39 protein-coding genes and 2 tRNA genes are annotated in these 42495 nt (G+C 61.7%); 25 read left to right on the top strand and 16 right to left on the bottom strand.

Annotated elements, in window-relative coordinates:
* Window positions 1-108 precede the first annotated feature (108 nt).
* The gene (locus AD662_RS05965) at window positions 109-1023 is read right to left on the bottom strand and encodes a LysR family transcriptional regulator (protein ID WP_053186016.1); all 915 of its coding nucleotides are present in this window, start codon (window positions 1021-1023) and stop codon (window positions 109-111) included.
* A gap of 104 nt (window positions 1024-1127) precedes the next feature.
* Between AD662_RS05965 and AD662_RS05960 the strand changes: the two genes are divergently transcribed.
* From AD662_RS05960 to AD662_RS05950, 3 genes are all read left to right on the top strand, one after another.
* Window positions 1128-1727 carry a short chain dehydrogenase gene (locus AD662_RS05960; RefSeq protein WP_018610811.1) on the top strand — a complete coding sequence of 200 codons (600 nt, stop codon included), beginning with the start codon at window positions 1128-1130 and terminating at the stop codon, window positions 1725-1727.
* 190 nt (window positions 1728-1917) lie between these two features.
* On the top strand, window positions 1918-2592 hold the full coding sequence (locus AD662_RS05955) for a COG3650 family protein (protein ID WP_053186022.1): 675 nt from the start codon (window positions 1918-1920) through the stop codon (window positions 2590-2592).
* A 73-nt stretch (window positions 2593-2665) separates the two neighbouring features.
* Window positions 2666-4279: an NAD(P)/FAD-dependent oxidoreductase gene (locus AD662_RS05950; protein ID WP_018610809.1), complete on the top strand. Its 1614-nt coding sequence runs from the start codon at window positions 2666-2668 to the stop codon at window positions 4277-4279.
* Between the two features lie 168 nt (window positions 4280-4447).
* On the opposite strand, the gene AD662_RS05945 is transcribed toward AD662_RS05950, so the two are convergent.
* On the bottom strand, window positions 4448-5542 hold the full coding sequence (locus AD662_RS05945; RefSeq protein WP_053186013.1) for a PLP-dependent cysteine synthase family protein: 1095 nt from the start codon (window positions 5540-5542) through the stop codon (window positions 4448-4450).
* Window positions 5543-5810: 268 nt separating this feature from the next.
* Between AD662_RS05945 and nhaA the strand changes: the two genes are divergently transcribed.
* Window positions 5811-6998, top strand: a complete 1188-nt coding sequence (nhaA, locus tag AD662_RS05940) for a Na+/H+ antiporter NhaA (RefSeq protein ID WP_018610807.1) — start codon at window positions 5811-5813, stop codon at window positions 6996-6998.
* A gap of 1241 nt (window positions 6999-8239) precedes the next feature.
* On the opposite strand, the gene AD662_RS05935 is transcribed toward nhaA, so the two are convergent.
* The gene (locus AD662_RS05935) at window positions 8240-8704 is read right to left on the bottom strand and encodes an outer membrane lipoprotein (RefSeq protein WP_003184697.1); all 465 of its coding nucleotides are present in this window, start codon (window positions 8702-8704) and stop codon (window positions 8240-8242) included.
* Window positions 8705-8875: 171 nt separating this feature from the next.
* Here AD662_RS05935 and AD662_RS28150 point away from each other — a divergent pair, with 171 nt between their 5' ends.
* Complete coding sequence (locus AD662_RS28150; protein WP_018610806.1) at window positions 8876-9160, top strand: hypothetical protein; 285 nt, start codon at window positions 8876-8878, stop codon at window positions 9158-9160.
* Here the strand turns inward: AD662_RS28150 and pdxH are convergent.
* From pdxH to dinG, 4 genes are all read right to left on the bottom strand, one after another.
* Window positions 9108-9755, bottom strand: coding sequence for a pyridoxamine 5'-phosphate oxidase (pdxH, locus tag AD662_RS05930; protein WP_018610805.1), 648 nt, complete (start codon window positions 9753-9755; stop codon window positions 9108-9110). The genes AD662_RS28150 and pdxH overlap by 53 nt on opposite strands.
* A gap of 24 nt (window positions 9756-9779) precedes the next feature.
* Window positions 9780-10892: an OmpA family protein gene (locus AD662_RS05925; RefSeq protein ID WP_053186012.1), complete on the bottom strand. Its 1113-nt coding sequence runs from the start codon at window positions 10890-10892 to the stop codon at window positions 9780-9782.
* 118 nt (window positions 10893-11010) lie between these two features.
* On the bottom strand, window positions 11011-12156 hold the full coding sequence (locus tag AD662_RS05920) for a serine hydrolase domain-containing protein (protein WP_053186008.1): 1146 nt from the start codon (window positions 12154-12156) through the stop codon (window positions 11011-11013).
* 236 nt (window positions 12157-12392) lie between these two features.
* Window positions 12393-14537 (bottom strand): ATP-dependent DNA helicase DinG, encoded by a 2145-nt coding sequence (gene dinG, locus AD662_RS05915; RefSeq protein WP_018610802.1) that lies wholly within the window; start codon window positions 14535-14537, stop codon window positions 12393-12395.
* A 99-nt stretch (window positions 14538-14636) separates the two neighbouring features.
* Here dinG and AD662_RS05910 point away from each other — a divergent pair, with 99 nt between their 5' ends.
* Complete coding sequence (locus AD662_RS05910; RefSeq protein ID WP_053186004.1) at window positions 14637-15101, top strand: CopD family protein; 465 nt, start codon at window positions 14637-14639, stop codon at window positions 15099-15101.
* A gap of 132 nt (window positions 15102-15233) precedes the next feature.
* Here AD662_RS05910 and AD662_RS05905 read toward each other — a convergent pair whose 3' ends face one another.
* The 4 genes from AD662_RS05905 to AD662_RS05890 form a co-directional block, all read right to left on the bottom strand.
* Window positions 15234-15992 (bottom strand): collagen-like protein, encoded by a 759-nt coding sequence (locus tag AD662_RS05905; protein ID WP_053186001.1) that lies wholly within the window; start codon window positions 15990-15992, stop codon window positions 15234-15236.
* Complete coding sequence (locus AD662_RS05900; protein WP_018607762.1) at window positions 15985-16257, bottom strand: DUF1145 domain-containing protein; 273 nt, start codon at window positions 16255-16257, stop codon at window positions 15985-15987. The genes AD662_RS05905 and AD662_RS05900 overlap by 8 nt, the downstream gene beginning before the upstream one ends.
* A gap of 138 nt (window positions 16258-16395) precedes the next feature.
* Window positions 16396-17121 carry a PA1041 family peptidoglycan-binding anchor lipoprotein gene (locus AD662_RS05895; RefSeq protein WP_024619902.1) on the bottom strand — a complete coding sequence of 242 codons (726 nt, stop codon included), beginning with the start codon at window positions 17119-17121 and terminating at the stop codon, window positions 16396-16398.
* Window positions 17122-17211: 90 nt separating this feature from the next.
* On the bottom strand, window positions 17212-17907 hold the full coding sequence (locus tag AD662_RS05890) for a PA1041 family peptidoglycan-binding anchor lipoprotein (RefSeq protein ID WP_024619901.1): 696 nt from the start codon (window positions 17905-17907) through the stop codon (window positions 17212-17214).
* Between the two features lie 191 nt (window positions 17908-18098).
* Here AD662_RS05890 and AD662_RS05885 point away from each other — a divergent pair, with 191 nt between their 5' ends.
* The 4 genes from AD662_RS05885 to AD662_RS05870 all read left to right on the top strand — a co-directional run bounded on the left by AD662_RS05885 (window position 18099) and on the right by AD662_RS05870 (window position 19857).
* A complete protein-coding gene (locus AD662_RS05885; protein ID WP_053178336.1) occupies window positions 18099-18596 on the top strand; it encodes a DUF6231 family protein in 498 nt (165 codons plus the stop codon).
* A 2-nt stretch (window positions 18597-18598) separates the two neighbouring features.
* Window positions 18599-19087 carry a YchJ family protein gene (locus tag AD662_RS05880; RefSeq protein WP_024619899.1) on the top strand — a complete coding sequence of 163 codons (489 nt, stop codon included), beginning with the start codon at window positions 18599-18601 and terminating at the stop codon, window positions 19085-19087.
* A gap of 69 nt (window positions 19088-19156) precedes the next feature.
* The gene (locus AD662_RS05875) at window positions 19157-19642 is read left to right on the top strand and encodes an LEA/WHy family protein (protein WP_018607771.1); all 486 of its coding nucleotides are present in this window, start codon (window positions 19157-19159) and stop codon (window positions 19640-19642) included.
* A gap of 5 nt (window positions 19643-19647) precedes the next feature.
* Entirely contained in the window at window positions 19648-19857 is a 210-nt protein-coding gene (locus AD662_RS05870; RefSeq protein ID WP_018607772.1) for an SEC-C metal-binding domain-containing protein, read from the top strand.
* Window positions 19858-20163: 306 nt separating this feature from the next.
* On the opposite strand, the gene AD662_RS05865 is transcribed toward AD662_RS05870, so the two are convergent.
* Window positions 20164-20721 carry a cysteine hydrolase family protein gene (locus AD662_RS05865; protein ID WP_053186019.1) on the bottom strand — a complete coding sequence of 186 codons (558 nt, stop codon included), beginning with the start codon at window positions 20719-20721 and terminating at the stop codon, window positions 20164-20166.
* 207 nt (window positions 20722-20928) lie between these two features.
* Here AD662_RS05865 and AD662_RS05860 point away from each other — a divergent pair, with 207 nt between their 5' ends.
* From AD662_RS05860 to AD662_RS05835, 6 genes are all read left to right on the top strand, one after another.
* Window positions 20929-23379 carry a penicillin acylase family protein gene (locus AD662_RS05860; RefSeq protein ID WP_053185998.1) on the top strand — a complete coding sequence of 817 codons (2451 nt, stop codon included), beginning with the start codon at window positions 20929-20931 and terminating at the stop codon, window positions 23377-23379.
* Window positions 23380-23790: 411 nt separating this feature from the next.
* Window positions 23791-24573 carry a transporter substrate-binding domain-containing protein gene (locus AD662_RS05855; protein ID WP_018607777.1) on the top strand — a complete coding sequence of 261 codons (783 nt, stop codon included), beginning with the start codon at window positions 23791-23793 and terminating at the stop codon, window positions 24571-24573.
* Window positions 24574-24631: 58 nt separating this feature from the next.
* Window positions 24632-25360 (top strand): ABC transporter permease, encoded by a 729-nt coding sequence (locus tag AD662_RS05850; protein WP_014336862.1) that lies wholly within the window; start codon window positions 24632-24634, stop codon window positions 25358-25360.
* A complete protein-coding gene (locus tag AD662_RS05845; RefSeq protein ID WP_018607780.1) occupies window positions 25357-26067 on the top strand; it encodes an ABC transporter permease in 711 nt (236 codons plus the stop codon). The genes AD662_RS05850 and AD662_RS05845 overlap by 4 nt, the downstream gene beginning before the upstream one ends.
* A gap of 27 nt (window positions 26068-26094) precedes the next feature.
* A complete protein-coding gene (locus AD662_RS05840; RefSeq protein WP_053185995.1) occupies window positions 26095-27213 on the top strand; it encodes a succinylglutamate desuccinylase/aspartoacylase family protein in 1119 nt (372 codons plus the stop codon).
* Window positions 27214-27226: 13 nt separating this feature from the next.
* Window positions 27227-27991: an ABC transporter ATP-binding protein gene (locus tag AD662_RS05835; protein WP_014336859.1), complete on the top strand. Its 765-nt coding sequence runs from the start codon at window positions 27227-27229 to the stop codon at window positions 27989-27991.
* Window positions 27992-28782: 791 nt separating this feature from the next.
* On the opposite strand, the gene AD662_RS05830 is transcribed toward AD662_RS05835, so the two are convergent.
* Both AD662_RS05830 and dcd read right to left on the bottom strand, forming a co-directional pair.
* Window positions 28783-28989: a hypothetical protein gene (locus AD662_RS05830; RefSeq protein ID WP_018607786.1), complete on the bottom strand. Its 207-nt coding sequence runs from the start codon at window positions 28987-28989 to the stop codon at window positions 28783-28785.
* A gap of 99 nt (window positions 28990-29088) precedes the next feature.
* The gene (dcd, locus tag AD662_RS05825; protein WP_003184751.1) at window positions 29089-29655 is read right to left on the bottom strand and encodes a dCTP deaminase; all 567 of its coding nucleotides are present in this window, start codon (window positions 29653-29655) and stop codon (window positions 29089-29091) included.
* A gap of 354 nt (window positions 29656-30009) precedes the next feature.
* Between dcd and AD662_RS05820 the strand changes: the two genes are divergently transcribed.
* Entirely contained in the window at window positions 30010-30219 is a 210-nt protein-coding gene (locus AD662_RS05820; RefSeq protein ID WP_002554837.1) for a cold-shock protein, read from the top strand.
* A 194-nt stretch (window positions 30220-30413) separates the two neighbouring features.
* On the opposite strand, the gene AD662_RS05815 is transcribed toward AD662_RS05820, so the two are convergent.
* Window positions 30414-31421: a DUF481 domain-containing protein gene (locus AD662_RS05815; RefSeq protein ID WP_024619906.1), complete on the bottom strand. Its 1008-nt coding sequence runs from the start codon at window positions 31419-31421 to the stop codon at window positions 30414-30416.
* A gap of 157 nt (window positions 31422-31578) precedes the next feature.
* Between AD662_RS05815 and AD662_RS05810 the strand changes: the two genes are divergently transcribed.
* The 4 genes from AD662_RS05810 to AD662_RS05795 all read left to right on the top strand — a co-directional run bounded on the left by AD662_RS05810 (window position 31579) and on the right by AD662_RS05795 (window position 36352).
* On the top strand, window positions 31579-31932 hold the full coding sequence (locus AD662_RS05810; protein ID WP_018607862.1) for an MGMT family protein: 354 nt from the start codon (window positions 31579-31581) through the stop codon (window positions 31930-31932).
* A 44-nt stretch (window positions 31933-31976) separates the two neighbouring features.
* Complete coding sequence (locus tag AD662_RS05805) at window positions 31977-33536, top strand: AmpG family muropeptide MFS transporter (RefSeq protein ID WP_018607864.1); 1560 nt, start codon at window positions 31977-31979, stop codon at window positions 33534-33536.
* A 129-nt stretch (window positions 33537-33665) separates the two neighbouring features.
* Window positions 33666-35381 carry a proline--tRNA ligase gene (locus AD662_RS05800; RefSeq protein WP_018607866.1) on the top strand — a complete coding sequence of 572 codons (1716 nt, stop codon included), beginning with the start codon at window positions 33666-33668 and terminating at the stop codon, window positions 35379-35381.
* A gap of 17 nt (window positions 35382-35398) precedes the next feature.
* Window positions 35399-36352: a hypothetical protein gene (locus tag AD662_RS05795; RefSeq protein ID WP_053178332.1), complete on the top strand. Its 954-nt coding sequence runs from the start codon at window positions 35399-35401 to the stop codon at window positions 36350-36352.
* Between the two features lie 173 nt (window positions 36353-36525).
* On the opposite strand, the gene dinB is transcribed toward AD662_RS05795, so the two are convergent.
* Entirely contained in the window at window positions 36526-37587 is a 1062-nt protein-coding gene (dinB, locus tag AD662_RS05790) for a DNA polymerase IV (protein WP_018607870.1), read from the bottom strand.
* 282 nt (window positions 37588-37869) lie between these two features.
* Between dinB and AD662_RS05785 the strand changes: the two genes are divergently transcribed.
* The 4 genes from AD662_RS05785 (at window position 37870) to AD662_RS05770 (ending at window position 42338) form a co-directional block, all read left to right on the top strand.
* Window positions 37870-37946: transfer RNA gene (locus AD662_RS05785), tRNA-Met, on the top strand.
* A gap of 232 nt (window positions 37947-38178) precedes the next feature.
* Window positions 38179-38255, top strand: a tRNA-Met gene (locus AD662_RS05780).
* A 151-nt stretch (window positions 38256-38406) separates the two neighbouring features.
* Complete coding sequence (gene mprF / locus AD662_RS05775) at window positions 38407-41049, top strand: bifunctional lysylphosphatidylglycerol flippase/synthetase MprF (RefSeq protein WP_053185992.1); 2643 nt, start codon at window positions 38407-38409, stop codon at window positions 41047-41049.
* The gene (locus AD662_RS05770; protein ID WP_018607874.1) at window positions 41049-42338 is read left to right on the top strand and encodes a virulence factor family protein; all 1290 of its coding nucleotides are present in this window, start codon (window positions 41049-41051) and stop codon (window positions 42336-42338) included. Before mprF ends, AD662_RS05770 begins: the two co-directional genes overlap by 1 nt.
* The last annotated feature ends 157 nt before the right edge of the window (window positions 42339-42495 follow it).

The following is a 42495-nucleotide window of genomic DNA, read 5'->3' as shown; positions in this document are numbered from 1 at the left end:
TTGCTCGCGAAGGCGGCGGCACATCCAGCATTTATGCAAGCTGACCCACCGCCTTCGCGAGCAAGCCCGCTCCCACAAGGGGGTGTCCAATGGTGTCAAATGGCTGGGCTATCGCTGCAGCCGATCCAACGCCTCGCCGCTGCGCTTGAACCAGTCGATCAAGTAGTCGGCGAGCACCTGAGTGCGCTTGGGTAGGCCGCCCTGGTACGGGTGCACCAGGTACATCGGCATGCGCCGGGTCTGGTAGTCGCGCAGCAGCCAGTGCAGGCGTCCATCGGCCAACTCTTCATGCAGCAAATACGACGGCAGCCGGGCGATTCCGGCGCCGGCCAGGGCGGCTTTTTTCAGCAGGCTGTAGTGATTGCTGGCGAACGGTCCCGACACCCGGACCCGCAGCAGCTCGTGTTGCTGGTGGTAAAGCCATTCTTCCCGACCGCTGTAGTGGCTGTTCAGCAAGCAGCGATGTTCGGCCAGGGCCTGGGGCGTCTCGGGTTCGCCATAGTGTTCGAGGTAGGCCGGACTGGCGCAGGTCATTTCGTGCCACGCCAGCAATGGCCGGGCCACCAGTCGCTCATCGATAGCGGCGTCGGAGCGGATCGCCAGGTCGAAACCATCGCGGGTCAGGTCACGGTAACCGTTGTTGAGCTCCAGTTCGATCTGTACGTGGGGATACGTACGAGCGAACTCCATCAGCAAGCCCTCAAAGAACGTTTCACCCAACGAAACCGGAACCGTCATACGCACCGGCCCAGAAATATCGTCCTTCAAACGCGCCAATGCCTGACGTGCCCGTTCCACCTGCACCAACAGCGCCTGGGCCTGGGGCAACAACGCCGCCCCTGCCGCCGTAAGGCTCAAGCGCCGCGTGGTGCGTTGCAGCAACACCACCGAAAACCGCCTCTCCAACAGACTGATGCGCTTGGACAACTGGCCCTTGCTGCACCCCAACTGCTGGGCCGCCTGGGTGAAGCTGCCGGCCTCCATCAACACGGCAAACGCCGCCAGGTCATCCATTTCGCTCATTGGATTGTTTCCAAATGAAAACCAAAGGTTGCCTATTAGCATGATTATCAATGGAAAGAACCTCTCTAGACTGAAAACTCATTCAACCCATTGAGGAACAGCTCATGAAAATCCTGTTGATCGGCGCCAACGGCACTATCGGTTCGGCCATTGATAACGAACTGTCGCCGCGCCACGAGATCATTCGGATCGGCCGCCACAGCGGTGACCTGCAGGTGGATATCAGCGACAGCGCTTCAATCCGCGCGCTGTTCGCAAAGACCGGCCGTTTTGATGCCCTGGTTTGCGCCGCCGGCAACGTCACCTTTGCACCCCTGGCCGACATGACCGAAGACAGCTTTGCCCTGGGTTTGAAAGACAAGCTGATGGGCCAGGTCAACCTGCTGCTGATCGGCCGTGAATTCGCCAACGACGGCGCGTCCTTCACCTTCACCACCGGCGTACTCAGCCACGATCCGATCAAGAGCGGTGCGTCGGCGGCCCTGGTCAACGGTGCCCTGGACAGTTTCGTGCGCGCCGCGGCAATCGAGTTGCCACGGGGCTTGCGGGTCAACTCGGTGAGCCCGAACGTGTTGCTGGAAGCCATGGACAAATACGCCCCGTACTTCCGCGGCTACAAACCGGTCCCGGCCGTCGATGTTGCATTGGCCTACGCCAAGAGTGTCGAAGGCCTACAAACCGGTCAGACCTTTCACGTGGGCTAGCCGACGCTCTACCCGTAGGAGCTGCCGCAGGCTGCGATCTTTTGATCTTTCGCTTGCGGTGCAAGTGTCTGGGAAAAGATCGCAGCCTCGTTGCACTCGACAGCTCCTACACAGCTCCTACACGGCTCCTACGGGTTGTGATGTGGGATCAGTCTGAGTAACGTGGCGGCACTTGTCTGGAGACCCAATGATGCGTGCCGCCCGCTCCCTGCTGTTTGTCGCCCTCCTGCCGCTCTTCACCGGCTGCCAATTGCTCGACGCCCCTCGTCAGAGCGCCTCCCACGCCGGCCAGACGCGCATGCAGGGCGAGCTCACGGCAGCCGATGGCAAGCTGGTGTTCCAGCCGTGCCAGGAACAGCACCGCTACATCGTCAACGACAGCGGTGGCACCAGCGTGCTGCAACAGGCCGCCAGCCTGGCCGATGACCAAGGCAAGCTATTTGCCGATGTGCGCGGTCGTATCGTCTCCAGCGCAGCAGCCGGCACCGACAGCCAGTTGGACCTGGAGCAGTTGTACCGCCTGGAACGCTCGGGCAGCGCTTGCGATGAAGGCAATTTCAAACTGCTGGTCTTGCGTGCCGCCGGTCATGGTCCGGAGTGGAACCTCAAGGCCAGCGGCAAGGGCATGGTGCTTGAGCGTGAAGGCCAACCGACGCTGGCGGTGCCCTACCTAGAAGAACAACTGGGCGACGGCCGCTTCAACCTCAGCACCGAAGCCAACGGCCAGAAGGTCGAGCTCTGGCTGGCCGCCCAGCGCTGCGTCGACAGCACCACCGGCAGCGTGCAACACATGAGCGCCGAATTGCGGGTCAACGGTCAGGTCCAGCGTGGCTGCGCCTACTTTGGTGGTGCGCGCAACGACTGATTCACAGCTTTTGGCTTATAATCGCCGGTTCACGCCCTGGTGCAGTTGTGCATCCCGCGAACCGGATCCCACCATGTTACGAATCACCGAACTCAAGCTGCCGATCGACCACCCCGAAGAAGACCTGCGCCCTGCCATCCTGCAGCGCCTGGGCATCGCCAGCGATGACCTGCTCGACTTCACCTTGTTCAAGCGCAGCTACGACGCGCGCAAGAAATCCTCCGAACTGTGCTTCATCTACACCATCGACCTGACGGTGCGCGACGAAGCCAGCCTGCTGCGCAAGTTCGCCGATGACCGTAACGTCAACGAGGCGCCGGATGTCGGCTACAAAGTGGTGGGCCAGGCACCGGCTGACCTGAGCGAGCGGCCGATCGTGGTCGGCTTCGGCCCGTGCGGGATCTTCGCCGCCCTGCTGCTGGCACAGATGGGCTTCAAGCCAATCATCCTCGAGCGTGGCCCGGAAGTGCGCCAGCGCACCAAGGACACCTGGGGCCTGTGGCGCAAAAGCGTGCTCAACCCCGAATCCAACGTGCAGTTCGGTGAAGGCGGCGCAGGGACGTTTTCCGACGGCAAGCTCTATAGCCAGATCAAGGATCCGAAATTCCTTGGCCGCAAGGTTTTGCACGAATTCGTCAAGGCCGGGGCGCCGGAAGAAATCCTCTACGTCAGCAAGCCGCACATTGGCACGTTCCGTCTGACCGGCGTGGTGGAAACCATGCGTGAGCAGATTCGCGCCCTGGGTGGCGAAGTGCGCTTCCAGCAGCGGGTTACCGATGTGCTGATCGAGGACGGCCAACTGGTCGGCGTCGAACTGGCCAGCGGCGAACAGATTCATTCGAAACATGTGATCCTGGCCCTGGGCCACAGCGCCCGGGACACCTTCCGCATGCTCCACAGCCGCGGCGTGTACATGGAAGCCAAGCCGTTCTCGGTGGGTTTCCGTATCGAACACCCGCAATCGCTGATCGACAGCGCACGCCTGGGCAAGTACGCCGGCCATCCGAAACTCGGCGCCGCCGATTACAAACTGGTGCACCACGCCAAGAATGGCCGGTCGGTGTACAGCTTCTGCATGTGCCCGGGCGGCACCGTGGTGGCGGCGACGTCCGAGCCGAACCGCGTCGTGACCAACGGCATGAGCCAGTATTCGCGCAATGAGCGCAACGCCAACTCCGGCATTGTCGTCGGCATTACGCCGGAAGTGGATTATCCGGGTGGCCCGCTGGCCGGGATCGAGCTGCAAGAACGCCTGGAATCCCACGCCTTCGTGCTCGGCGGCAGCAACTACGAAGCCCCGGCGCAACTGGTGGGTGATTTCATCGCCGGCAAGCCGTCTACGGCACTGGGCAGCGTCGAACCTTCCTACAAGCCAGGGGTGTCCCTGGGCGACTTGGCCCTGGCCCTGCCGGACTTCGCCATCGAAGCGATCCGCGAGGCCCTGCCGGCGTTCGAGAAACAGATTCGCGGTTACTCGCTGCACGACGCCGTGCTGACCGGCATCGAAACCCGCACTTCATCGCCCCTGCGCATTACCCGCAACGAATCGCTGCAGAGCCTGAACGTCAAGGGCCTTTTCCCGGCCGGTGAAGGCGCCGGTTACGCGGGCGGGATCCTGTCGGCGGGCGTGGACGGAATCCGGATTGCCGAGGCGGTGGCGCGGGATATCCTCGGCCTCGAGGCCTGAAGGGCCAATGCTGTTCACTCAAGGCTGGATTTGTTGCTTAAGTGAACAGCATGACCCTGTGGGAGCGGGCTTGCTCGCGAATGCGGTGCATCATTCACTGATAAGTTGACTGACCCAGCGCCTTCGCGAGCAAGCCCGCTCCCACAAAAGACCTCAGGGTTTTCAGGATCAGATGTTCGCCCGCAACACACTCTCAGGCAGCGCCTCGCCCCGCTCCACACTGGCCGCCACGATGTCCATCAGCTCACTCAACTCATACCCCTGGGCCTTGAGCCACGCCGGGTCGTAATAGGTCGTGGCGTAGCGCTCGCCACCGTCGCACAAAATCGCCACGATCGACCCCGACTCACCCGCATCCACCATCTGCCGGGCCGCCATGAGGGCGCCGATCAGATTGGTGCCGCTGGACCCGCCGACCCGTCGTCCCAAGCGCTGGGCCAGGTAATGCATGGCCGCCAATGACAAGGCGTCCGGGACCTTGACCATCGCATCGATGACTTTCGGCAAGAACGACGCCTCGACCCGTGGCCGGCCGATACCCTCGATGCGTGAACCGCAATCCAGGCGCAGGCTGGCATCGCCGCTGCGGTAGTAGTCGAAGAACACTGAACGCTCGGCGTCCGCACACAGCACGCGGGTGCCGTGCTGGCGATAACGCACGTAGCGCCCCAGGGTGGCGGTGGTGCCGCCGGTGCCGGGGCTTGAAATCAACCAGCTCGGCTCCGGGTGCCGCTCGAAGCGCATCTGCTGGAAGATCGATTCGGCAATGTTGTTATTGGCCCGCCAGTCCGTGGCGCGCTCGGCATAGGTGAATTGGTCGATGAAGTGCCCATCATGCTCGTGGGCCAGGCGCTCGGATTCGGCGTAGATCTGCGTAGGATCGTCCACCAGGTGGCTCTGGCCGCCATAGAAAGCGATCTGTGCGATTTTTTCCCGGGAGGTGGTCGCCGGCATCACCGCAATGAACGGCAGGCCCAGCAACCTGGCGAAGTAGGCCTCGGAAATCGCTGTCGAGCCGCTGGAGGCCTCGATCACCGGCGCACCGGGCTTGAGCCAGCCATTACACAACGCATAGAGAAACAGCGAACGCGCCAGCCGATGCTTGAGGCTGCCGGTGGGATGGCTGGATTCATCCTTGAAATACAGTTCGATGCCCGGCAGGCCAGGCAGCGGCAGCGGAATCAGGTGGGTATCGGCGCTGCGCTGGAAGTCAGCCTCGATGATGCGGATCGCTTCGCGCGCCCACTGGCGGTGGTCGTTCATGGTGTTTTCTCACTGGCTCGGTTCGACGCAGGGAAACCTGGTGGTCATGCAGGCGCAACGTGGTCTCGGAAAAACCAGTCGCAAGCTTAGGAAAAAACCTACATCGCGCACAGGTACAGCTAAGGTCCAATATGGCCCATAACTGCCCGACTGCGTGGCGCTGGCGTTGTAACGACATATAACAAAAAAGAATATAACTTTTGTTTTAACAACTAACAGTACGGGTTAGGGTGTGCCATCTTTTTGATTCAATGAATGGAGAGCGATCGTGGCTCTACGCAATTCTCTGACACGTTTTTTCCAACTGGAGGCTGCCAGCGGCCTGCTGCTGATCGCCGCCGCCGTGTTGGCCCTGGCCATCAATAACTCGCCCCTTTCCTGGCTGTACAACGGCCTGCTGGACACGCCGGTGGTCGCCCAGGTCGGCGCATTGAAGATCGCCAAACCCTTGCTGCTGTGGATCAACGACGGCCTGATGGCGATGTTCTTCCTGCTCATCGGCCTCGAGGTCAAGCGTGAGGTCCTCGATGGGCAACTGTCGAAACCTTCGCAAATCGTCCTGCCGGGCGCAGCAGCGATCGGCGGCATGGTGGTACCGGCCCTGATCTACTGGTTCCTCAACCGCGACAATCCGGCCGCCCTCGCTGGCTGGGCGATTCCGACGGCCACCGACATCGCATTCGCCCTCGGCGTGCTGGCCTTGCTCGGCAAACGGGTGCCGGTGTCGCTCAAGCTGTTCCTGATGACCTTGGCGATCATCGACGACCTGGGCGCCATTATCATCATCGCGATTTTTTACTCCGGCGCCCTGTCGACCTTGTCGCTCATGCTGGCAGCCGCCTGCATCACTGCGCTGGTGGCGATGAACCGGATGGGTGTGGTCAAGCTCGGGCCCTATATGGTCATTGGCCTGATCCTCTGGGTCTGCGTACTCAAGAGCGGTGTCCATGCCACGCTGGCCGGGGTGACTCTGGCGTTCTGCATCCCGCTGCGCACGAAAAACGCCGAGACTTCGCCACTGCTAACCCTTGAGCATGCCCTGCATCCCTGGGTGGCCTACGGCATTCTGCCGCTGTTCGCCTTCGCCAATGCCGGCCTGTCCCTGAGTGGCATCACTGTCGAGAGTTTCACCCATGACGTGCCGATGGGCATCGCCATTGGCCTGCTGCTGGGCAAGACCATCGGCGTCTTCGGCCTGACCTGGCTGGCCGTGAAGATCGGCATCGCCAGCTTGCCCGCCGGCGCCAATTGGGGCCAGGTATTGGGTGTGGCGATTCTGTGCGGTATCGGGTTCACCATGAGCCTGTTCGTTGGGTCCCTCGCGTTCGAGCCGGGTGTGAGTGATTACGCCGGCATGGACCGGATGGGGATTCTCACGGGTTCGATCCTGGCGGCGTTGCTCGGTTATGCGGTGACGGCGGCGGCCAGTCGCAAGCAGCCTGCATTGCCAAGCTGATTCCTGGCTGCCAGGAGGGGTGTGCATATCCGTTGCTGCGGTAACGGCTGCTTAAGGTTCCGCCCTTACGGCGGCTCACTTTTGAAAAGCGCAAAAGTAAGCAAAACGCTTCTGCCCCACCACTCGGCGCCCCGTTAACCACGATGCCCTCACTCCGGCATTGCTCCGTGGGCCGCCGCGAAGGGCCATCCATGGCCCAGCGCGGCTATCCCGGCATCCATGCCGGGATACCCACTCCACAATGCCTGCGTTCGGCCATCGTGGTTAACGGGGCGCCGAGATCAACGTCCACCACGAGGCGGCCTAGTAGCCGACCTGGTTTTGGGTGAACGTGTTTCTCCTGTGGGAGCGAGCTTGCTCGCGATGAGGCCAGCAAGCCCAGCATCCATGTGACTGAACCACCGCCATCGCGAGCAGGCTCGCTCCCACATTCAATCCTCAGCGGACACAAAACTCATATCCAACACAGCCCCCCTGTGGGAGCGGGCTTGCTCGCGATGAGGCCAGCAAGCCCAGCATCCATGTGACTGAACCACCGCCATCGCGAGCAAGCTCGCTCCCACATTCAATCTTCAGCGGACACAAAATTCATATCCAACACAGACCTCCTGTGGGAGCGGGCTTGCTCGCGATGAGGCCAGCAAGCCCAGCATCCATGTGACTGAACCACCGCCATCGCGAGCAGGCTCGCTCCCACATTCAATCCTCAGCGGACACAAAACTCATATCCAACACAGCCCCCCTGTGGGAGCGGGCTTGCTCGCGATGAGGCCAGCAAGCCCAGCATCCATGTGACTGAACCACCGCCATCGCGAGCAGGCTCGCTCCCACGGGAGAAACGCGGTCCCACCCAGAACCAGGTCGGCTATCAGGCCGCCTCGGTTCTGCTTTTGATCTGGGGCGCCCCGTTAACCACGCTGGCTGAACGAAGGTATTGCGCAGTGGGCAACCCGGCATGGATGCCGGGTTAGCCGCGCTGGGCCATGGATGGCCCTTCGCGGCGGCCCACGGAGCAATGCCTTCGTTCAGGCATGCCGAGCCTAGGCGAGGCACCGAGTGGTGGGGCAGAAGCGTTTTGCTTACTTTTGCGCTTCTCAAAAGTGAGCCGCCGTAAGGGCGGAACCCTAAGTAGCCGTTACCAAAGAAACGGATATACACGCCGTCTCCCGAAACGAAGCCATAAAAAAACGACGCCTTCCCGTTCAGGAACAAGCGCCGTTTTTTCTCTTACCTAACCAAGCTTAGTGCGATACGCGACTCGTACCATCCACAGTGGAAATACGAACCCGCTCACCCACACGGAATACCTCGTTCTCCTGAACCTGCTGCACATAGGCACGCATGCTACCGTCATCTTCACGCACGGTGATTTCCACACCCTGGGTACGGGTCAAACCTTCTTCAGTAGCAGAACCAATCAGGCCACCAGCTACCGCGCCAATCACAGCGGCGACAATACTGCCACGGCCACCGCCGATGGCGCTGCCGCCAACACCACCGACCACCGCACCAGCCGCACCGCCGATGGGGGTCTTGGTGCCTTCGATCTTGACCGGACGCAAGGACTCGATGGTCCCCATGCGAATCGTCTGCACGCGACGCGCTTCGTCACGGGAGTAGGAGTCACCGGTCAGGCTCGACTGACAGCCAGTGAGCAACATCGCCATCGTGGAAAAGGAAGCAACCAGCAAAACAGACTTACGCATAGCATCAAACTCCAAAAGACAGGGATTCATTAAACTCCGCAGCTTGACGCCTGTCACGGCCTCGCCGGGATAAAATTGTTTTCATTCAGGTGGGATACAGGCGCACCCGAAAAATTCACCAAACAGTAGCGCCAATTTCCGAAACCTGCGTCATCAACCCGGGGATCTTTCATGGATTATTTCATCATCGTCGCGGTCACCGTGGCCGGTTTGTACTTCCACTGGTGGCTGTACGTACGAATCAAACGCTGGATGGACCGCGATCTGGCGCTGTCCCTGGCGGGGCAGGATGAGCAGAAAAAGACCTACATGCTGCAACAATTGGCCCGTGCCCAGGAACAAGGAGTCAAGCGTCGGGACTTGCCGCAATGGCTTAAAACCGCTGCGGCAGGTTACCCCGACACTAAGGCGCCAGACGCTCGCGCGTCCAGTTCGCCCCTTGCAGGCGGTAGTTGAGGCGATCGTGCAGGCGGCTCGGACGACCCTGCCAGAACTCGATGCGCTCGGGCAGCAAACGATAACCACCCCAATGCTCCGGGCAGTGCGGTTGGCTGTCGCTGAAGCGTTGTTCGGTGGCCTTGAGCAAGTCGTCCAGCTCAGAGCGCCCCGAAATCACTCGGCTCTGGGGTGAAGCCCAGGCGCCGAGACGGCTGCCCAGCGGGCGAACCTGGTAATAGGCGTCCGACTCCTGCGCCGTGACCTTCACCACTTTGCCCTCGATCCGCACCTGGCGCTCCAGGGCTGGCCAGAAAAACGTCATGGCCGCAAATGGGTTCGCGGCCAGTTGCTGGCCCTTGGCGCTGTCGTAGTTGGTGAAGAACGTGAAGCCCAGGGCATCCAGCCCCTTGAGCAGCAGGATCCGGCAGTGCGGGCGCCCTTCTGCATCCACCGTCGCCAGGGTCATGGCGTTGGCCTCCACCGGCGCCTGCTCGGTTTTCACCGCGTCGGCGAACCAGTGGTGGAACAGTGCAAACGGCTCGGCCGGGGCTTGCGCCTCGGTCAAGCCATCGCGGGTGTAGTCGCGGCGCATATCAGCCAGCGGTTGGGTCATGGCGCATTCCTTGTGGTTAGCCCATCACTGCTTGGGGGTATCGGCGGCCGCGACTTTCTTGGTATTGGTGGCGGCTTTGGCCGGTTGGGTTTTCTTCGCCGCAGTAGTGGCCTTGGCTGGGGCTTTCTTGGCAGGCGCCTTGGCCACGGCTTTTTTGGCCGGTGCTTTTTTGCTGGTCGGGGTCACGGCTTTTTTAGCCGCAGACGCTGGGGCCGGGGCCGCGGGTTTCACGTCCTGGGCCGCCACCAGCGTCACTGGCGCAGGTGCCGGCATGTTGTATTTGCTCAGCAGCGCAACCATGGTGTTGGCCGGCGTGACCAGCAGTTCCACACGACGGTTCAAGGCACGACCTTCCACACTGTCGTTGGCCGCACGTGGCGCCACTGCGCCCATGCCGCGCAGCATCAGGCGATCACGTTGCAGGCCGCTGAGACGGAAAATCGCTGCCACGGACTGGGCACGCTCCTGGCTGAGTTTCAGGTTCGCGGGTGCGGCGCCCGAGGTGTCGGCGTGGCCGAGGATCAGCACGGCGGTCTTCGGGTCGGCTTCAAGGATCTTCGCCACACGGGTGAACGGGCCGAGGGTCACGGGCAGCAGCATGGCCGGGCGGTCCGGGTTGAAGGAGCCGTCGACCGGCGCGGTGACCACCAGCACATTGTCGCGGCGCTCGAGTTGGAGCTTGCTGTCCTTGATGGCGGTGCGCAGCTTCGGCTCGTAGTCGTCGAGCCAGGCCTGGGTGACTTTCGGATCGGGCATCGGCACCGCCTTGGCGGTTTCCTGGTCCTTGCCGCCAAACGGCCACCACCACTTGCCGTTGCTTTCGGCTTCGGCCTTGGCAACGGCCGGTGCCTTGGCTTCGGGCTTGTCTTGAGGCTTGACGGTTTCTTTCTTCGCGACGTCGGCAGCGTCATCGGAAGAGAACGGCCACCACCCGCTCGTGGTGCTCTCGGCCTTGGCTTGCGGGGCGACGGCGGCCGGTTTCAGAGGCGCCGCTGGCGCCGTTTCCTTGGCCACGACCTTGTCGGAAGAGCCGAACGACCACCAGCTACCGCCGCCCTCGGCATCATTTTGTGGGGTTTGCGCGCAACCGGTGATAGCGAAGCACAGCGCCAGAGCGAGGGTTTTATTCGATGACATTGGATATCCACAAAATGATGTAAATGGAAAAACAAAGGCCATGTTTTGGCCGCATAAACAGACGTTTGGAAACTGAAAAGGACACGAGGTTCCGGTGCCCGCCGCCTTCAATGGCGCTTTATAGACAAGTGGCAAGTACCCTCGCAAGGTTCTGCGCGCGCGGGTCCATCAATACGTAAGGCCCGAGCGTGTTGGTCACGAAGCCAAAAGCCACATCATGTTCCGGGTCGGCAAACCCCATGGAGCCCCCGGCCCCCGGATGACCGAACGCCCGTGGGCCGAGGCCGTAGGTCGCATTCGGCACATCCGGCTGGTCGAGCATGCAACCCAGGCCGAAACGGGTCTGGGTCAACAACGTCTTGTCCTCGCCGAAGCTGTGCTGGCGAGTCAGTTCGTCGAGCATTTCACCTTCCAGCAGGCTGCCGTCCAGCAGCCCCGCATAGAACCCGGCCAGGCTGCGGGCGTTACCGTGGCCGTTGGCCGCCGGTTGCTGCATGCGCCGCCATTCCGGCTTGTTGGTACTGGTCATGATCGACGGCGGATTGGTAAAGGCCCGGGTGGTCATGGCCGTCGGCTCGCGCATCGTCACCTGCAGCAGGCGTTGGGCCGCGGCATCGCCGACGTTGCCTTTGCCACGGGCGATGTGGGCCACGCGATGAAACGCCTCGTCGGCCAGGCCAACGTGAAAATCCAGGCCCAACGGCTTGGCAATACGGGCCACGATGGACTCCCCCGGACCGCGCCCATCGACCCTGCGCAACAGCTCGCCGATCAGCCAGCCGTAGGTGATCGCGGCATAACCGTGGCCCTCACCCGGCGTCCACCAGGGTGTTTCTGCCGCCAGGACATCGACCATGGCTTGCCAGTCATAAAGCGCTTCGGGCGGCAGTAATTCACGTAGCGCCGGCAACCCGGCCTGATGGCAGAGCAACTGGCGCAGGGTAATGGATTGCTTGCCGGCGGCGGCAAACTCGGGCCAATAGCGGGCTACCGGGGCATCCAGCTGCAACTTGCCTTCGGCCACCAGTTGCAGGGCGGTGACGGCGGTGAAGGTCTTGGTGCAGGAAAACAGGTTGGCGATGGTGTCGCTGTGCCAGGCTTCATGGCCATCCTTGTCGGCGGTACCGGCCCACAGATCGATCACCGTGCGACCCCCCACCTGGATGCACAACGCCGCGCCGCGCTCCTGGGGATTATCGAACAGCGCCGCGAACGCTTCACGCACCGCCTCGAACTGAAGTTCATAATGGCCTTGAATCTGCACCCGTAACTCCCTTGAAACAAACACTTTTAAGGTGGCTGGCATTGTTTCAGCCATTCAGGTTTTTGGGAACCGTCGCAAGACGGCTGGCTAAGCATGCCCCCGTGGCAAGAAGAACCTGTGGGAGCAAGGCTTGCCCGCGATGAGGTCTGTGAGGTCTTTCTGAGACCGAGGTACCTTCATCGCGGGCAAGCCTTGCTCCCACAAATACATTGCCTCACCGTGAAGTTGCAGCAGCCTCAGGAAATCTCCCGCCGAAACGGCGGCAGCGCGTTGAGGATCGCCTTGCCATAGCGCTGGGTTACCAGCCTGCGGTCGAGCAAGGTGATGGTGCCGCGGTCTTCCTCGGTGCGCAGCAACCTGCCACACGCCTGGACCAGCTTCAGCGAAGCGTCCGGTACGGAGATTTCCATGAACGGGTTGCCGCCTCGGGCTTCGATCCACTCGGCCAGCGCGGCTTCCACCGGGTCATCGGGGACCGAGAACGGAATCTTGGCGATCACCACGTGCTCGCAATAGGCACCCGGCAAGTCCACGCCTTCGGCAAAACTCGCCAGGCCGAACAGCACGCTGGAATCGCCGCCATCGACCCGCGCCTTGTGTTTGTTCAGGGTTTCCTGCTTCGACAGGTTGCCCTGGATGAACACCTGCTTGCGCCAGTCACGGTCAAGGCCGTCGAACACGTCCTGCATCTGTTTGCGCGAGGAAAACAGCACCAGGGTGCCCCGTGAGCCTTCCACCAGTTCTGGCAGGTCGCGGATGATCGCGGCGGTGTGAGCGGCAGCGTCACGCGGGTCGGCCTTGAGGTCCGGCACCCGCAGCACGCCAGCATCGGCGTGATGGAAGGGGCTCGGGACCACGGCGGTCACGGCTTTCTTCGGCAGGCCGGCGCGCATGCGGAAACGGTCGAACGTGCCCAGGGCGGTCAGCGTGGCGGAGGTTACCAGCGCGCCGTAGGCCACGTTCCACAGGTTGCGACGCAGCATTTCCGCCGCCAGGATCGGGCTGGCATTGACCTCGATATCGAACAGCGAACCGCTTTCGGCCAAGGTCAGCCACCGCGCCATTGGCGGGTTGTCTTCCGGGTCCTCGGCGGTGAAGGCCGTCCACAGTTCCCAATTGCCTTGTGAGCGGGACAACAGGCTACCGAACAGCGGGTACCACTCTTCGGCCTGGTTGCTGGCGATACCGATGTTGACCTCACCATCCATGCCTTCCTTGAGCAGGTCGGTCAGGCGCGTGAACAGATCGGTCAGGCGTGCGAAACCTTTCTTGAGCTCTACGCCCATTTCGCGCATGTGCTCGGGGATCACCCCGCCGACAAACCGGTGGCGTGGCCGCTCGCGGCCCTCGACGTCTTCGCCGGGCTTGAAGTCGGCCACTTGCTCGCAAGCGGTGAACATGAACTGCTGGTTCGTCTTGATTTCCCGCGCCAGCTCCGGCACTTGCTCGATGAACTTGCCCAGGTCACCCGGCAATGGATGCTGGGCCAACAGTTTGGTGAGGTTCTTGGCGGTGGTTTCCAGCCAGTCGGCGGTGGAGCGCAGCCGGGTGTAATGGGCGAAATGCCCGATGGCCTTGTCCGGCAGGTGGTGGCCTTCGTCGAACACGTAGATCGTGTCGCGCGGGTCCGGCAGCACCGCACCGCCGCCCAGGGCCAGGTCAGCCAGGACCATGTCGTGGTTGGTGACGATGACGTCGACCTTGCCCATGCCTTCGCGGGCCTTGTAGAAGGCGCACTGGCCGAAGTTCGGGCAATGGCGGTTGGTGCACTGGCTATGGTCGGTCGTCAGGCGGGACCAGTCGGCGTCTTCCAGGGCCGTGGACCAGCTGTCGCGGTCGCCGTCCCATTTATTGCCGGCCAGCTTCTCGATCATGCTGGTGAACAGCTTCTGGCTGGCCTCATCGACTTCGATCTTGAAGCCTTCTTCTTCGAAAAGCTGAGCCGTGGCGGTCTGCGCGTGGCCTTCCTGGAGCAACATGTCGAGCTTGGACAGGCACATGTAGCGCCCACGGCCCTTGGCCAGCGCGAACGTGAAGTTCAGGCCGCTGTTGCGCATCAGGTCGGGCAGGTCCTTGTAGACGATCTGCTCCTGCAGGGCGACGGTGGCCGTGGCGATCACCAGGCGTTTGCCAGCGGCCTTGGCCGTGGGAATCGCCGCCAGGCTGTAGGCCACGGTCTTGCCGGTACCGGTGCCGGCCTCCACCGCCACGATGGCGGGCTCGCCACTGCGCCGGCCTTCGTCGTCGGTGTCGATGTCACCCAGGACTTTTGCCACTTCGGCAATCATCAGGCGCTGGCCATATCGCGGCTTGAGGCTCTTGGCTTCGAGAAAACGCGAATAGGCGCCCTGGATCGTGGTTTTGAGTTCGGTGCTGATCATGAATGGTCGGGCGCAAAAAACGCTGGATAAATTTTCAGTGGTTCGGATCGGCGGCTATCATACCCCGCTAATGAATCCTGCGCAGAACGGAGTAACCCAATGACACCCTTTGCCCTCGTCTACACCCTGCATTTACTGGCGGCCCTGGTCTGGGTCGGCGGCATGTTCTTCGCCTGGATGATCCTGCGCCCCGCCGCAATGACGGCGCTTGAGGGCCCTGCCCGGCTCAAGTTGTGGGTAGAAGTGTTTCAGCGTTTTTTTGTCTGGGTCTGGGTCGCGGTGGTGCTTTTACCGATCAGCGGTGTAGGCCTGATCCATATGCGCTTCGCCGGTTTCGAAACCGCGCCGCGGTATGTGCAAGTGATGATGGGGTTGTATGTGGTGATGACGGCGCTGTTTATCCGCATCCAGGGCCTGCAACTGCCGGCATTGCGTAACGCCGTGACGGCGCAGGACTGGCCGGCGGGTGCGGCGGTGCTGGGGAAGATTCGCAGGCTGGTGGGGATCAACCTGTTGATCGGGTTGCTGGTGGTAGCGATTGGCGCGGCGCGACCGATGTTCTGAAAAAATCGGCGGCATCACACAGAACCTGTGGGAGCGGGCTTGCTCGCGAAGGCGGTGGGTCAGTCAATGCTGATTAACCTGACACGCCCTCTTCGCGAGCAAGCCCGCTCCCACATTAGGTTCGTCATACGTTCAGAACCGCTGCACCGTCACCACCCCCGCCGCTCCGGCAGGCCCTGGCTGGCCATCGGCGCCAGGACGGCCGCTTTTGCCGCCGTCGGCGGTATAGACCAGGCAGCCCTTGGCCTTGCCCCCCGCCCCAGGCTTGCCACCAGGACCCGCCGCGCCACCCGCACCGCCATCCACCGCCACTTTGATCTGCTCGGCAGGATAGGCGTTGGGCAGTTCAAGGCGTACCAGCGCACCGGCAGCGCCCGGCTGGCCATCGCTGCCATTGCTGCCGTCGGCCCCGCGACCGGCCGAACCCCAGGTGCAGCCCGGCGCCTGGCCATTGGCACCGTCAAGGCCGACGAAACCCGGCGCACCGGCACCACCGCGGGCATCCACCGACAACAGCGGCGCATTCAACGCCTTGAACTGCAGGTTGAGATCACGCCCCCGCCGCGCCGCCTTGGTGTAGGTACCCGGTGCGCCGCGTGCAGTGATCTGGCTGCCCTCGGCCAGCTCAGCCTGGGCCACTTTCATTTCCAATACCTGCTGCGCCGGCACGATGGCGATCCGCGCCTCACGCCCCAGGTGCAATTGGTCGATGGTCAGTTCAGTGACATTGGAAGGCACCAGCAGCGTGCCGTAGTCGGCCACGTCCAGTCGCTCAAGGACCAGGGTGCCGGTGGTGTTGGGCAGGCGCATTAACGAATGGCTTTCTACCTGGACCACCTGGGCCGAAGCCCACGGGCATACGAGTGCGGCGAGCAGACACAATTTACGCATGGGAAGCCTCTGGCGCGGTCGGGAGGGTTTGCAGGTGGAAGATGCCGAACAGCAGCACTCTGAGGCGATCACGGCCAGGCGCGGGGCGGCCACGAAAACTGGCCCGGAAGAACAGCAGCTCCAGCAGGTGCAGCACCAGCAAAAACGCGCCAGCGACATTGACCAGCAGGTGCAGCGGATGGACGAACGGCACGACCAGATTGACCAGCACCACCAGCCAGAACAGCAGGGTCAGCAAGCGCCCCAGCCCCCAAAACACCTTCATACGCCCCCCTGATCGGGAATTATTCTTTGCGCGCACAGTAACGGCTTGCGCGCAGGATAAGCCAGAGGGTCGGGCAAATTTAATCTGACCCGAGCCCCGGATCGCCATCCCGACGACCCGGCAGCCCTGGCCCGCGCTTCAACGCTGGATATGCAGTTCAACCCGACGGTTCTGCGCCCGCCCTTCGTCGGTCTCATTGTCGGCCACCGGCTCGCTTTCGCCTTTGCCTTCGCTGGTGAGTTTGTCGGGGGCCAGCCCCTGCGCCAGCAAATACTCCACGACGCTGCTGGCCCGACGCTCGGACAGCCCCTGGTTATAGGCATCACTGCCGACACCGTCGGTGTGGCCCACCACCCGGATGCTGGCGACATTGGCATGGCCGAGTTTGCTCATCAGCCCATCGAGCTGGCTGCGAGCTTCTGCGGTGAGATCGGACTTGTCGAAATCGAACAGCACCTTGCCGGCGTCGTTGAGGGTGATGACCTCGCTAGCCGGGGCCTGCGGTTCGACCGGTGGTGCGCTGGCCGGGTATTGCGGCACAGGGCAACCGTGATGTTCGACAGGGGTATTGGCCGGGGTATCGGGACAACGGTCGCGGCGGTCGAACACACCGTCATCATCTTCATCGCCATCCTGGGCGTAGCAGATCAAGCCACCGCCCAGTAGCCCCAACGCGGCGCCACCGGCGGCCCAGCCGCTGCTTTCAATGGCGCCCAACCCGCCACCGACGAGACCACCGATCAGGCTACAGATTGGCCAGGTGCGTTGATTGAGAGGTGCGCTACCGTCGCTGTGAGTGGCGCAGCCGGACAACAGACTGCTCGCCAGCAGTACCGGTAAGGCGGCCCTGATTAGAACGTTCATGGTGAAGGCTCCTGTGTCACCGGCCCATACCGGTCACACAGGAGTAAAGACCCGCATCCGCAACTCTACAAGCCGCGAATGGCAAGGGTTTCAGCGGTTTATCCTGATTTCCGTGCGACGGTTCATCGCGCGGCCGTCGGCGGTCTTGTTATCGGCCACCGGCTGGCTCTCTCCGGCACCGGACACCGAGACAAAACTGGCACGCGGTACGCCGTTTTCGACCAGGTATTGCACCACCGAGTTGGCCCGTTTCTCCGACAACCGTTGGTTATAGGCATCGCTGCCGACACTGTCGGTATGGCCGGTGACCCGCAGTTGCGCGGTGGACGTTTCCTGTTTCAGCCGGGTGGCGACCGTGCTCAGCACATCCTTGTCGGCCGGGGTCAGCGTGGCTTTGTTGAACTCAAAGTGCACATCGCGGATCACGATGGTTTCTTCCTTGACCACCACGGCCTCTTCAACCACTGGCGCTGGGACAGGTGGCGGGCAGCCGTCAGCATCGACCTGCACGCCCTTCGGTGTGCCCGGGCACTTGTCGCGGCTGTCCGGCACGCCATCGCCATCTTCGTCGCCATCGCCGTGCACCCAGCAATAAGCTGCCGCCATGCCGCCAACGTACAGCGCGCCGCCGCCCGCCCAAGAAGTACTTTCTATGGCGCCTAATCCCGCACCGATCGCACCGCCGACTGCTGCACAGGTCGGCCAGTCGGTTTTCTGCAAACCTGCACAACCAGTCAACACACTGGTTAGCAGAACCAGGGGTAACGCTGTCCGAACTATGCTCATCGGGTTTCTCCTTGAGAGATCGGCCTTGCGCCGATTCAGGGGAGTAAAGACCCGTCTTCGAATCTGCGCCAGCCTGAGCAATCGCGGGTTTTAGCCCCGTGTTTGCGACGTTTGCGCACATTCTTGGACAAACCGCTCTAGGCCACGATGTCCGGGCAGGCTATCGTGGTGGTTCTGACTGAGGAACTTCGATGACCGTTGCCATTTCTTCGCGTACGCCCCAACAAGCCCTGGCGGCCGTGCTTGACCGTTATGCCCCACAAACACTGCTGCTGATCGGTGCCAGCGGCTTCCCCGCACTCGAAGCATTCCAGCAGGCCCACCCCGACACCGAAGTGATCCACGCCGGCCCCGGCGCGCTGCCGGCGGACGTGGCGGCGCGGCGTTTTGACCTGGCCCTGGCGCTCGATTGCCTGGAGCATTTGCCCAAGCGCGACGGTCTGAACCTGTTGGGCGGCATTCGCAATCTGAACGCAAGCCGCATCGCCGTGCTGGCAGACCTCAACGCCTGCGGCTGGCAAGAGACGGACTTTTTTTCCCTGGCCCTGCAAGCCAGCGAACGATTCCAGCGCGAAGATCAGGTGTTGACCCTGTTCACCTACGATCTGCTTGAATACAAACAAGTCCCCGACTGGCTCAACTCGCGCTTTTGGGCCAACCCGGAAAATTTTGGAAAATATTGGTGGTAACCGTGAACACAAGCCCGCACACACCCATTTGCCCCTGCGGCAGTGGCAACTCACTGGACGCCTGCTGCGGCCACTACCACGACGGTCATCCGGCGCCCTGCGCCGAAGCCTTGATGCGCTCGCGCTATAGCGCCTATGTGCTGGGCCTGGTGGATTATCTGGTCGCCACCACCCTGCCCGCCCAGCAGCAAGGCCTTGATCGCCAGTCGATCAGCGAATGGAGCGCCAACAGCACGTGGTTGGGGCTGGACGTGGAAAGCAGCGAAGTGTTCGGCGGTCAACCGGAACACGCCTTTGTCACGTTCACGGCACGCTGGCACGACGGCCAGGGCGAGCATAGCCACCGTGAACAGTCCTCGTTCGTGCAGAACACCGGGCGCTGGTACTTCATCGACCCAACGGTGCCGGTCAAGACGGGCCGCAACGACGGCTGTCCGTGCGGCAGCGGGCATAAATTCAAGAAGTGCTGCGCCGGCTACTTCAATCGATGATTTCGCCAATGTCCGACGCTCATCCATCGGCCCAGAGGGCTAGACTGGGGGTAAACCAGAGGCACGGACATGACCGCTCCATCATTCTTGCTACGCATCACCTGCCTGCTGCTGCTCGTCGGGCTCGGCGGCTGCGCGTCCTGGCGAGGTGAGCAAGCGCCTGAACCACAGGTGCATCTGGTCAAGGTCGAGGTGGTGCGGGCCCGACTGCTGGAGCAGAAGTTCACGCTGCACTTTCGCGTCGACAACCCCGGCGACAGCGACCTGACCGTTCGCGGCCTGACCTACCGCATCCACCTGGGCGACCTGTTGCTGACCGAAGGTGAGCATGAACACTGGTTCACCGTGCGCCCCCGGCACAGCGCCTATTTCAAAGTGCCGATCCGCACCAACCTGTGGCCGCAGGTGCGGGATGTGGTGAAGTTGCTGGAAAAACCCCGGGAACAGATCCCCTATCGTCTGGAAGGTGAGCTGGAAACCGGATTATTCATCGCCGACTACGTGCACCTGGAACGCAATGGCGTGATAATCGCCGCCGATTTTATTGCGGAGTAACCTCGATGACCCAACAACCCCACGTCCATGGCCCTGATTGCAACCACGATCACGACCATCATCACGATCACGATCACGACCACGGCCATGTCCACGGTCCGAACTGCGGCCACGCCCACCAGGAACCGGTGCGCAACGCCCTGAAGGATGTCGGCCGCAACGACCCTTGCCCATGCGGCAATGGCAAGAAATTCAAGAAGTGCCACGGGGCTTGAGGGTCCGGGCGAAAAACTTTTTCGCCTGTTAGACCGTCATCGTCGGATCGCCGCCCGGAGCAAGCTCGCTCCCACAAGGAAATGCGCCGAAGCGATATCTAACGGTCGCCGCGGAACCGGTGTGGGAGCGGGCTTGCTCGCGAATGCGGTGGGTCAGCTGACATTGACTAACCTGACACTCCCTCATCGCGAGCAAGCCCGCTCCCACAGGGAGGATTGCGCCGAAGCGATATTTACTGATCGCCGCAGAATCAATGTGGGAGCGAGCCTGCTCGCGATGAGGCCGGCACATTCAGCACCTGTCTGTCAGCCCGCCTGCAGAATCCGCTCCACACCCACCACCGTCGCATACTCGCCATGCAAGTTGCCCAGGGACATGGCATGCACCTCGGCAGCCGAACGGGCGTTACCGAAGTAATCGCTCTTGTCGAAGGTAAAGCAGGCATCCTCGGCCACCCACGTGTCGAATCCCAGGTTGCCGGCCGTACGCGCCGTGGACTCCACCGAGTTGTGCGTCGCCACGCCGACGATCACCAGTTGCCCGACGCCCGCCCTGCGCAGGTCTTCCTCCAGGCGCGTGCCACTGAACGCATCCGGCACCTGTTTTTGCACCAGCCATTCCCCCGCCAGCGGCTCGAACCGTGGCTGGACCTCCACGCCCGACTGCCCCGGCCAGAACACCGAGTCCGGCGAGCGGGACAAGTGGTGGACGTGAATCACCGGTCGCGCCGTGTGTCGCCATAAAGCCAGTAGCTCCAGCATGCGCAGCTCTGCCTCGGGATTGTTGCGAGGGCCGAGCCTGGGATGAAGGATGCCTTTCTGTTGATCGATGAGGATCAGCGCTGCGTTGTGTTGTAGCTCCATGCCAGTTTTCTCTTGTTCAGTCATTGGGTCCCCCTCCACTTTGAGCATCAGGGCTTCTTTCAGGCAAGTCTTTGGGCAGGCTGCCCCCGTAAACCGGGGTTTCATCGCCAAATCAACAAATAACCCTCGCCCCCGCTTGCGCGGCCCCCGCCTGCTCACTAACGTAGCGCCTTTATTGGTGCCACCCCCTCCCGCAGGAGCTTTGCCATGGCCTCGCCAGCCTCTATTTCCCTTATTCCCCGGCTCGGCGTTGCCGCCGCAGTGGCCAGTGTGCTCGGTTTGAGCGGATGCCAGACCTGGAATGCCCAGGACACTGTCCCGCCGACTTCCGGCGTGCAGCCGCTCAAGGGGCTGGCGCAGAACGTCTCGGTCCGGCGCAATGCCACGGGCATGCCGCTGATTGAAAGCAACAGCTTCCATGACGCCCTGTTCACCCTCGGCTACGTCCACGCCAGCGATCGCATCACCCAGATGGTCACCCTGCGCCTGCTGGCCCAGGGGCGGCTGGCAGAGATGTCCGGCGCCGAACGGCTGGACGTCGACCGCTACATGCGCGCCGTCAACCTGAAGAAAAACGCCGACGAGCTGTACAAGGCGTCTTCGCCACGACTCAAGCGCTTCTTCGAAGTCTATGCCCGCGGCGTCAACGCCTACCTGTTCCGCTACCGCGACAAGTTGCCGTCGGACCTGGCCGCCACCGGTTACAAACCCGAATACTGGAAACCGGAAGACTCGGCGCTGATGTTCTGCCTGCTGAATTTCAGCCAGTCGGCCAACCTGCCGGAAGAAATCGCCAGCCTGGTACTGGCCCAGACCGTCACCAACGACAAGCTCGCCTGGCTGAACCCGTCCTATCCAGACGAACCACTGCCCGTGGCGGAGGCCGACAAACTCCAGGGCTTGCGGCTCAACGGCCAGATTCCAGGCTTGAACGAGATCAGCAAGGCCACCCGCCAGTTGGCCGAGCTGAACCTTTTGAGCGCTGCGTCTTCGAGTAACTGGGCCATCGCGCCGCAACGCAGCCGCAGCGGCAAGAGCCTGCTGGCCAGCGACAGCCATGGGCCGCTGGGCATGCCGGGGCTGTGGAGCCCCGTACAGATCCGCGCGCCCAAGTACCAGGCGGCCGGGATTTCCGTGGCGGGCATCCCGATGATCCTGGCCGGGTTCAACGGCAAAGTGGCCTGGAGCATGACCAGCGTACTGGGGGACAACCAGGACCTGTTCCTGGAAAAAATCCGCCGCCAGGGCAACAGCCTGTCCTATGAAGTCAACGGCAAATGGCAGCCGGCAATCGTGCGCAACGAAACCTATTTCATCAAAGGCCAGCGGCCGATTCGTGAAGCGGTGTTCGAGACCCGCCACGGCCCGCTGCTCAACAGCGCCCAGGGCCCGGCCATGACCAACGGCTTTGGCCTGGCCTTGCAGACGCCAAGCTTCAGCGACGACAAGACCCTGGATGCCTTCTTCGACCTGTCCCGGGCACAGAACGTCGAGAAAGCCTCCGACGCCAGCCGGGAAATCCGCGCCATGGCCGTGAACCTGGTATTTGCCGACGCCAGCCATATCGGTTGGCAAGTCACCGGTCGCTATCCAAACCGCCGTGAAGGCGAAGGCCTGTTGCCGTCGCCGGGCTGGGACGGTCGCTACGATTGGGACGGTTACGCCGACCCCATGCTGCACCCCTACGATCAGGACCCGTCCCAGGGCTGGCTTGGCACGGCCAACCAACGGGTCATTCCCCACGGCTATGGCATGCAGTTGTCCAACTCCTGGGCCGCACCGGAGCGTGGCGAACGCATGGCCGAACTGGCCGGCGCGGGCAAGCACGACACCCGCAGCCTGACCGCCATGCAATACGACCAGGGCACGACCTTCGCGGCCAAGCTCAAGAAAGTTTTCGAGGCACCGGGCATGGCCCAGCCGCTCAAACAGGCGATCGAAGCCCTGCCGATGGCTGACCGGGCCAAGGCCCACGAGGCCTATACCCGCTTGATGGCATTCGATGGCCGGCTCAGCCCGACCTCCACCGACGCGGCGATCTATGAGCTGTTCCTGCAGGAAAGCATGAAGCAGATTTTCCTCGACGAGCTGGGCCCGGACAGCAGCCCGGCGTGGCAGGCGCTGGTTGCCAACGGCCAATTGTCCTACTCGGCCCAGGCCGATCATCTGCTGGGGCGTGAAGACAGCCCGTTCTGGGACGATGTGCGCACACCTCAGAAAGAAGACAAGGCCGTCATCCTCGCCCGCAGCCTGGCCGCCACCATCAGCGCCGGTGAAAGCCAGTTGGGCGGTGACCACATGGCTTGGCAGTGGGGCAAACTGCATCGCTACGCGTGGAAGAATAGCACCGGCCACATCGTACGCGGCCCGCTGCCGGCCGGTGGCGACGCCAGCACGCTCAACACCGCAGCGTTCGCAGGGGGGCAGGATTTCAACACCACCCTGGCACCAGCCATGCGCTTTATCGTCGACTTCGGCCAGCCTGAACCGTTGATGATCCAGGATGGTGTCGGACAGTCCGGCAACCCGGTCAGCCCGAACTATGCCAATGGCATCGATCCGTGGATCAAGGGGCAGTACCAGAGCTTGCCGTTGCAATCGCAAAATTTTGATCGGGGCTATGGCAAGACGCGGTTGACCCTGGTGCCTGGTAAGTAACAGCAGGCGGTTCATTGCCCTGTAGGAGCTGCCGAAGGCTGCGATCTTTTGATCTTTTGATCTTTCGCTTGAGATTCAAGCGTCAGGGGAAAGATCGCAGCCTCGTTGCACTCGTCAGCTCCTACAGCCTGAATATCGTGATGCCTGGTTTCAGGGTCGCTATGCAGCCCAACAATCCCCTCGCCACATGGGCTTTGCCCAGTAGAGCCTGCTCTATCCTGGTGCAGCTTTTGATGTACGCTCATCCCCGCGCACCATCGCATTCCGCTGCCTGCCGCCGAAGCTTTTAAAACACTTGTTCGGCACTCTGGTTCGGAAATTGCTACCTTTATGCCGTCATACCGTTCTCGCCTTCACCGGTAACAATACTTACGCGCCACAAGCGCTCATATTGGTTTTAGGGATTGAATAATGAAAAAAGCACTGCTGACCCTTTCTGCACTGGCGTTGTGCATGGCTGCTGGCGTCGCCACGGCCAAGGAATACAAGGAACTGCGTTTTGGTGTCGACCCTTCCTACGCCCCGTTTGAGTCCAAGGCCGCCGACGGCAGCCTGGTCGGTTTCGACATCGATCTGGGCAATGCGATCTGCGAAGAGCTGAAGGTCAAATGCAAATGGGTCGAAAGCGATTTCGACGGCATGATCCCGGGCCTCAAGGCCAATAAATTCGACGGCGTGATCTCCTCCATGACCGTTACCCCGGCCCGTGAAAAAGCCATCGACTTCTCCAGCGAGCTGTTCTCCGGCCCAACCGCCTATGTATTCAAGAAGGGCTCGGGCCTGAGCGAAGACGTTGCCTCGCTCAAAGGCAAGACCGTCGGCTACGAGCAAGGCACCATCCAGGAAGCCTACGCCAAGGCCGTGCTGGACAAGGCTGGCGTCAAGACCCAGGCCTACCAGAACCAGGACCAGGTTTATGCCGACCTGACCTCCGGCCGCCTCGACGCGGCGATCCAGGACATGCTGCAGGCAGAGCTGGGCTTCCTGAAGTCGCCAAAAGGTGAAGGCTACGAAGTCAGCAAGCCGGTGGACAGCGAACTGCTGCCATCCAAGACCGCCATCGGTATCAAGAAAGGTAACAGTGAGCTGAAGGCACTTTTGGATAAAGGTATCAAAGCGTTACACGACGACGGCAAGTACGCCGAGATCCAGAAAAAACACTTTGGCGATCTGAATCTGTACAGCGGCAAATAATGCGCTGCGCCCATCCGGTCTCGGATGGGCGCTTTTCTCCTGCCAAAGGCTTTCTTCCATGTTCGAACAACTCCTACAAAATCTGGGGCTCTCTGCCTTCAGCCTGCAGGGCTTTGGCCCGCTGCTGATGCAAGGCACCTGGATGACCATCAAGCTGTCAGCCCTGTCCCTGCTGTTGAGCGTCTTGCTCGGCCTGTTGGGCGCCAGCGCCAAGCTGTCCAGCGTCAAACTGCTGCGAATCCCTGCCCAGCTCTACACCACGCTGATCCGCGGCGTGCCGGACCTGGTGCTGATGCTGCTGATCTTCTACAGCCTGCAAACCTGGCTGACCTCGTTTACCGACTTCATGGAATGGGAATACATCGAGATCAACCCATTCGGCGCCGGGGTGATCACCCTGGGCTTCATCTATGGCGCGTACTTCACCGAAACCTTTCGCGGCGCGATCCTCTCGGTCCCCCGGGGCCAGGTCGAAGCCGCCACGGCCTACGGCCTCAAGCGTGGCCAGCGCTTTCGCTTCGTGGTGTTTCCACAAATGATGCGCTTCGCCCTGCCGGGTATCGGCAACAACTGGATGGTGATGCTCAAGGCCACCGCGCTGGTGTCGATCATCGGCCTGGCTGACCTGGTCAAGGCGGCCCAGGATGCGGGCAAGAGCACCTACCAATTGTTTTACTTCCTGGTACTGGCGGCATTGATCTATTTGCTGATCACCAGCGCGTCCAACGTCATCCTGCGCTGGCTTGAACGCCGTTACGCCGCCGGCGCCCGGGAGGCGGTGCGATGATCGAACTTCTGCAAGAGTACTGGCGGCCATTCCTTTACAGCGATGGCGTCAACGTCACGGGCCTGGCGATGACCCTATGGCTGCTCAGCGCCTCGCTGCTGATCGGTTTCGTGGTGTCGATCCCGCTGTCCATCGCCCGGGTTTCACCCAAGTTCTACGTCCGCTGGCCGGTGCAGTTCTACACCTATCTGTTCCGGGGCACACCGCTCTATATCCAACTGCTGATCTGCTACACCGGCATCTACAGCATCGCGGCGGTGCGCGCCCAACCCATGCTCGACAGCTTCTTTCGCGATGCGATGAACTGCACGATCCTGGCCTTCGCCTTGAACACCTGCGCCTACACCACGGAAATTTTCGCCGGGGCGATTCGCAGCATGAACCATGGCGAAGTGGAAGCAGCCAAGGCCTACGGCCTGACCGGTTGGAAGCTGTACACCTACGTGATCATGCCGTCGGCGCTGCGCCGCTCGCTGCCGTATTACAGCAACGAAGTCATCTTGATGCTGCACTCGACGACCGTGGCATTCACCGCTACCGTTCCAGACGTGCTGAAAGTCGCCCGGGATGCCAACTCGGCGACGTTCCTGACGTTCCAGTCGTTCGGGATCGCCGCGTTGATCTACCTGACCGTCACCTTTGCACTGGTGGGCCTCTTCCGCCTCGCCGAACGCCGCTGGCTGGCCTTTCTCGGGCCGACCCACTAGGGCTTTTGTTCCAGGACACACACGCACATGCGCCACCAGATCCATGACCTGCTGGCCCCGGTACCGGGGACCGCACGCAAGATCCACAGCTTCCACTTCGGCCCGGAAAAAGCCGTCGGCAAAATCTATATCCAGGCGTCCCTGCACGCCGATGAACTGCCGGGCATGCTGGTCGCCTGGCATCTCAAGCAGCGCCTGGCCGAACTCGAAGCGTCGGGCCACCTGCGGCACGAGATCGTGCTGGTGCCCGTCGCCAACCCCATCGGCCTCGAACAAGTGCTGATGGACGTGCCCCTGGGCCGCTACGAAACCGAAAGCGGGCAGAACTTCAACCGCCGCTTCATCGACCTGAGCGAAGAGATCGGCAACGAAATCCAGGACCTGCTCACCGACGATCCGCAGCACAACCTGATGCTGATCCGCACCAGCCTGCGCGACGCCCTCGCCCGGCATACCCCAGGCACGCAATTGCAATCCCTGCGCCTGGCCCTGCAGCGGCTGGCCTGCGACGCCGACATGGTGCTGGACCTGCATTGCGACTTCGAAGCCGTGGCCCACCTCTACACCACGCCCGAAGCCTGGCCACAGGTCGAGCCGCTGGCCCGCTACATCGGTGCCGAGGCCAGCCTGCTGGCGACCGATTCGGGCGGCCAATCGTTCGACGAATGCTTCACCCTGCTCTGGTGGCAACTCAAGGAACGCTTCGGCGAACGCTTCGAGATTCCCCTGGGCAGTTTTTCGGTCACTGTGGAATTGCGTGGTCAGGGTGACGTCAACCACGGGCTGGCGAGCCTCGACTGCCAGGCCTTGATCCAATACCTGATCCGTTTCGGCGCCATCGACGGCGAACCGACGCCCATGCCCGAGCTGCCCTACCCGGCCACGCCGCTGGCCGCGGTCGAGCCGGTGGCGACGCCCGTGGGTGGGTTGCTGGTCTACAGCGCGCTGCCCGGCGAATACCTGGAGGCGGGGCAACTGATCGCGGAAGTCATCGACCCGGTCAACGACACCGTCACCCCCGTTCATTGCCGTAACGCCGGGCTGCTGTACGCCCGTTCGCTGCGCCGCATGGCCACGGCCGGCATGGTGATCGCCCATGTCGCCGGCACCGAAGCCTACCGCAGCGGCTACCTACTTTCGCCTTGAGGATGCATGCTCCATGTACAAACTGACCATCGAAGGCCTGCACAAAAGCTATGGCGAACATGAAGTGCTCAAGGGCGTTTCGCTCAAGGCCAAGACCGGCGACGTCATCAGCCTCATCGGCGCCAGCGGCTCGGGTAAAAGTACCTTTCTGCGCTGCATCAACTTCCTGGAACAACCCAACGACGGCGCCATGAGCCTGGACGGCCAGCCGATCCGGATGATCAAGGACCGCCACGGCATGCACGTGGCCGACGCCGACGAACTGCAGCGCCTGCGCACGCGCCTGGCCATGGTGTTCCAGCACTTCAACCTGTGGAGCCACATGAGCGTGCTGGAGAACATCACCATGGCGCCGCGCCGGGTGTTGGGGGTGAGCAAGCAGGAAGCGGATGACCGCGCCCGTCGCTACCTCGACAAGGTCGGCTTGCCGGCACGCGTCGCCGAGCAATACCCGGCGTTCCTCTCCGGCGGCCAGCAACAGCGCGTGGCCATTGCCCGCGCCCTGGCGATGGAGCCGGAGGTGATGCTGTTCGACGAACCCACCTCGGCCCTGGACCCGGAGCTGGTGGGCGAAGTGCTGAAGGTGATCCAGGGCCTGGCTGAGGAAGGCCGGACCATGATCATGGTGACCCACGAAATGAGCTTCGCCCGCAAAGTCTCCAACCAGGTGCTGTTCCTGCACCAGGGCCTGGTGGAAGAAGAAGGCAGGCCGGAAGACGTATTGGGCAACCCCACCAGCGAACGGCTCAAGCAGTTTCTCAGTGGCAACCTGAAATAAATTCCGGACTCCCCTGAAAAGGAGGCGCCAATGCCTGTCAGTTAGGAACAAACGGCATAAATCCTGTGGGAGCAAAGCTTGCTCGCGATAGCGGCAGAGTCGCCAATATCTTAGTCGGCTGGCTTACCGCAATCGCGAGCAAGCTTTGCTCCCACAGGTTTGCTGCTTAACTGACTGGCATTCGGCGCCAGGCGCTGCTTTTGTGGCGAGGGAGCCCCCGCCGCGTCTTCGACGCTGCGCTGTCGCGCAGGGAACAAGGACCTGTGGCGAGGGGATTTATCCCCGCTGGGGCGCGCAGCGGCCCTAAAGCAGTCAACTCAATCTTCCTGGCACACCGAGTTGCCTGGTTTTGGGGGCTGCTGCGCAGCCCAGCGGGGCGGTGCGACGTTTCGCTAAATCCCCTCGCCACAAAGGGAGTGTTCTTACCTACCTGAGACACATGGCCGACTTATTTCAGCAGAAATTTTTTTTATTAAAAATCAGCAAGTTGTAATTTGTTCCATGAGAGCTTGCTCCCGCTGGAGGCGCAGCCTTCCCTTGCAGCGTGTCATCCAGATCCAGGGGCTGCTTCGCAGCCCAGTGGGAGCAAGCTCCCTCGCCACAAAAGCACGCTCGCCACGATATCTTGCATAAGACCTTTCGCATCCCGCCATGGTCGTCACTGGAGAAGGACTTCCAGGACGCACACGGCAGGCATGGCGACATCCAACAACTTCGCAAATCAGTGATTCAGTACCTATTAACGAAATATGGCCCGTGGCCTGAAAAAACAGGCCACGGGCCATGGTTCATCAGGCAACAGGCGCAGGAGGCGGCTCGTCCGGCAGGGTAGGTTCGCCCGGTTCGGTAGGCTGTTCGTTGGGGGAGTCAGGATCGGGTTGGCCGGGGATGCCACCCGCCGCTTCGACAGGATGGGCCAGCAACGACCAGGCCATGACGCCGATCTGGTTGGGCTCAAGCCTTGCCAGTTCGGCACTGATTCGCGGATCGATCTTCATAGAGCAACTCCTGGGCGAAGCCCGTTGCGCTGACGCAAAAACGGGCAGTACACGCAATAGAGTGTCTGCCCGCCCAGGAATTCCAACAGTTCGTCAGAATCAGGTACGCGGCAGCGTCACACCGCGCTGGCCCTGGTACTTGCCGCCACGATCCTTGTAGGAAACTTCACACTCTTCATCGGATTCCAGGAACAGCATCTGCGCCACACCTTCGTTGGCGTAGATCTTCGCCGGCAGGGTCGTAGTGTTGGAAAATTCCAGGGTCACGTGACCTTCCCACTCGGGTTCCAGCGGCGTGACGTTGACGATAATGCCGCAACGGGCGTAGGTGCTCTTGCCCAGGCAGATGGTCAGTACGTTGCGCGGAATGCGGAAGTACTCGACGGTGCGGGCCAGGGCGAAGGAGTTCGGCGGGATGATGCAAACGTCGCTCTTGACGTCGACGAAGCTCTTCTCGTCGAAGTTCTTCGGGTCGACGGTCGCCGAATTGATATTGGTGAACACCTTGAATTCGTCGGCGCAGCGCACGTCGTAGCCGTAGCTGGAGACACCGAAAGAGATCAGCCGGTCGGCGCCTTCGCCACGCATCTGGCGTTCGACGAAGGGCTCGATCATGCCGTGCTCTTGCGCCATGCGGCGAATCCACTTGTCCGATTTGATGCTCATGGCGGTTTCCTGAAATAGCGAGGTGGAAAAAATACGTCCGGCATCTTACCGGGGCGCGGGGCAGGGTTCAAAGCACGGCGCGCAAATCTCGCCGATCCACCTTGATTTCCGGGTCCTGCCGGCCATCGCCAGCGCCGTCAGTCACCAAATAAGAGAAACCTTCGCAAAGACCATTGGCACATTCTGGAAAAAGGGTTAAGGTGGCGCCACTGTGTTGCTTGTGTCACTGAGAATCTCTACACGATATGTTGAATTTCGATCCAACCATCTACAAGAATTTTTCCTGCTCTTTGCACTCAGTCTCGGCCAGGGTTCTTCCTGAGTCGCAGTTATCTTTGTTCAAGGAGTTACACCATGTCTAATCGCCAAACCGGTACCGTTAAGTGGTTCAACGATGAAAAAGGCTTCGGCTTCATCACCCCACAATCCGGTGACGACCTGTTCGTTCACTTCAAAGCTATCCAATCCGACGGCTTCAAAAGCCTGAAAGAAGGCCAACAGGTTTCTTTCATCGCTACCCGCGGTCAGAAAGGCATGCAAGCTGAAGAAGTTCAAGTTATCTAACTTGTCCTTGCTTTAGTAAAAGGCCCCGCCCTCAAAAGCGGGGCTTTTTTGTGCCTGTCAGTTTTGCAGGCACAAAAAATAATGTGGGAGCGGGCTTGCTCGCGAAAGCGATGGACCAGCAACATTTTCGTTGACTGACACACCGCTTTCGCGAGCAAGCCCGCTCCCACATTGACTTGTTGGTCAGCCCGGGGTTACCAGGTCACGCCAAACCCGGCCGTGTAACGCGTCTTGCTCAAGTCGCTGTCTTCGGTGCCCTCGATGACATCCTTCTCCGCCTTGAGATTGAGCGACGCCCAGTCGGTGACCTTGTAGCGCAGCCCCATCTCGGCGTCATAGGCGTAATCCGCCACGCCGGACAGCGGCTTGCCCACTTCGCCATTGGTGAAGAACTCGACGCGCTTGCCAATCAGGTAGCGGTTGTAGTCCCACTTCATGGCCACGGAATAGAAGTTGTCCGTTCCACCGTCGCGGTATTCATAGTCGGTGCGGTTGAGCAGAGAGCCCAACGAGAAAGCCCCCAACTCGTCATCCCAGAACTGGTAGCCCGGACCGGTACCCACCACGCGCTGGCGCGCCAGGTCTTCGACTTTGTCACGCTTGTAGTTCAAGCGGCCTTGCCAGAACCACTTGTCGGTGATGAACCGGTCGAGGGAATACTCCAGGCGCCAGTTATCGGCGGAAACCACATCATCCTGGAATTCACGGTTGTATTCGCCTTCGGCGGTGTGCCGCCATCTGCCGTGGCGCGCCGAGGTCTTGAAATCGACGTCGTAATCGTCGGTGTCTTTTTCCGCACGCTGATAATCCAGCGCGGCATCGATATTGCCCTTCCACACCAGGTCCTCGACCACCGGTTTGGGTTTGAGGATCTGCTGGATACTGGCCAGCTCAACGGTCTTGGGCGCATCACCGTTGGCCAAGGTGACCTTGCCATCCTCGGCCGCCTGCAACGCTTTGGCCTTCTCGCCGGTGTAGGCATCCTGCTTGACCAGGAGCTGCTGGTCACTCTCCAGGGTCTTGACCTGTTTCCAGTCGATGGGAATCGCACCGGCGTAATCGGTCTGGATCAGCAACTTGCCGCCATCGAAAACGGTAATCTTGCCACTGAGTTTGTCCCCATTCTTCAACCAGACAGTGTCGGCAAGCAAGGGCATGGAGGCGCTGGCCACAGCCAGGCATAGCAGGGTTCTAGACAACATAAGCGATAAAGGGCTCAAGTTTACGGTGAAAAGGCGGCATTATCCCCCAGGATGACACCTCAGCAAGGAATGACCTGTGTAGGACTGATGAGTTCATTTTTCAACCAGTCCTGTAGGAATTAATCTACAGACGGACACCCACTCAGGAACCCTCTACGTGACTGACACCCCAGCGGGCACCGAGAACGCCGCCCAAATCCGCCGCACCACCCTTTACCTGACCCTGGCACAAGTGCCAGCGGGCAAGGTGGTCACCTATGGCCAACTCGCTGAAATGGCCGGCCTGGGCCGCGCGGCGCGCTGGGTCGGGCGAACCCTCAGCCAGTTGCCGAACGACACCAAGCTGCCCTGGCACCGGGTCTTGGCTGCCGGCGGTCGGATCAGCCTGCCGGCGGGCAGCGCCTCAGGCGATGAACAGCGCGCCCGCCTGCGCCTGGAAGGGATCAGTGTCCTGAACAATCGTGTTGATATTCAGCGCCATGGCTGGCGCCCGGTAGAGCACAGCGGTTAGAGTGCGCGCTTTGTTTTCGCAATTTTTGAGGCAGACTCCAGCCCATGCCCCGTAAAACCTGGCGCGCCGCCCTCGCCGCCTATGCCAGCCCTTCGACGCTCGTGCTGTTGCTGCTTGGCTTCGCCGCCGGCTTGCCATACATGCTGGTGTTTTCCACGCTTTCGGTCTGGTTGCGCGAAGCCGGCGTCGCCCGCGAAACCATTGGCTACGCGAGCCTGATCGGCCTGGCGTATGCCTTTAAATGGGTCTGGTCGCCACTGCTCGACCAATGGCGCCTGCCCTTGCTGGGCAAACTGGGGCGTCGCCGTTCGTGGCTGGTGCTCTCCCAGGCCCTGGTGATCCTTGGCCTGATCGGCATGGGTTTCTGCGACCCACAAAAGCACCTGTCATGGTTGATCGCCATCGCCGTCATCGTCGCCTTCGCCTCTGCGACGCAGGACATCGCCGTCGACGCCTATCGCCTGGAGATCGCCGACGACACCCGGCAGGCGGCCCTCGCCGCCAGCTACATGTCCGGCTACCGCATCGCCGCGCTGTTGGCCACCGCTGGCGCCCTGTTCTTCGCCGAAGGGTTTGGCTCCACCGGCTTCAACTACAAACACTCGGCCTGGGCCGGTACCTACCTGCTGTTCGGCGCATTGATGGTCCCGGCGTTGCTGACCTCGCTGTTCATGCGCGAGCCGCCGGTGCCGCTGCGCACCCAATTGCAGGCCGGACGCTACACGTTCGTGCATCAACTGGCGTCGGTATTCGTGCTGATCGTGCTGCTGGTGTCCGTCCCGGCGATGTTCACCCAGCTCTACAACACCGACTTCGCCAGCGTGCTGTTCGAGGGCGTCAGCCTGCTCGACCTGCTGCTCGAAGACCGCGCGTTTCTGCGGGCCATCCTCTATATCATCCTGACGGCCCTGTGCCTGTCGGCCATGGGCCGCCGAGGGCTGGCGCCGGTGCTGACGCCGGTCAACGACTTCATCCTGCGCTACCGCTGGCAAGCCTTGCTGCTGCTCGGGCTGATCGCAACCTATCGGATGTCCGACACGGTCATGGGCGTCATGGCCAACGTGTTCTACATCGACCAGGGCTTCACCAAGGACCAGATCGCCAGCGTCAGCAAGATTTTCGGGCTGATCATGACCCTCGTCGGCGCCGGCATGGGCGGCCTGCTGATCGTGCGCTTCGGCATCCTGCCAATTCTGTTCATCGGCGGCGCGGCCTCGGCCGGCACCAATATCCTCTTCCTGATGCTCGCCGACATGGGCGCCAACGTACAGATGCTGATTGTCACCATTTCCCTGGACAACTTCAGCTCCGGCCTGGCCACGTCAGCGTTCGTCGCCTACCTGTCGAGCCTGACCAACCTGAAATTCTCCGCCACCCAATACGCCCTGCTCAGCTCGATCATGCTGCTGCTGCCGCGCTTGATCGGTGGTTATTCAGGGGTGATGGTGGAGAAGTTCGGCTATCACAAATTCTTCCTGATCACCGCATTGCTTGGCGTTCCGACCCTGCTGCTGATCGCCCTGCACTGGTTCCAGGAGAACCGTCGCCAGGATTCGGCACCCACTGCGGAACCGACGCCCACCCGGCCTGCGGAAGAGTCGTAGGAAACTTCAGAAAACGCCGGGGAAACCGGCGTTCGCAGCGGGCGACCGGCCACGCGCCTGTACGCCAGGGCATCTCGCCCGTACAATGCTCCGTCACTTCTCGTCATCAGCAACCGACAACGGCCAACCATGCGCACCAGTCAATATTTGCTCGCCACACAGAAAGAAACGCCTTCCGACGCCGTCGTGATCAGCCATCAGTTGATGCTGCGTGCCGGCATGATCCGCAAACTCGCCTCGGGCCTGTACACCTGGCTGCCGATGGGCCTGCGGGTCATGCGCAAGGTGGAAGCCATTGTTCGCGAAGAGATGGACGCCGCTGGTTCCCTGGAAGTGTTGATGCCGGGCACCCAACCGGCCGAGCTGTGGCAGGAATCAGGACGCTGGGAAGAATACGGCCCTGAGCTGCTGCGCATCAAAGACCGTCACGGTCGCGACTTCTGTGCAGGCCCGACCCACGAAGAAGTGATCACCGACCTGATGCGCAACGAGTTGAGCAGCTACAAGCAGCTGCCGATCAACCTGTACCAGATCCAGACCAAATTCCGTGACGAAATCCGTCCACGCTTCGGCCTGATGCGCGGTCGCGAATTCATCATGAAGGACGCCTACTCGTTCCACACCGACCTGGCCTCGCTGCAAGTCACCTACGACCGCATGCACCAGGCATATTGCAACGTGTTCACCCGCCTGGGCCTGAAATTCCGCCCGGTTGAAGCCGACAACGGCTCCATCGGCGGTGCCGGCTCCCACGAGTTCCACGTGCTGGCCGAGTCTGGCGAAGACGACATCGTCTTCAGCAATGGCTCCGACTACGCCGCCAACATCGAGAAAGCCGAAGCCGTGCCACGGGAAACCTCCCGCGCCGCGCCGACCGAAGAGTTGCGCCTGGTAGACACGCCGAACGCCAAGACCATTGCCCAGTTGGTGGAAGGCTACGACCTGCCGATCGAGCGCACCATCAAGACCCTGATCGTGCGAGCCGAAGAGGAAGGCAAGCTGATTGCCCTGATCGTCCGTGGTGACCACGAGCTCAATGAAATCAAGGCCGCCAACCAGCCTGGCGTCGCCAGCCCGCTGGTCATGGCCACCGAAGCCGACCTGCGCGACGCCATTGGCGCCGGTGCCGGCTCCCTCGGCCCATTGAACCTGCCACTGCCGATCATCATCGATCGCTCGGTGGAGTTGATGAGCGATTTCGCCATCGGCGCCAACGTCGACGACAAGCATTACTTTGGCGTGAACTGGGAACGCGACCTGCCGGTTCCAACCGTCGCGGACCTGCGCAATGTCGTGGCCGGCGACCCGAGCCCGGACGGCAAGGGCACCCTGGAAATCAAGCGGGGCATCGAAGTCGGGCACATCTTCCAGCTGGGCAACAAGTACAGCAAGGCGATGAAGTGCGAAGTGCTGGGCGAGAACGGCAAGCCGGTCACCCTGGAAATGGGTTGCTACGGCATCGGCGTTTCCCGCGTGGTGGCTGCCGCCATCGAGCAGAACAACGACGAGAAAGGCATCATCTGGAGTGACACGCTGGCGCCTTTCCAGATTGCCCTGGTACCGCTGCGCTATGAAACCGACCAGGTGCGTGAAGCCACCGACAAGCTCTATGCCGAACTGACGGCCGCCGGCTTTGAAGTGCTGCTGGACGACCGCGACAAGAAAACCAGCCCCGGCATCAAGTTCGCGGACATGGAACTGATCGGCATCCCGCATCGGATCGTCGTCAGTGACCGTGGCCTGGCCGAAGGCAACCTGGAATACAAGAGCCGCACCGAGGCCGAGCCGCAAGCGCTGCCGGTCGCCGACGTGCTGTCGTTCCTCCAGGCCCGTATCCGCCGCTGACACCAGATAGAGACGTCATGTTCAAGCGAAACACCTTAGGCCTCGGTGGCGCCGCCCTGTGCGGCGCCCTGCTGGTCAGCGGCTGTGCCAACCAAATGTCACAACGCAGCGAGCACGAAGAGCGGGTCGAGCGAAAATTGCTCGACCATAGCCTGCAGATCGATGTGGGCGACCCCAAGGTGCTCGACCTGCCGCAGCGTCGGGTGCGCATCAATGAGCAGAAGACCTTCGAAGTCACCGAATTCGAGGTCACTCGCCATTACGATCGCTACACGCCGTACCAACCCTGGCGGGAGATCTACGAGATCCCCTTGGGCGCGGTGGCCGTGGTGGCCGGTGTCGGCGCGAACGTGGTCAATGTGTTCGCCCTCGGCAACCTGCCGGACACCGCGACCCGTGACTGGATCAGCTACGGTTTCGCCGGACTCAACCCATTCATGAACGTCCCCTCCCATGGCCGCGCCCAACAGAACCTGGCGGGCATCGACGAAATCCAGCGCGACAAGCGCACGGAACACTCGAGCCTGCCCTGGAGCGAACGCCCCGTGGAGGTCAAGGCCGCCCGACAGACCTTCGAGCTGAGCACTGACCGTAACGGCGTGCTGCGCTTGAACCTGCTGGAAAGCCCGTTCGCCGAGCAGGACCTGAGCCAGTTCGGCAAATTGCAGATCAGCGTGACGGATGCCCAGGACGAGGTGCACACCGACTCATCCCTGAGCATCAGCAGTACTTTGCGCAGCAAGCTGGTGGAAGCCCACGCGCTGATCTACGACGACCTGGAAGACGACGAGGTGAGCCAGTGGGTTCATCGGGTCAAGCGCCTGTCGGAGCTTGGACTTGAGGAAGAGGCCAGCGAACTGGAGCAGAGCCTGATCGAACTGACGCGTAATGATCCGGAGTTGCAGGCCGAATTCATGAAGGCCCTGACCAAGGATGGCGGGCGGTTGGTGGCGGATCCTGGCGCCAACTGAAATACCTCCTGTGGCAAGGGATTTTTGTGGTCGCAAGGCCTGTGGGAGCAAGGCTTGTGGGAGCAAGGCTTGCCCGCGATGGCGGTCTCAAGGATGCCATCGCGAGCAAGCTTTGCTCCCACAAGACTCCCTAGCCACAAGAGCAAGGCAAGGCATTCCGCCAACCGACGCCCTCACCGCTCAAACAACTCCAACTGCTCAAACCCACCGCGCAAATCCTCCAGCCGCACCCCGATCCCCAATAACCGCACCGGCTTGCCGCCCCGGTTGAACGCCTGGGTCAATAACAGCTGGTAGCTGCCCAGGTCCCGCCCTGCCCCGGCCTGTTCCAATGTGGTTTGGGTGAAGTCGTGGAATTTCACTTTGACGAACGGCTTGCCCGGTCGATAACTGCTATCGATCCGCGCCATGCGCCCTTTCAGGGTTTCCATCAGCTCCGGCAGTTTGTCGAGGCAGCTCACCAGGTCGGGCAGGTCGACATCGTAGGTGTTTTCCACACTGATGGACTGCCGTCGACTGTCGTTGTGCACCAGACGCTCATCGATCCCACGAGCCAGGCTCCAAAGCCGCTCACCGAAACTGCCAAATTCGCGCACCAGCGCCAGCTTGTCCCATTGACGCAACTGCGAGCAATCGACGATGCCGAGCCGGTTCAGCTTATCGGCGGTGACCTTTCCAACGCCGTGGAGCTTGCTGACCGGCAGGGCCGAGACAAAGTCCTCGACCTGGTCGGGGGTGATGACGAACAGCCCGTTGGGCTTTTTCCAGTCACTGGCGATCTTGGCCAGGAACTTGTTCGGCGCGACGCCAGCAGACACGGTGATGTGCAGCTGGTTGGAAACACGCCGGCGAATGTCCTGGGCGATGCGCGTGGCGCTGCCACCAAAATGGGCGCTGGCGGAGACGTCCAGGTAGGCCTCGTCCAAGGACAACGGCTCGATCAGGTCGGTGTAATCACTGAAAATCGTATGAATTTCCTTCGACGCTTCCCGATAGGCCTCCATTCGTGGCTTGACGATGGTGAGGTCCGGGCAAAGCTTCAAGGCGTGGCCGGAGGACATGGCCGAGCGCACCCCATAGGCCCGCGCTTCGTAGTTACAGGTGGCAATCACGCCCCGCCGATCCGCCGAGCCACCCACAGCCAAGGGCTTGCCGGCCAGCCGCGGGTCATCGCGCATCTCGATAGCGGCATAGAAACAGTCACAGTCGACATGGATGATTTTACGTTGCGTCATAGCAGAGCGGAGTGTGCGACAGATCGGGCCACCAGTATCGCACCAGCACCTGTATATAGCACCAGTAGTTTGAAAGATCCTTCGTTGAGACCCGAAAGGGCCTACACAAATTTACTTCTTCAATCGCAACGAGCCGGCCAATAGAGCCTCAGCCCTTGCCAGGCCTGCGTCACAGCGTTGTCACAATACCTTTCCCCAAGGCTAAGCGCTTGAAGCGGAACAGGTTTTTATGACGCCAGGGTTGACAGCGGCGCGATCCTCTGTAGAATGCCGCCACACAGACGCGGGATGGAGCAGTCTGGTAGCTCGTCGGGCTCATAACCCGAAGGTCGTCGGTTCAAATCCGGCTCCCGCAACCAAACATCAAAAAAGGCTACTCGAAAGAGTGGCCTTTTTTGTGCGTGCTCGTTTTCTGACTACCTGATCAGAGACTCGTCGCCTGCGACGCCCTACGCACAATGAGTTGTAGGACAATTTCCTTTAAATTCCGTGCATTTAGGAAGACAAGGGACGGATCGACGGTTTATTTGAGCCCATCGCCTTTTAACGGTTGACACTCGGGCGTTCGCCTGTAGAATGCCGCCACACAGACGCGGGATGGAGCAGTCTGGTAGCTCGTCGGGCTCATAACCCGAAGGTCGTCGGTTCAAATCCGGCTCCCGCAACCAAACATCAAGAAAGGCTACTCGAAAGAGTGGCCTTTTTTGTGCCTGGTGAAAAAAGCCTCATTACAAATATTTTGTAATTATTTTTTACCGCGGGGATTGGTAACTTGACTGGATACCCCCATCCTGTCGCGCATAGCTCAAGAGGTGATTGATGCGCGCCCACTCGTCTGACCCGCAAGACTCCGTTACTGCGACACAACCGATCAAGGCCGAGCGACTGCGCTGGCTGGATCGGATCAGCCAGTACCGCCAGCCCATCGGCCTCGCCGTCACGCTGCTGCTGTTTGCGATTGCATTGATTGCCTGCCGCCATCTGCTGAGCGAGCTCGATCTGTACGCTCTGCACGACTCGATTCTGGAAGTTCCCCGGCCAGCCCTGCTCGGCGCGATCGCCGCCACGGTAGCCGGCTTCATCATTCTTTTGGGCTACGAATGGTCCGCCAGCCGGTATGCCGGGGTGACGCTGCCGCCACAGACCATGGTCCTGGGTGGATTCACCGCGTTCGCCATCGGCAACGCCATTGGCCTGTCACTGCTGTCGGGCGGTTCGGTTCGCTACCGTCTGTATGCGCGTCATGGCCTGGGGGCCTCGGATGTCGCCCACATGACGCTGTTCGCCAGCCTGTCCCTGGGCTGCGCGCTGCCGCCGTTGGCGGCCCTGGCAACGCTCAGCAACCTGCCCGCCGCGTCTGCCGCGCTGCACCTGCCTGCCACTTTACTGGGGGCCATTTCCGTGGCGGTGCTGTTGCTCACCAGCGTGTTGGCCATCGGCATCTACCGCCGACGCCTGCCGGAGCAGCCTCATCGAGACAGCCTGCTGGTAAAGGCCGGGCGCCGCACGCTGCGCCTGCCGGGCCGACGCCTGACCTTCCTGCAGTTGGTGATCACCGCGCTGGATGTCGCCGCCGCCGCCACCGTGTTGTATCTGTTGCTGCCCGAAGCCCCGCCGTTCGGCGCTTTCCTGCTGGTGTACCTGCTGGCGCTGGCCGCCGGAGTGCTCAGCCATGTACCCGGCGGCGTCGGGGTGTTCGAAGCGATCCTGCTGGCCGCGTTTGCCGACAAACTCGGCGCCGCACCGCTGGCCGCCGCGCTGTTGCTGTATCGCTTGATCTACGTGCTGCTGCCGATGCTGGTGGCCTGCGTGTTGCTGCTGATCAATGAGGCCCAACGGCTGTTCCAGACGCGCCAGACCCTGCGGGCGGCATCGGGTTTCGCCGCGCCGATCCTGGCGGTGCTGGTGTTCCTGTCGGGCGTGGTGCTGCTGTTTTCCGGGGTGACACCGGAAATCGACACCCGCCTGGAGCACATCGGCTTCCTGATCCCCCATCGGCTGGTGGACGCTTCGCACTTTGGCGCCAGCCTGGTGGGCGTATTGTGCCTGTTGCTCGCCCAAGGCCTGCGCCGTCGCCTGTCGGCCGCCTGGATGCTGACCACGGTTCTGCTGTTGGTGGGCGCCCTGCTCTCGCTGCTCAAGGGTTTTGACTGGGAAGAAGCCACGCTGCTGACCCTGACGGCTGCCCTGCTGGCGGTATTCCGGCGCTCCTTCTATCGTCCGAGTCGCCTGACTGAACTGCCCTTTTCCCCGCTGTTCCTGATCGCCAGTATCTGCGTGCTGGGCGCGTCGATCTGGCTGCTGCTGTTTGCTTACCAGGATGTGCCCTACAGCCATCAACTCTGGTGGCAGTTCACCCTCGATGCCGACGCCCCTCGCGGCCTGCGCTCCCTGCTGGGCGCCGCGGTACTGCTGGTGGTGGTGTCCCTGACCTGGCTACTGCGCACCGCGCGGCCGGTGATCCATTTGCCGACAGCAGAAGAACTGGAGCGGGCCAAGACGATTCTCATGACGTCTTCGCAACCCGACGGCGGCCTGGCCCTGACCGGCGACAAGGCATTGCTGTTTCACCCCAACGACGAGGCGTTCCTGATGTACGCCCGCCGTGGCCGCAGCCTGGTGGCGTTGTACGACCCGATCGGGCCGACCCTGCAACGGGCTGAGATGATCTGGCAGTTCCGCGACCTGTGTGACATCCACCATGCCCGCCCGGTGTTCTATCAGGTACGTGCCGAGAACCTGCCGTACTACATGGACATCGGCCTGACAGCCATCAAGCTGGGCGAGGAAGCACGGGTCGACCTCAAGCGTTTCGATCTCGAAGCCAAGGGCAAGGAGATGAAGGATTTGCGCTACACCTGGAACCGCGGCACCCGTGATGGCCTGTCGCTGGAGATCCACGAACCCGGCCAGGCGCCGATGGATGAGCTCAAGGTCATTTCCGATGCCTGGCTGACCGGCAAGAACGTGCGTGAAAAGGGTTTCTCCCTGGGCCGTTTCAGCGATGACTACCTCAAGCATTTTCGCATCGCGGTGATTCGTTTCGAGGGCCGGCCGGTGGCGTTCGCCAACCTGCTGGAAACCCACAGCCACGAACTGGCCAGCCTCGACCTGATGCGCGCCCACCCCGAGGCCCCGAAGCTGACCATGGAGTTCATGATGGTCGGTCTCATCCAGCATTATAAGAACCATGACTACGCCCGCTTCAGCCTCGGCATGGTCCCGCTGTCGGGCTTGCAACCGCGTCGCGGCGCACCGCTGACCCAACGCCTGGGTTCGATGGTGTTCCGCCGCGGTGAACAGCTCTATAACTTCCAGGGGCTGCGCCGCTTCAAAGACAAATTCCAGCCTGACTGGGAACCTCGCTACATGGCCGTGCCCGCCGGACTCGATCCGCTGGTGGCACTGGCCGATACCGCCGCCCTGATTGCAGGCGGCCTGACTGGATTGGTGAAACGCTGATGATGCAACGCTCCTGGCGATACGTAGTGGCCGCCCTGCTGGTGCTGGCGGTAATTCTCGGTGGCGGTTACTGGTACTGGAACCGCCCGGCCCCGCAACCGATCCTGGAACAACTGGCGCCCGCCGATGGCGCAGCGATGACCCGGGTCATCCCCGGCACCAAACCGCGCGCCCAGGTGCTGGTGGCAGTCAATGAGGACCAGAAGCTCAGCGACACGCAGTTGACGACCCTCAGCCGCAGTGGCTCGGCGCAGATCGTCCAAGTGATCCTGCCCAAGGACTGCATGCTGCAAGGTCGCGCCCTGCAAGCAGGCCTGAGAGAACTGCAAGGCCCGGCCACGCTGGTCAGCGGCATCGGCCCGGGCGCCGTCCTGGCCTGGCGCTGGCTGGCCGAGCAGAAGGATGACAAGGCAAAGGCCGTTTCAGTGGACCTGGCCCTGGAAAAACCCGGCTGCACGCACTTGCTGCCAAAAACCGCAGCCCACGGTCATTGGCTGGTGGCCTGGAACGATAACCCTGACGACACCAGCGCCGGTTTCGTAAGGGATCAGAAAAATGCCGAGACCAGCATCAGCGACTACGACATCAACCTGCCGCAAGTGCTGAACAACGAGCTGCGCAAAATCCTGGTGGGCACCGACAAGGCCAAGGGCGGCCTGAGCATCCCGGTGGTGGAAGTCCCAGCCAGCCAGGCGCAGGATACCGTCACCCTGTTTCTCTCCGGAGACGGCGGCTGGCGCGACCTGGACCGCGACGTGGCCGATGAAATGGCCAAGATCGGCTACCCAGTGGTCGGCATCGACACCCTGCGCTACTACTGGCAGCACAAGAGCCCGGAGCAAAGCGCGGCGGACCTGACCGAACTGATGCAGCACTACCGTCAGGTCTGGGGCACCAAGCGCTTCATCCTGACCGGCTACTCCTTCGGTGCCGACGTGTTGCCGGCCATCTACAATCGCCTGCCGGCCACCGAACAACAGCGGGTCGATGCGATCATCCTGCTGGCTTTCGCCCGCACCGGCAGCTTCGAGATCGAAGTCGAAGGCTGGCTCGGCAACGCCGGCACCGAAGCCGCCACCGGCCCGGAGATGGCCAAGCTGCCAGCCGAGAAAGTGGTGTGCATCTACGGCGCTGAAGAGGCCGACGAAAGCGGCTGCACCGACAAGACAGCCGTAGGCGAAGCCATCAAGCTGCCTGGCGGCCACCACTTCGACGAAAACTACCCGGCCCTGGCCAAGCGCTTGATCGATGAGATCAACAAACGGCAGAGCAAGACCGCCGAACAGTAAACAGATACCAGTCTGGCAAAAGCCCCGGCAGCCTTAGAGTTGCCGGGGCTTTTTTGTGCCCGCTCGACTTACACACAACCCTGTGGGAGCGGGCTTGCTCGCGAAGGCGGCGTGCCAGCGACATAACCACTAACTGACACACCGCCTTCGCGAGCAA

Origin of the sequence: Pseudomonas kilonensis, from assembly GCF_001269885.1 — a bacterium.
Classification (GTDB): domain Bacteria; phylum Pseudomonadota; class Gammaproteobacteria; order Pseudomonadales; family Pseudomonadaceae; genus Aquipseudomonas; species Aquipseudomonas kilonensis.
The sequence above is the reverse complement of the archived record's forward strand: the minus strand, read 5'-3'. Positions and strand labels throughout refer to the sequence as shown.

Coding starts and splice junctions, on each gene's coding strand:
- AD662_RS05965 (WP_053186016.1), bottom strand. CDS start 1,023: ATGAGCGAAATGGATGACCTGGCGGCGTTTGCCGTGTTGATGGAGGCC.
- AD662_RS05960 (WP_018610811.1), top strand. CDS start 1,128: ATGAAAATCCTGTTGATCGGCGCCAACGGCACTATCGGTTCGGCCATT.
- AD662_RS05955 (WP_053186022.1), top strand. CDS start 1,918: ATGCGTGCCGCCCGCTCCCTGCTGTTTGTCGCCCTCCTGCCGCTCTTC.
- AD662_RS05950 (WP_018610809.1), top strand. CDS start 2,666: ATGTTACGAATCACCGAACTCAAGCTGCCGATCGACCACCCCGAAGAA.
- AD662_RS05945 (WP_053186013.1), bottom strand. CDS start 5,542: ATGAACGACCACCGCCAGTGGGCGCGCGAAGCGATCCGCATCATCGAG.
- AD662_RS05935 (WP_003184697.1), bottom strand. CDS start 8,704: ATGCGTAAGTCTGTTTTGCTGGTTGCTTCCTTTTCCACGATGGCGATG.
- AD662_RS28150 (WP_018610806.1), top strand. CDS start 8,876: ATGGATTATTTCATCATCGTCGCGGTCACCGTGGCCGGTTTGTACTTC.
- pdxH (WP_018610805.1), bottom strand. CDS start 9,755: ATGACCCAACCGCTGGCTGATATGCGCCGCGACTACACCCGCGATGGC.
- AD662_RS05925 (WP_053186012.1), bottom strand. CDS start 10,892: ATGTCATCGAATAAAACCCTCGCTCTGGCGCTGTGCTTCGCTATCACC.
- dinG (WP_018610802.1), bottom strand. CDS start 14,537: ATGATCAGCACCGAACTCAAAACCACGATCCAGGGCGCCTATTCGCGT.
- AD662_RS05910 (WP_053186004.1), top strand. CDS start 14,637: ATGACACCCTTTGCCCTCGTCTACACCCTGCATTTACTGGCGGCCCTG.
- AD662_RS05905 (WP_053186001.1), bottom strand. CDS start 15,992: ATGCGTAAATTGTGTCTGCTCGCCGCACTCGTATGCCCGTGGGCTTCG.
- AD662_RS05900 (WP_018607762.1), bottom strand. CDS start 16,257: ATGAAGGTGTTTTGGGGGCTGGGGCGCTTGCTGACCCTGCTGTTCTGG.
- AD662_RS05895 (WP_024619902.1), bottom strand. CDS start 17,121: ATGAACGTTCTAATCAGGGCCGCCTTACCGGTACTGCTGGCGAGCAGT.
- AD662_RS05890 (WP_024619901.1), bottom strand. CDS start 17,907: ATGAGCATAGTTCGGACAGCGTTACCCCTGGTTCTGCTAACCAGTGTG.
- AD662_RS05885 (WP_053178336.1), top strand. CDS start 18,099: ATGACCGTTGCCATTTCTTCGCGTACGCCCCAACAAGCCCTGGCGGCC.
- AD662_RS05875 (WP_018607771.1), top strand. CDS start 19,157: ATGACCGCTCCATCATTCTTGCTACGCATCACCTGCCTGCTGCTGCTC.
- AD662_RS05870 (WP_018607772.1), top strand. CDS start 19,648: ATGACCCAACAACCCCACGTCCATGGCCCTGATTGCAACCACGATCAC.
- AD662_RS05865 (WP_053186019.1), bottom strand. CDS start 20,721: ATGGAGCTACAACACAACGCAGCGCTGATCCTCATCGATCAACAGAAA.
- AD662_RS05860 (WP_053185998.1), top strand. CDS start 20,929: ATGGCCTCGCCAGCCTCTATTTCCCTTATTCCCCGGCTCGGCGTTGCC.
- AD662_RS05855 (WP_018607777.1), top strand. CDS start 23,791: ATGAAAAAAGCACTGCTGACCCTTTCTGCACTGGCGTTGTGCATGGCT.
- AD662_RS05850 (WP_014336862.1), top strand. CDS start 24,632: ATGTTCGAACAACTCCTACAAAATCTGGGGCTCTCTGCCTTCAGCCTG.
- AD662_RS05845 (WP_018607780.1), top strand. CDS start 25,357: ATGATCGAACTTCTGCAAGAGTACTGGCGGCCATTCCTTTACAGCGAT.
- AD662_RS05840 (WP_053185995.1), top strand. CDS start 26,095: ATGCGCCACCAGATCCATGACCTGCTGGCCCCGGTACCGGGGACCGCA.
- AD662_RS05835 (WP_014336859.1), top strand. CDS start 27,227: ATGTACAAACTGACCATCGAAGGCCTGCACAAAAGCTATGGCGAACAT.
- AD662_RS05830 (WP_018607786.1), bottom strand. CDS start 28,989: ATGAAGATCGATCCGCGAATCAGTGCCGAACTGGCAAGGCTTGAGCCC.
- dcd (WP_003184751.1), bottom strand. CDS start 29,655: ATGAGCATCAAATCGGACAAGTGGATTCGCCGCATGGCGCAAGAGCAC.
- AD662_RS05820 (WP_002554837.1), top strand. CDS start 30,010: ATGTCTAATCGCCAAACCGGTACCGTTAAGTGGTTCAACGATGAAAAA.
- AD662_RS05815 (WP_024619906.1), bottom strand. CDS start 31,421: ATGTTGTCTAGAACCCTGCTATGCCTGGCTGTGGCCAGCGCCTCCATG.
- AD662_RS05805 (WP_018607864.1), top strand. CDS start 31,977: ATGCCCCGTAAAACCTGGCGCGCCGCCCTCGCCGCCTATGCCAGCCCT.
- AD662_RS05800 (WP_018607866.1), top strand. CDS start 33,666: ATGCGCACCAGTCAATATTTGCTCGCCACACAGAAAGAAACGCCTTCC.
- AD662_RS05795 (WP_053178332.1), top strand. CDS start 35,399: ATGTTCAAGCGAAACACCTTAGGCCTCGGTGGCGCCGCCCTGTGCGGC.
- dinB (WP_018607870.1), bottom strand. CDS start 37,587: ATGACGCAACGTAAAATCATCCATGTCGACTGTGACTGTTTCTATGCC.
- mprF (WP_053185992.1), top strand. CDS start 38,407: ATGCGCGCCCACTCGTCTGACCCGCAAGACTCCGTTACTGCGACACAA.
- AD662_RS05770 (WP_018607874.1), top strand. CDS start 41,049: ATGATGCAACGCTCCTGGCGATACGTAGTGGCCGCCCTGCTGGTGCTG.